The sequence below is a fragment of the Acinetobacter sp. Q85-2 genome (assembly GCF_013420555.1).
GTDB classification, from domain to species: Bacteria; Pseudomonadota; Gammaproteobacteria; order Pseudomonadales; family Moraxellaceae; genus Acinetobacter; species Acinetobacter indicus.
Window position 1 is genome coordinate 1 of the sequence record NZ_VOXW01000007.1, and the last position, 57,671, is coordinate 57,671.

General features: G+C 46.3%; 46 protein-coding genes and 6 tRNA genes (1 of these 52 running past the window's edge). 21 read left to right on the forward strand and 31 right to left on the reverse strand.

Going from position 1 to position 57,671, the window contains the following annotated elements; genetic code table 11:
- Positions 1-155: 155 nt before the first annotated feature.
- A complete protein-coding gene (locus tag FTT68_RS05170; RefSeq protein ID WP_180175234.1) occupies positions 156-1,439 on the reverse strand; it encodes a DcaP family trimeric outer membrane transporter in 1,284 nt (427 codons plus the stop codon).
- Positions 1,440-1,823: 384 nt separating this feature from the next.
- Between FTT68_RS05170 and FTT68_RS05175 the strand changes: the two genes are divergently transcribed.
- Positions 1,824-2,528 (forward strand): nitroreductase, encoded by a 705-nt coding sequence (locus tag FTT68_RS05175; RefSeq protein ID WP_104988312.1) that lies wholly within the window; start codon positions 1,824-1,826, stop codon positions 2,526-2,528.
- A 93-nt stretch (positions 2,529-2,621) separates the two neighbouring features.
- On the opposite strand, the gene FTT68_RS05180 is transcribed toward FTT68_RS05175, so the two are convergent.
- Complete coding sequence (locus FTT68_RS05180) at positions 2,622-3,845, reverse strand: multidrug effflux MFS transporter (protein WP_180175235.1); 1,224 nt, start codon at positions 3,843-3,845, stop codon at positions 2,622-2,624.
- Positions 3,846-3,980: 135 nt separating this feature from the next.
- Here FTT68_RS05180 and yccS point away from each other — a divergent pair, with 135 nt between their 5' ends.
- From yccS to FTT68_RS05200, 4 genes are all read left to right on the forward strand, one after another.
- Positions 3,981-6,155 carry a YccS family putative transporter gene (gene yccS / locus FTT68_RS05185; RefSeq protein WP_104490431.1) on the forward strand — a complete coding sequence of 725 codons (2,175 nt, stop codon included), beginning with the start codon at positions 3,981-3,983 and terminating at the stop codon, positions 6,153-6,155.
- A gap of 84 nt (positions 6,156-6,239) precedes the next feature.
- On the forward strand, positions 6,240-6,800 hold the full coding sequence (locus FTT68_RS05190) for a YcxB family protein (protein ID WP_005179510.1): 561 nt from the start codon (positions 6,240-6,242) through the stop codon (positions 6,798-6,800).
- Positions 6,801-6,966: 166 nt separating this feature from the next.
- On the forward strand, positions 6,967-9,567 hold the full coding sequence (locus FTT68_RS05195) for a sulfite reductase flavoprotein subunit alpha (protein ID WP_180108441.1): 2,601 nt from the start codon (positions 6,967-6,969) through the stop codon (positions 9,565-9,567).
- Between the two features lie 114 nt (positions 9,568-9,681).
- Positions 9,682-10,476 carry a YdcF family protein gene (locus FTT68_RS05200; protein WP_168406253.1) on the forward strand — a complete coding sequence of 265 codons (795 nt, stop codon included), beginning with the start codon at positions 9,682-9,684 and terminating at the stop codon, positions 10,474-10,476.
- Between the two features lie 13 nt (positions 10,477-10,489).
- On the opposite strand, the gene FTT68_RS05205 is transcribed toward FTT68_RS05200, so the two are convergent.
- The 9 genes from FTT68_RS05205 to FTT68_RS05245 all read right to left on the reverse strand — a co-directional run bounded on the left by FTT68_RS05205 (position 10,490) and on the right by FTT68_RS05245 (position 12,856).
- Positions 10,490-10,951, reverse strand: coding sequence for a DUF2750 domain-containing protein (locus tag FTT68_RS05205; RefSeq protein ID WP_005179520.1), 462 nt, complete (start codon positions 10,949-10,951; stop codon positions 10,490-10,492).
- A 75-nt stretch (positions 10,952-11,026) separates the two neighbouring features.
- Positions 11,027-11,102 (reverse strand) — tRNA-Val (locus FTT68_RS05210).
- A gap of 65 nt (positions 11,103-11,167) precedes the next feature.
- Positions 11,168-11,244: transfer RNA gene (locus tag FTT68_RS05215), tRNA-Asp, on the reverse strand.
- Between the two features lie 15 nt (positions 11,245-11,259).
- Positions 11,260-11,335, reverse strand: a tRNA-Val gene (locus FTT68_RS05220).
- Positions 11,336-11,355: 20 nt separating this feature from the next.
- Positions 11,356-11,432, reverse strand: a tRNA-Asp gene (locus FTT68_RS05225).
- A gap of 51 nt (positions 11,433-11,483) precedes the next feature.
- Positions 11,484-11,560 (reverse strand) — tRNA-Asp (locus FTT68_RS05230).
- 26 nt (positions 11,561-11,586) lie between these two features.
- Positions 11,587-11,662 (reverse strand) — tRNA-Val (locus tag FTT68_RS05235).
- Positions 11,663-11,939: 277 nt separating this feature from the next.
- Positions 11,940-12,470, reverse strand: a complete 531-nt coding sequence (gene elsL, locus FTT68_RS05240; RefSeq protein WP_104488696.1) for a cell wall-recycling L,D-carboxypeptidase ElsL — start codon at positions 12,468-12,470, stop codon at positions 11,940-11,942.
- Complete coding sequence (locus FTT68_RS05245; protein WP_180006974.1) at positions 12,467-12,856, reverse strand: YbaN family protein; 390 nt, start codon at positions 12,854-12,856, stop codon at positions 12,467-12,469. The genes elsL and FTT68_RS05245 overlap by 4 nt, the downstream gene beginning before the upstream one ends.
- Positions 12,857-12,946: 90 nt before the next feature.
- On the opposite strand from FTT68_RS05245, the gene FTT68_RS05250 reads away from it, so the two are divergent.
- From FTT68_RS05250 to dapE, 3 genes are all read left to right on the forward strand, one after another.
- Positions 12,947-13,849, forward strand: a complete 903-nt coding sequence (locus tag FTT68_RS05250; protein ID WP_168396748.1) for a DUF1853 family protein — start codon at positions 12,947-12,949, stop codon at positions 13,847-13,849.
- A gap of 100 nt (positions 13,850-13,949) precedes the next feature.
- Positions 13,950-14,096, forward strand: a complete 147-nt coding sequence (locus FTT68_RS05255; protein WP_005179532.1) for an entericidin A/B family lipoprotein — start codon at positions 13,950-13,952, stop codon at positions 14,094-14,096.
- Between the two features lie 126 nt (positions 14,097-14,222).
- Positions 14,223-15,356, forward strand: coding sequence for a succinyl-diaminopimelate desuccinylase (gene dapE, locus FTT68_RS05260; RefSeq protein WP_180006973.1), 1,134 nt, complete (start codon positions 14,223-14,225; stop codon positions 15,354-15,356).
- Positions 15,357-15,425: 69 nt separating this feature from the next.
- Here the strand turns inward: dapE and FTT68_RS05265 are convergent, their stop codons facing one another.
- The 6 genes from FTT68_RS05265 to pilG form a co-directional block, all read right to left on the reverse strand.
- Positions 15,426-15,887 carry a hypothetical protein gene (locus FTT68_RS05265; protein ID WP_075167114.1) on the reverse strand — a complete coding sequence of 154 codons (462 nt, stop codon included), beginning with the start codon at positions 15,885-15,887 and terminating at the stop codon, positions 15,426-15,428.
- Positions 15,884-20,374, reverse strand: coding sequence for an Hpt domain-containing protein (locus FTT68_RS05270; protein ID WP_180056425.1), 4,491 nt, complete (start codon positions 20,372-20,374; stop codon positions 15,884-15,886). The genes FTT68_RS05265 and FTT68_RS05270 overlap by 4 nt, the downstream gene beginning before the upstream one ends.
- Positions 20,375-20,530: 156 nt before the next feature.
- Positions 20,531-22,603, reverse strand: a complete 2,073-nt coding sequence (locus tag FTT68_RS05275) for a methyl-accepting chemotaxis protein (RefSeq protein ID WP_180056424.1) — start codon at positions 22,601-22,603, stop codon at positions 20,531-20,533.
- 45 nt (positions 22,604-22,648) lie between these two features.
- A complete protein-coding gene (locus FTT68_RS05280; protein WP_005179538.1) occupies positions 22,649-23,185 on the reverse strand; it encodes a chemotaxis protein CheW in 537 nt (178 codons plus the stop codon).
- A 3-nt stretch (positions 23,186-23,188) separates the two neighbouring features.
- Positions 23,189-23,557, reverse strand: coding sequence for a PleD family two-component system response regulator (locus FTT68_RS05285; RefSeq protein ID WP_005179539.1), 369 nt, complete (start codon positions 23,555-23,557; stop codon positions 23,189-23,191).
- A gap of 16 nt (positions 23,558-23,573) precedes the next feature.
- A complete protein-coding gene (gene pilG / locus FTT68_RS05290; protein WP_005179541.1) occupies positions 23,574-23,957 on the reverse strand; it encodes a twitching motility response regulator PilG in 384 nt (127 codons plus the stop codon).
- A 371-nt stretch (positions 23,958-24,328) separates the two neighbouring features.
- Between pilG and FTT68_RS05295 the strand changes: the two genes are divergently transcribed.
- From FTT68_RS05295 to FTT68_RS05310, 4 genes are all read left to right on the forward strand, one after another.
- The gene (locus FTT68_RS05295) at positions 24,329-24,880 is read left to right on the forward strand and encodes a hypothetical protein (protein WP_225876431.1); all 552 of its coding nucleotides are present in this window, start codon (positions 24,329-24,331) and stop codon (positions 24,878-24,880) included.
- A gap of 54 nt (positions 24,881-24,934) precedes the next feature.
- The gene (locus tag FTT68_RS05300) at positions 24,935-26,080 is read left to right on the forward strand and encodes an efflux RND transporter periplasmic adaptor subunit (RefSeq protein ID WP_180056423.1); all 1,146 of its coding nucleotides are present in this window, start codon (positions 24,935-24,937) and stop codon (positions 26,078-26,080) included.
- 6 nt (positions 26,081-26,086) lie between these two features.
- Positions 26,087-29,191, forward strand: a complete 3,105-nt coding sequence (locus FTT68_RS05305) for an efflux RND transporter permease subunit (RefSeq protein WP_180056422.1) — start codon at positions 26,087-26,089, stop codon at positions 29,189-29,191.
- Between the two features lie 97 nt (positions 29,192-29,288).
- Positions 29,289-31,004, forward strand: a complete 1,716-nt coding sequence (locus FTT68_RS05310; RefSeq protein ID WP_104469971.1) for a proline--tRNA ligase — start codon at positions 29,289-29,291, stop codon at positions 31,002-31,004.
- Positions 31,005-31,058: 54 nt separating this feature from the next.
- Here the strand turns inward: FTT68_RS05310 and FTT68_RS05315 are convergent, their stop codons facing one another.
- From FTT68_RS05315 to FTT68_RS05340, 6 genes are all read right to left on the reverse strand, one after another.
- Positions 31,059-32,477 carry a hypothetical protein gene (locus tag FTT68_RS05315; RefSeq protein ID WP_180056421.1) on the reverse strand — a complete coding sequence of 473 codons (1,419 nt, stop codon included), beginning with the start codon at positions 32,475-32,477 and terminating at the stop codon, positions 31,059-31,061.
- Between the two features lie 29 nt (positions 32,478-32,506).
- Complete coding sequence (locus FTT68_RS05320; RefSeq protein WP_180056579.1) at positions 32,507-34,762, reverse strand: DUF6160 family protein; 2,256 nt, start codon at positions 34,760-34,762, stop codon at positions 32,507-32,509.
- Between the two features lie 27 nt (positions 34,763-34,789).
- Positions 34,790-35,443 (reverse strand): hypothetical protein, encoded by a 654-nt coding sequence (locus tag FTT68_RS05325; protein WP_180056419.1) that lies wholly within the window; start codon positions 35,441-35,443, stop codon positions 34,790-34,792.
- Between the two features lie 13 nt (positions 35,444-35,456).
- Positions 35,457-36,917 (reverse strand): hypothetical protein, encoded by a 1,461-nt coding sequence (locus FTT68_RS05330; protein ID WP_180056417.1) that lies wholly within the window; start codon positions 36,915-36,917, stop codon positions 35,457-35,459.
- A gap of 244 nt (positions 36,918-37,161) precedes the next feature.
- Entirely contained in the window at positions 37,162-37,731 is a 570-nt protein-coding gene (dcd, locus tag FTT68_RS05335; protein ID WP_005179553.1) for a dCTP deaminase, read from the reverse strand.
- A 112-nt stretch (positions 37,732-37,843) separates the two neighbouring features.
- On the reverse strand, positions 37,844-38,437 hold the full coding sequence (locus FTT68_RS05340; protein WP_180056415.1) for a LysE family translocator: 594 nt from the start codon (positions 38,435-38,437) through the stop codon (positions 37,844-37,846).
- 407 nt (positions 38,438-38,844) lie between these two features.
- On the opposite strand from FTT68_RS05340, the gene FTT68_RS05345 reads away from it, so the two are divergent.
- The 3 genes from FTT68_RS05345 to FTT68_RS05355 are packed head-to-tail and all read left to right on the forward strand — an operon-like array spanning position 38,845 to position 42,358.
- Positions 38,845-39,846 (forward strand): TAXI family TRAP transporter solute-binding subunit, encoded by a 1,002-nt coding sequence (locus tag FTT68_RS05345; RefSeq protein ID WP_180056413.1) that lies wholly within the window; start codon positions 38,845-38,847, stop codon positions 39,844-39,846.
- Positions 39,846-40,343, forward strand: coding sequence for a DUF1850 domain-containing protein (locus tag FTT68_RS05350; RefSeq protein WP_005179559.1), 498 nt, complete (start codon positions 39,846-39,848; stop codon positions 40,341-40,343). Before FTT68_RS05345 ends, FTT68_RS05350 begins: the two co-directional genes overlap by 1 nt.
- On the forward strand, positions 40,340-42,358 hold the full coding sequence (locus FTT68_RS05355) for a TRAP transporter permease (protein ID WP_160242910.1): 2,019 nt from the start codon (positions 40,340-40,342) through the stop codon (positions 42,356-42,358). The genes FTT68_RS05350 and FTT68_RS05355 overlap by 4 nt, the downstream gene beginning before the upstream one ends.
- 53 nt (positions 42,359-42,411) lie before the next feature.
- Here the strand turns inward: FTT68_RS05355 and apbC are convergent, their stop codons facing one another.
- Positions 42,412-43,689 (reverse strand): iron-sulfur cluster carrier protein ApbC, encoded by a 1,278-nt coding sequence (apbC, locus tag FTT68_RS05360; RefSeq protein WP_168397523.1) that lies wholly within the window; start codon positions 43,687-43,689, stop codon positions 42,412-42,414.
- A gap of 250 nt (positions 43,690-43,939) precedes the next feature.
- Between apbC and metG the strand changes: the two genes are divergently transcribed.
- The 4 genes from metG (at position 43,940) to FTT68_RS05380 (ending at position 49,604) form a co-directional block, all read left to right on the forward strand.
- Complete coding sequence (metG, locus tag FTT68_RS05365; RefSeq protein ID WP_180056411.1) at positions 43,940-46,000, forward strand: methionine--tRNA ligase; 2,061 nt, start codon at positions 43,940-43,942, stop codon at positions 45,998-46,000.
- 218 nt (positions 46,001-46,218) lie between these two features.
- Positions 46,219-46,575 carry a hypothetical protein gene (locus FTT68_RS05370; protein ID WP_045796302.1) on the forward strand — a complete coding sequence of 119 codons (357 nt, stop codon included), beginning with the start codon at positions 46,219-46,221 and terminating at the stop codon, positions 46,573-46,575.
- A gap of 420 nt (positions 46,576-46,995) precedes the next feature.
- Positions 46,996-47,967 (forward strand): MBL fold metallo-hydrolase, encoded by a 972-nt coding sequence (locus FTT68_RS05375; RefSeq protein WP_180056409.1) that lies wholly within the window; start codon positions 46,996-46,998, stop codon positions 47,965-47,967.
- Between the two features lie 449 nt (positions 47,968-48,416).
- Positions 48,417-49,604, forward strand: coding sequence for an ammonium transporter (locus tag FTT68_RS05380; protein WP_016659354.1), 1,188 nt, complete (start codon positions 48,417-48,419; stop codon positions 49,602-49,604).
- Between the two features lie 73 nt (positions 49,605-49,677).
- On the opposite strand, the gene FTT68_RS05385 is transcribed toward FTT68_RS05380, so the two are convergent.
- Complete coding sequence (locus tag FTT68_RS05385) at positions 49,678-50,301, reverse strand: LysE family translocator (RefSeq protein WP_180056407.1); 624 nt, start codon at positions 50,299-50,301, stop codon at positions 49,678-49,680.
- Positions 50,302-50,536: 235 nt separating this feature from the next.
- On the reverse strand, positions 50,537-50,743 hold the full coding sequence (locus tag FTT68_RS05390; RefSeq protein ID WP_075167144.1) for an NF038215 family lipoprotein: 207 nt from the start codon (positions 50,741-50,743) through the stop codon (positions 50,537-50,539).
- A gap of 160 nt (positions 50,744-50,903) precedes the next feature.
- Between FTT68_RS05390 and FTT68_RS05395 the strand changes: the two genes are divergently transcribed.
- Positions 50,904-51,764 carry a 1-aminocyclopropane-1-carboxylate deaminase/D-cysteine desulfhydrase gene (locus FTT68_RS05395; protein ID WP_180056405.1) on the forward strand — a complete coding sequence of 287 codons (861 nt, stop codon included), beginning with the start codon at positions 50,904-50,906 and terminating at the stop codon, positions 51,762-51,764.
- Between the two features lie 25 nt (positions 51,765-51,789).
- On the opposite strand, the gene FTT68_RS05400 is transcribed toward FTT68_RS05395, so the two are convergent.
- Positions 51,790-52,119 (reverse strand): hypothetical protein, encoded by a 330-nt coding sequence (locus FTT68_RS05400; RefSeq protein ID WP_104487491.1) that lies wholly within the window; start codon positions 52,117-52,119, stop codon positions 51,790-51,792.
- 262 nt (positions 52,120-52,381) lie between these two features.
- On the reverse strand, positions 52,382-54,607 hold the full coding sequence (locus FTT68_RS05405; protein WP_180056403.1) for a YncE family protein: 2,226 nt from the start codon (positions 54,605-54,607) through the stop codon (positions 52,382-52,384).
- A gap of 330 nt (positions 54,608-54,937) precedes the next feature.
- Between FTT68_RS05405 and FTT68_RS05410 the strand changes: the two genes are divergently transcribed.
- Positions 54,938-56,140: an NAD(P)/FAD-dependent oxidoreductase gene (locus FTT68_RS05410; RefSeq protein WP_016659360.1), complete on the forward strand. Its 1,203-nt coding sequence runs from the start codon at positions 54,938-54,940 to the stop codon at positions 56,138-56,140.
- Positions 56,141-56,164: 24 nt separating this feature from the next.
- Here FTT68_RS05410 and FTT68_RS05415 read toward each other — a convergent pair whose 3' ends face one another.
- From FTT68_RS05415 to FTT68_RS05425, 3 genes are all read right to left on the reverse strand, one after another.
- Positions 56,165-56,311, reverse strand: a complete 147-nt coding sequence (locus FTT68_RS05415) for a hypothetical protein (protein WP_168397513.1) — start codon at positions 56,309-56,311, stop codon at positions 56,165-56,167.
- Between the two features lie 133 nt (positions 56,312-56,444).
- Complete coding sequence (locus FTT68_RS05420; RefSeq protein WP_180056402.1) at positions 56,445-56,645, reverse strand: hypothetical protein; 201 nt, start codon at positions 56,643-56,645, stop codon at positions 56,445-56,447.
- Positions 56,646-56,721: 76 nt separating this feature from the next.
- Positions 56,722-57,671: the 3' portion of a mechanosensitive ion channel gene (locus FTT68_RS05425; protein WP_127798642.1), read on the reverse strand. It continues 841 nt past the right edge of the window; the window shows 950 of its 1,791 coding nt (coding positions 842-1,791); its start codon lies off the right edge, out of view; its stop codon occupies positions 56,722-56,724.

The window sequence follows — 57,671 nt, forward strand, 5'->3', positions numbered from 1 at the left end:
TCATGAAATACGGTATTCTGATGTGACAAAACCTGAATCCTGGTCGTTAAAGTGTTTGTTTGCACTCATATTTTAACTGTTAGGACTCAGGTTTTTTTATTTAAAGCAAACTATGGGACAGCAGTGGGCAAGCCACCTCTTTTTTGGTTCAGCACTTAGAAGTTATAACGTGCCATTAAACCAAAACGGTTGTCTTTAAACGTTTCACCTGCAAAGGTTTCACGCTCACCGTTGATATATTCAATACCCAAATCAACCGGTTTTACTGGCGAATAAATGAAGTTTAACCATGCTTGATACACTTCTTTATTTGCATCTTTTTTATTTAAGGCTGCGTAGTCTGTGCCATCATCTGCAAAAATAGCACCATAACCGAGTGTTGAACGCAGGTTTGGCGCAAACTTATAGGTTGCACCGACCTGGAAAGCAGTAAATTCGTTTTGTTCAATGTCACCATTCTCTGGATTAACATAGAATGCAGAGTTACTACCGTATAAATAATTGCTGTTGCCTTGAACATAAGAAACATCAGCCGATACTTTTAGCGGTTCTGCAACCTGATAATTCACACCTGCTGCTACACCCCAACCCGTTTTGTCATCACCTGATTCAGCCTTATAGTGTTCAACTAATGCACGTGCTGATGCGGCACCCTTACCATTCGCAAAACCTTGAGTGACTTTAGCAGTTAACACTGGTAAACGATACGTTAAACCTTCACCTGAACTATCCCCTTCTTCAGCAGAAACCAGCAATTGAGTGGCTGGTGCCAGTTTGTGGCTATAACGCACTTGTGGAATACGGGTAGTACCACCGCCGACGTTGGTACCAAAGTCAATCATTTCTGGTGCATGGTTTGACAGGAAGTTGGAGGTGGTTTGACCCAATAACCAGTTGTCCAGCGTTAAGTATGCATGACGGATACGTAATGCATCGTTGCTCCCTGCGAAGTCAACTTCAATTTTACCGCCCACTTTACGGTCACCTACTGGTGAAGAAAAATCGAGACCTAAACGTGTAGTTTTTGCAGTTGCACGTAATTTATCTTTGGCTAATTTGACATCATTACTTGTTCCAACTGTTGCTGTCTTATGTACCGAGTTGAAGTCATTGTCTGCACCTTCAACAATATAGTTGGCATCACCACGCACAAAACCGTACAGATTGACTTCAGCACCGCCCTTCGACTTTAAGGAAAATGGTGAAGCCGATTTTGCTGCAGGTGCCGGTTGCGCCTGAACTTGCTGGATCTGGACTTGTTGCTGTTGCTGAACCTGTTGCTGCTGTTGAATTAAAGCTTTGAGTGCTTGTACTTCCTGGCGTAATTCTTGAATTTGTTGTTGTTCAGTGCTTGCTGCCTGTACCGTAGAGGCCATTGCTGCTGTAATTGCGACCGCTAATGTTTTTGTGATAAGTGAAGTTTGGATTTTACGATCCATGGGTTTCTCCAGAGTAAAAAATAATGCGCATCCGTGCTCTTTTAAGACATTTTAAATACTGACTCAGATGGCAAGCATCCCTGATTTAAATGTCATTTAATCATCACACTTTTGCTATTTATCAAATAATTAAAAGTCTTATCGATAAAGAATTACACAAAACTGTAATCGTTTTATGCTTTCAATCTAACAATTAATTTATTTTATTAAAATCACTTTTAACGTATAAGGATAAAGGACTGATCAATTTTTCTAATTCTTATTTGCAAAAATATCGAATTATCATGGTTTTATCGAAAAGTAAAAGCTGCTTACCCGGTTAAATATTAGACTATTGTATATAGCGACAGTTGATTAGAACATAAACATTTTAAGGGATTTTTCATGGATAAAGGACAAGTACAACTGGTCGATCAGGCCATTAGCTCGCGTCATTCGGTGCGCGCCTTTTTAGATCGTCCGGTCGATCCGCAAATGATTAAAGATATTCTAAGCGTGGCCAGCCGCGCACCATCCGGCACCAATATTCAGCCGTGGAAGGTGTATGTGGTGACCGGTGAAAAGCGTCAGGAACTCATTGATCGGGTCTGTCAGGCACAAACTGAACTGTATTTGCATCCTGAACGTGCGGCCGATTATCAGGCCACCTTTTCCTATTATCCGGAACAATGGTTCTCGCCGTTTATTGAGCGGCGCCGTGAAAATGGCTGGGGGCTGTATGGCCTGCTCAATATTGAAAAAGGCGAAAAACAGAAGATGGCTGCACAGCATCTGCGTAATTTTCAGCTGTTTGATGCACCGGTAGGCCTGTTTTTTACCCTGCACCGTGACCTGGAAATTGGTTCAAAAATGGATCTTTCCATGATGATGCAAAACGTGATGATTGCCGCCAAGGCACGCGGGCTGGACACCTGTCCACAAGCGGCCTGGAATAGTTTTCATCGCATTGTACTGGAGGTCTTAAATGCCCCGGCCGATGAAGAACTGGTCTGTGGTATGGCCTTGGGTTATGCCGATCCAGAGCATATTGTAAATAGCTTTATTACCCCGCGCGTACCGGTCGAAGAATTTGCCGTATTTGTAGAATAATTTTTTAGCTCTGGCCCTCACGCTGCAACAGCTTAAAGAGCAAAGAAGAAACCGCCCGGGTTTCTTCTTTTTATTTATAAGAATGAATCGGGGTTAGGCTGTTTTTAATTTCCGCTCCCGATGCATAATGTACATCGCACTCACCCCAATCAGAATAAACAGCAGCATCACACTGCCCATATTTAATAAAGCATCCCAGATCAGTACATTCAACATTAAGCCGCCAATTAAACCGCAGCTAAATTGCATACTGCCCATAATCGCGCTAGCTGTACCGGCACGGGCACCCTGCTCCGACATCGCCAACGCCATGGCATTGGGGCCAGTAAAACCAATTCCGGCCACAGCTAAAAACAGCCCGGCAAAAACCACAACAATCGGCACATGGCTCATCAGCCCGGCGATGACCAGAATTAGCGCGCCAGTGCCCTGCACCGTACCGCCTATTTTTAAACGGGTCATTAAAGAGCTGCTGGTTGCCAAATGCTTGTTTAAGGTCGAGGCCAGCATAATACCGACCGCATTGGCACCAAAAGCAATCGAAAACTGCTGCTGGTTCAGGCCATAACCATCCATCAGAACAGCGGCAGAACTGCTGATATAACAGAACATCGCCCCACCGGTAAAACAGCCGGCAATCATCGGTAAATAAAAACTGTGGTCTTTAAAAATGGCCAGATATAAGGTCAGCACCTGATAGAAATTCAATTTCAGACGGCGCTCTGGCGGCAAGGTTTCCTGAAAGAAAAAATGAACACACAGCCAGCAGACTAAACTCATCATGGCCAGACAGACAAAAATCGCCTGCCAGTCAAAAAAGCTCAGGACGATGGCCCCCAGACCCGGCGCAATAATGGGCGCAATTGCGGTCACAATCATCATGCTGGAAAAAGCCTGCGCGGAAGCCTGCATATCCAGCCGGTCACGAATTGCAGCACGGGCAATTACCACCCCGACACAGCCCCCTAAGGCCTGCAATACCCGCGCCGCAATCAGGCTCCATTCATCCTGGGCATAAACACAGAGCAGACTGGCCAAAAAATACAGTCCCAAACCAAAATACAGTGGGGTTTTACGGCCAATCCGGTCACTTAAAGGACCATAAATTAACTGTCCAATCGCCAGGCCCAAAAAATAAGCCGGTAGACTATTGGCCACCATTTGTGTGCTGACCCCAAAATCATCTGCCATTTGGGGCAAGGCCGGCAGATACATATCAATCGACAGCGGACCAAGCGAGGTCAGCAATGCCAGCAGTAAAATCCAGGAAGATGGATACTGCTGCTGCGGGCTTGCACTGGCATGGGAATCGGACATATTCATATTTCTTTTTTAAATGACTGATTTAAAGACAAGGTACACAGTCCATAGTATTATTTCAGGGTACTGAAAGTGAAGTTTCACATAATTGCTGCCCGCTGCATAGCATCTGGCTTCGTTTAAGGAACAGTCTTGAAATCCTGGCTCACACGTCTCAAACACATTGCCTACAACACGGCCTTTATCTATAACATCCGGATGATGATCGCCTTTGCCGGCACCGCCTTTGTTCCTTATCTGCTCGGCTATCAGCTGGCCACCATTCCGCTAACCTTGGGCGTGGTCGCAGCCGGTTTAAGTGATATTGATGACCGCTTCTCTTTAAGAATCCTGAACCAGACTTATACCTATATTGGCTTTTTTATTACCGCCGCCTCCATTCAGCTGCTGTTTCCACATCCGGTGCTATTTGCCATTGGCCTGATTATCTCCTGTATTGGCCTGATTCTGCTCGGTTCTCTGGGCCGGCGTTATGCCACCATTGCCTATGGCTGTCTGGTGATTTCGGTTTATGCCATGCTCGGTGTAGACCTGTTTGAAGACTGGTACACCCAGCCAGCCTTGCTGGTGGCTGGTGCAGTCTGGTACGGCCTGATTTCCACCATCAGTTTTTTACTGTTTCCGGTACGGCAGCTACAAGACAAACTTTCGCAAAGCTATGCCTCGTTAGGCGATTTTCTGTTTGCCAAATCCAACCTGTTTGATGTCGATATGACCCCCGGTAGTTATCAGCAAAGCCTGATTGACCTGTCAATGGAAAATGGCAAGCTGATTGGCCTGTTTAATGAACTGAAAACCGCGCTACTGACCCGTTTAAAAGGTGACCGCGGCCAGAAAGACACCCGCCGCAGCCTGCAGTATTATTTTATTGCCCAGGATATTCATGAACGCGCCGACTCCGCGCATATTGACTATCAGAAACTGGCCAAAATTTTTGAGCACAGCGACATCCTGTTCCGTTTCCAGCGCATTCTGGCGATTCAGGGCAAAGCCTGTAAAGATTTAAGCGAAAGCATCCTGAAGCGTGAACCCTATATTCACAGCAAACGCTTTAAACATGCCTTTGAGAACCTGAAACATTCGCTACAAAAGCTGCGCAGCGAACAGCAGTATGATCAGGTCTGGGTCAATGCCCTGTTTGCCCTGTATCAGAACCTTAAATCTATTGATGCGCAGTTACGCAACCTGGAAACCGAGCGTTATATCAAGCTGGATAAAACCAAACATATTGAAAACCAGCTTAAAGATGATGACCTGAAAGGCTGGGATGATATGGTCATCCGCATCAAGCAGCATTTAACTCCGGAATCGGTGCTGTTCCGGCATGCCATTCGATTATCGGCAGTGCTGCTGATTGGCTATATTTTTGTCCAGGTTACCAATATTGAATACGGCTACTGGATTTTACTGACCGCGCTGTTTGTGACCCAACCCAACTTTAACGCCACCAAACGCCGCTTACGCCTGCGGATTGTCGGTACGCTGGTCGGGATTCTGGTCGGTTATAGCATCTTATATTTTATTCCATCGGTCGAAGGTCAGCTGTTGCTGCTGGTAGTCAGCGGAATTCTGTTCTTTGAATTACGCAGTAAGCAGTATGCCCAAGCCACCGCCTTTATTACCATTCTGGCACTGATTAACTTTAACCTCGATGGCATGGGCTTTGCCGCCGCCCTGCCGCGTATGATTGATACTTTAATTGGCTGTGCACTGGCCTGGTTTGGCGTCAGCTTTATTTTCCCGGACTGGAAATTCCGCCGCTTGCCGCGCACCATCCGTCGTGCCTTAAATGCGCAGTGTGATTATCTGACCGAAGTGGTTGAACAATACAAAACCGGGCGCAATAACGGCCTGACCTATCGCGTGGTACGCCGTGCAGCGCATAATACCGATGCCGAACTGGCCTCGCTCATTTCTACCCTGGCCACTGAACCGGATTTTGATGCCTCGCAAAAAGCCCAGGCTTTTGAATTGCTGTGCCTGAATCATACCTTTATCAGCTATATTGCCGCGCTGGGGGCACACCGGGAAAAAATTGAAGATCCGGAGATTTTAACCCTGCTGGATAAAGCGCTGGAAGATATTCGCGGTGCCTTGCTGAACGATGAAGTACCGGATCTGTCTTCACAAAATATGCTGCATACCATCCGGCAGCGTTTAAGCCAAAATCATCAGGAAGATCAACAGGGACTGATTATTTTGCAGCAGTTATCGCTGATGCTGACCATCCTGCATCAACTGAGTCAGCTGAAGCAGAGTTTAAGCCATGACCGTGATCAGGATGCCACCGAACTGGCCTCGTTATAATTCGGATGATTTTGCAACAATAGACTCCTGAAATGCTGTAATTAATGCTAAACTTTTCTGAGTTTGAAATTTGTTAGTTCCACTATGACCGCGAAAAATTTATACGCTTATACTTTACAGCCTGTGAACTACGACATTAGCGAAGCCGAGCAGCGTCATGCCCAGCTTTTAATTTGGCGTAGCACCAACAAAATTGGCACCAAAGCCTGGGCGATCATGGGCATTATTACGGCCCTGTCTATTCTGGGGATTATCCTGATCAAGAACTATTCCACCATTTTCTGCTGGGTGGCTCTGGTCTGTGTAGTGCTGTACTTCCTGATCCGTAAATTCGGTCTGGAATGGTATGCCAAACGCAAAATGAATGAATTTCCGGTACAGGAAATTAAAGGCATCCGTCTAGGCGTACAACCGCACGGCATCATCATGCGTCAGCAAATGGGCCTGCAAGAAGGCATGGGCGCGATTAGCTGGAAAGACATTTATGAATGGTATTCTACCCCGGATTTCATTCTGGTGAACTTTACCGTCAAAGGTCAGCAAGGCGCTTATATCTTGCCAAAACGTCTGGATTCTAAAAACTTTTCTTTTAAAACCATTCGTAAGCACCTGCTTGAATCTGTAGGTGAGCCAAAACAGCTTTAAGCCTGTAAGCTCAAAAAAACCTCCACCCTGCTGGAGGTTTTTTTATCCGGTTTGTACCAATCTAAATGATAATGAGAATAAATATTATATTCAAACTCTATTCCATCTCGCTATTCTTCAGTTATAATTTCGCCCATTGTTCTCTTCACACTGCTGCTGTATTGCTATGCTTAAAAAAATATTTTTCCAGCTGCACTGGTTCCTTGGAATTAGTGCGGGCCTGATTCTCGCACTGATGGGTGTTACCGGTGCGATTTATTCCTATGAACAACAAATTCTAAAATGGATGAATCCGGACAGTTATACCGTGCAGGTCGAAAACCGGGCCAAGCTCACCCCGGCGGAAATCTATCAGCATTTTCAGCTGACTCAACCTGAAACCAAAATTAATAGCATTACTATCGCCTCCGATCCGGCAGCATCTTCGAGTGTCAATATTGCCAAAGAAGGCGCACGTCGCGGCCAGAATGTGCTGATTAACCCCTACAGCGCAGAAGTGTTACCCGAGATTAAAGGCCGTGAATTTTTCCAGTTTATCCAGCAGTTACACCGTAACCTGACCGTTGGCCCGGTCGGCAAGCAGATTACCGGCGCCTGTGCCTTGATGCTGATTTTCTTTGTCTTGAGTGGTCTGTATTTACGCTGGCCGAAAAAGCATTCGGTAAAACAGTGGTTCTTTGTGAAGCCGAAACTTAAAGGCCGGAACTTCATCTGGGATTTACACGCCGTTGTCGGCACCTGGGTGGTGATTTTCTACCTGATTCTGGCCTGTACCGGTCTGTACTGGTCCTATGACTGGTGGCGTAATGGCATGTTCAAGGTGCTGGGCGTAGAGCGTCCACAACCGCAAATGCAGGCCAATGCCGCGCCGCAAGGTCAGCGTGGTGCGCCGCAAGGCCGTGAACGTGGCGAAGGTGCTGCGCGTGAAGGTCGTGGTGAGCGTGCAGAAGGACTGGATTCGCTGCAAATGCAGGCGGTATTGAACCAGACCTGGATTGGCGTACAGGCACAACTGGGACGTGACTACTCAACCATGACCCTGAACCTGCCCAAACAGGCCAATGGTGAAGTCAGCCTGAACTTTGTCGATGCAGTACCGCAGCATGAACGTGCCCGCAATAGTGCAACCTATAACTATCAGACGGCCAGCCTCACCGACATCAGCCTGTATGAAGATAAAAAGCTCAATGAAAAAATCATGAGCAGCATGTTACCGGTTCACCGTGGCAGCTTCTTTGGTCCGGTGTACCAGTTCTTTGCCATGGTCGCTTCCCTGCTGATGCCGCTGTTCTTTGTCACCGGCTGGATGCTGTATCTGAAACGTCGCAAGCAGAAGAAACTGACCCAGGCAGCACGGAATAGCGCAAGCGCCGTCACGGTTGATCCAAATGCCAAACCGTGGCTGATTGCCTACGCCACCCAAACCGGCGTGGCTGAACAGCTGGCCTGGCGTACTGCGACCAGTTTGCAGGAAGCGCGTCAACCAGTGACCGTGAAACCGGTACAGCAATTGAGTCTGGAAGATCTGCAATCGGTAGAACAGGTGCTGTTTGTAGCCAGTACCTATGGTACCGGTGAAGCACCTGATTTAGCCTCCAGCTTTGACAAGAAAATCCTGAGCAGCTCGGCCAATTTACAGCATCTTCGTTATGCGGTACTGGCGCTGGGCTCCAAGGAATATCCGGACAGCTACTGCAGCTTTGGTCATAAAATTGATCAGTGGTTACAACGCAATCAGGCGCAGCCTCTGTTTGCCACCATTGAAGTGGACAATGCCAGCAATGAAGATATCCAACGCTGGAATACAGCACTGGCTCAAGCCACCCAGCTTGAATTGCAAGGCATGGACATTCACAAGACCTTTGACAGCTGGATTCTGAAACAGCGTGATCTGCTCAATCCGAACAGTCTGGGTGCACCAGCCTATAATATCGAGCTGGCGCCGCAACACGAAGCACACTGGGAAGCCGGTGATATTGCCGAAATCCAGCCAGGGAACAGTCCTGAGCGTCTGGCAGCCTTTATACAACAGCATCAGATTCAGCGGGGTACCCTGCTAGATTCGACCGGTGAACCGATTGAACAGGCGCTCTGGGACAAAGATCTGACGGTTGAAATCGAGCCGTTTGCCAATCTGGAACATTTACTGGAACAGTTACCGACCCTGCCTGCACGTGAATATTCGATTGCCAGCATTCCATCGCAGCAGATTTTGCGTCTGGTGGTCCGCCAGCAATCCGATGCCCAAGGTCAACTGGGTCTTGGTTCGGGCTGGCTCACCCAACATGCGCCGCTACAGAGCAGTATTGCCCTGCGCATTCGCACCAATGAATCGTTCCACCTGATTGATGACAACCGTCCAATCATCTGTATTGGTAACGGGACTGGTATTGCCGGGCTAATGAGTCTATTACAGGCACGTATCCGTCATGACTATACCCAGAACTGGCTGATTTTCGGTGAACGTCAGCGCGCACATGACTTTTTCTATGAAAATATTGTGTCTGCATGGCAAAGCACCGGCATGTTGCAGCGTCTGGATGTGGCCTTCTCGCGTGATCAGGAACAGAAAGTCTATGTACACCATAAATTGCGTGAACAGGCCAAAGAACTGCAACGCTGGATTGAGCAAGGTGCCGTGATTTATGTCTGCGGCAGTATTGATGGCATGGCCAGCGATGTTGACCAGACCCTGATTGAACTGCTTGGTGAAGCTACGGTGGATCAGTTACGCAGTGAAGGCCGTTACCGCCGTGATGTCTACTAAGTTTTGCTAACTTGCTGAAAACTAAAATTGAAAAAACCGGACTTGATGTCCGGTTTTTTCATCTTGATCTTTTATAATCTGTAGATACATCACGCTATTTATGATTATTCCGCCATGCAGAGTCACAGCCACGCCCCACTGAAACGTCTTCTGAGCCTGATGGCTGCAATTCTACTACTGGCCAATGGTCTGTGGTTGCTCAGTCTGAACAGCTTTCATTTTGGTACCCTGCTGCCGATGCTGCTCGGTGCAGCACTGTTCATTTATGCCTTGTGTTATGTTCCGCTACAGCGCTGGATTCGACAGCGCCCGATCTATCAACAAGGCTGGCGTTTAGTATGGGGTGCTTTCTGGGTCTGGCTACTCAGTGTGGTACTGTTCTTTGGCTACTTACACTGGCAAAGCCTGCATAGCCAACCCAATCCAAATACGCAGGCGATTCTGATTTTAGGCGGGGGAATCCAGCACAACCAGCCAACACCGACCTTGGCCAAACGCCTAAATGCAGGTGCCACGTTGGCCAAGCAGCTGCCACAGATTCCCATTATCGTCAGTGGTGGCGCCGCTTTTGGGAATCAGTGGACCGAAGCCGAAGTGATGGCGCACTATTTAACAGAGCAGCATCATCTTCCGAAAACACGAATTCTATTGGAAGCACGCAGTACCAGTACCGCTCTGAATTTCCACAATTCCAAGGCCTTGCTGGTACAACACGATATTCAGCTCAGTGATCCGATTGCCGTGGTGACCAGTGATTTTCATTTACCGCGTGCGCTGGCCATTGCCCGCAAACAGGGCTATCAGCAGCCCTTGCCCTATAGCGCTCCTACACCACTCTATATTCGCTATAACTCCTGGTTACGCGAATATTTTGCTTATGTAAGTGGTTGGCTACTCAATGAATATTAATACCCAATAAATATTAATTAAGGCGAATGGAACGTGGCGAAGGCAGTTGCAGGTTTTTATAGACCTCAGGTTTTTGCAAATAAATCTGGTAAAGATAGTTTTTAATATCCAGCAGCAGCTTTTCCGGTGCTACCAGCACATTCTGCCCTTCGGGACTAAGATTCATCGACACCAGTGTGCTTTCCTGCCTTAAAAATGGCAGGACTTTTTCAATAAAATCTTTAAAGCTGACTTCCTGAATATCGTAATTTTCCCAGTTGTCTTTGACCAGCAGTTTGGCCAGACTTTTATTTTGCCAGACCGCAAAAGCGCGCTGTCCGGTGGGTGTGGCACATAAGGCCCAGCCGTCATGATACAGCGCAAACACTTGTCCCTGGCTGACCATGATTTCAATAAACTGTTTGTAAATATCTTGAACATTATAGCTTGAAGTTTGAGATTTAGACGCGGCCTTGCGTTGATATGGATTGCGCATAGATCATCCAGTCCATTTTATTGTTTTATAATGCTGGGATTCTATGGAATATTTAAGATTTAGGCAAGAAAGATATGGTGGGCGCTGACGGGATCGAACCGCCGACATTCTGCTTGTAAGGCAGACGCTCTACCAACTGAGCTAAGCGCCCTGATTAAGATTGTCAATCTTGATTCCACTATAAGCTCAGGAAACTTATAGGGCTATTCTTTGAGATGGCGCAGCGGACGGGGCTCGAACCCGCGACCCCCGGCGTGACAGGCCGGTATTCTAACCAACTGAACTACCGCTGCATCGCAAAAGAATCATGGTGGGCGCTGACGGGATCGAACCGCCGACATTCTGCTTGTAAGGCAGACGCTCTACCAACTGAGCTAAGCGCCCTCAAAAGCGTTTTATGTAAATGGCGCAGCGGACGGGGCTCGAACCCGCGACCCCCGGCGTGACAGGCCGGTATTCTAACCAACTGAACTACCGCTGCACTTACACAAAGTCACTATTGTGGTTCAAACGAATATTAAAGAAGCTTAAGTGGCGCAGCGGACGGGGCTCGAACCCGCGACCCCCGGCGTGACAGGCCGGTATTCTAACCAACTGAACTACCGCTGCACGTAAGAATCTTTAACGTAAAGGCTTGGTGGGCGCTGACGGGATCGAACCGCCGACATTCTGCTTGTAAGGCAGACGCTCTACCAACTGAGCTAAGCGCCCTTAACGTCTTCATCGTTTGTGAGGTGCATTATAGAGAATCTTTACCGCCTGTCAAACGCTTTTCTGCCAGTTTTCACTTTTTTATGACTGAGTGATTAAAAAATAAGTGATTCGCTAGAAAAACAAACAAATTCTGTATGTTATTTGACTTTATTCAAAAAATTTTATTTTTAGCTCACTTGAGAATAGAAGAAATTTCTTGCAATTACCCCCCTGCTCGCCTGCACATTTTTATTTTTTCCCTGTGAAAAATGGCAGCAAAATTCAGGCTTAAGTCTTATGGCTGGGGTTCAATGGCCAAGGGGCTAAAATCCAGCCGCTTTTCAGACAAATACACCAATGCCTGTTCTGGAATCAGCTCGAACAGCTCGATAATGTCGCGATTGCGCATCCGGATACAGCCATGTGACTTGGGAATGCCCATCGGTTCGGTATCTGGCGTGCCATGCAAATAAATATAACGTTTAAAGGTGTCACAGCCAGCGCCCTGGTTAAAACCATCCTCCAGCCCTGATAGCCATAAAATACGGGACAAAATCCAGTCACGTTCAGGAAACTGTTCGGCCAGCTCATCATCATAAATTTCACCCGTTGGCTGACGGGCAATAAACACGGTATTTTCCGGCGCATCTGCACCAAACTTGAGGGCCACCTGATGCCAGCCACGTGGGGTTTTGCCACTATTTTCTGCTTCACCAATGCCCTTTTCACCGGTAGACACCACATACAGTTTATTGTGTTTTGGTAGATATAAGGTCTGCTCAGATAAATCAACCAGAATATCCGCAGCATGTAGAGGGTAGATCATTCTTTCTTTACCTTTGGTGGAGTGACAACAACAGGTTCAGGGCGTAGCCATAACCAGATTGCCACCACAAACATGGTCAGGTTGGTAAAAATTTTGACTGCCAGCGGAGCCGTGGTAAATAACATGATGCAGGCACTGATCAGCATCATGATGGTGGCAAACCATTTGGCTTTACGCGGTACGGTGCCATTGGCACGCCAGTCTCTTAAGGTCTGGCCATATTTGGGATGGTTCAACAACCAGGCATCCATTTGCGGCCAGCCTTTGGATGCAGCCCAGGCCGCTAAAATCAGAAAGACTGTTGTTGGCATACCGGGCAACACTGCACCAATGAAGCCGAGGATGACAAAAATCACCACCAAACTTCGCCAAAACAATACTCTCATACCGCAACCCTACCCGTCGAATTGCGCTAGTATAAAGCGTTTTTAAACTTTTCTTCGTTGTAATTCTGCTGTTTAACCATGGATTTACTGATGTCGCCTAACACCTTTACTGATATTTCTGCTGAACCCTGGTTAAATTTCCGCAATCCGCTGGTGCGGCAACTGGCCTTTAGCGTGGCCAGTCCCAACATTTTACAGCAGCTGCCACCAGCACTGGAGCAGCGTTATGGCTTTGATTTTCATCCTACAGATTGCTGGTTGCAGCACTTTGATCATTATCAAAGCCGGCTGAAGCATTTAGACCAGCATCCGGCTGCACTGGAAGATTTTTTAAGCCAGCTCAAAAGTACCCGGCTAGGGCTGCGGTTTGAAATGCTGCTCTGGTTCTGGCTGACCGAGCGTGACTATCATCCTTATGAATTGCTCGGACATAGCATTCAGATAATTGATGGACCACGCACCACGGGCGAACTCGATTTTCTGCTGCTAAACCATGACCACCAGCAAGTTGAACATTGGGAAGTGGCGCTCAAATATTATCTGGCTGAACGTGATTTGAGTCTGCCCTACTGGTATGGGCTGAACCGCAGCGACACCTTATTACGCAAGTTAACCCACTTTACCCAAAAGCAGTTTCAGTTTCAGCAGGCCCAAGGTCATACCATTCAACAGCGCTTTGCCGTGTTAAAAGGCCAGCTGTATCTGCCTGAACATGCTACTGCACAGGCTCTTCCTGACTGGGTCAATCCCGAGCGCAGAATTGGCACCTGGGGCCAGCATTTGCCGAAAAATCATCAGGATTTTTACCGACTGCAACGGCATGAATGGATTTGCCCACATGCCAGTCCAAGCAGTTCAGCCAACGCATTCTGGAGCAATGGCTTATATCTGAATCAGGAGCAGTCTGCATTTTATATGTATCGCAACCCGGTGCTGATGGATGCGTGTTATCAGCACTATTGGACTAAAAGCCTATCTTTGAACAACATTTAATTACTCAACCACAATCAAAGCACTATATTTTTTTGGCTGTATATTTCTTACTCTAATTTTCACATCAGAATAATTTATGCTTAATGATACGGAGATGATGATGAAAAAAATTCTAGCGACTTCATTACTAATGATGTTTGTTCTGACTGGTTGTAATACAGTAAAAGGTCTAGGTGAAGATGTCTCTTCAGCAGGTAATGCGGTAAGTAATACGGCTGAAAAAACTCAGGATGAAATCCGTCAATAATCAAATTTCAATGCAAATTCCCGGCAAAAACCTTATCTCCTGATAAGGTTTTTTTATATTAAAAACTCCCCTTCTCGGCATGATTCCCCTATTATAGGGGCAAATTTTTTGCATGATTCCAAAGCCATGAACCACTCAGATACGCTCGAGCTCAGCTTACAGTTATTACGTCAACCTTCCGTAACACCTGTTGATCATAACTGCCAAGACATCATGGCGGAACGCTTAAAAAAGATTGGCTTTAATATTGAATCAATGCGTTTTGAAGATGTCGATAATCTTTGGGCGCGTAAAGGCACAGAAGGCCCGGTATTCTGTTTTGCCGGTCATACCGATGTGGTCCCTACCGGTAGTTTAGATGCCTGGCATTCTGACCCGTTTGCTCCAGAAATTCGTGATGGCAAGCTCTATGGCCGCGGTAGTGCCGATATGAAAACGGCATTGGCAGCCATGGTGGTGGCTTCAGAACGCTTTGTGGCCAAACATCCAGATCATAAAGGCTCAATTGCGTTCTTAATTACCTCAGATGAAGAAGGTCCATCCATTAACGGTACCGTAAAGGTGGTTGAAACCCTGGAAGCACGTAATGAAAAAATGGACTGGTGTCTGGTCGGTGAACCATCAAGCACCCATCGTCTGGGTGATATTGTCAAAAATGGCCGTCGCGGTTCATTAAATGCGGTATTAACCGTGAAAGGCAAACAGGGCCATGTGGCTTATCCACATCTGGCAATTAACCCGATTCATACTGCCTCTAAAGCGCTGGCTGAACTGTGCGAAACTGTTTGGGACAATGGCAACGAATACTTCCCGGCCACCTCTTTCCAGGTATCGAATATTCAGGCCGGTACCGGTGCAACCAACGTGGTACCGGGCACCATGACCGTGACCTTTAACTTCCGTTACTCGACTGAAGTGACTGCTGAGCAGCTCAAAGCCCGGGTACTGGAAATTCTGGACCGTCATCAACTGAACTATAACATTCAATGGACACTGTCCGGTTTACCATTCCTGACCCCAGTCGGTGAACTGGTCAATGCCGCCAAAAATGCGATTCGCAATGTGACTGGTGTTGAGACTGAACTGTCTACTTCGGGCGGAACATCAGATGGCCGCTTTATCGCGCCAACCGGTGCACAAGTGCTGGAACTCGGTGTGCTGAACGCGACCATTCACCAGATCAATGAACACGTGAATATTGATGATTTAGAACCACTGGCTGAAATTTATGAGCAGATTCTTGAAGGCCTGCTGACTTAATTTTTTGCTGTTGCATAAAAAAGGAACTCCGCGGAGTTCCTTTTTTTGTGTCTGTTGCCAACTGTTAAATTAGCTATTCAAACCCAGACTGGCCTGAATATGTGCCAGATTCGGGACATGGAATACCTGCTCACCCATACGCACATACTGGAATACCGCCGGATGTTGGCCTTCACGCTCATCATCAACCACTTCCGAAATACGCAGACGGATGGTTTTTGGCATGGCATTACACATCAGGGCAAAACGCTGGTCAATTTCATCGCCTTCAATCACCAAGGCAACGCCCTGATTTTGCTCTGGATGGGTAACACGATATACCGGCAGTTTTAGATCATGCCACTCGACATGATCGACTGCGGTAGAACTGTCCAGCGCCGACAGGACAATATTCTGCGGAATCAGCATATCTTCCTGATCATGACATTCCACAATATAGGCATCAATAAAACCAGTCGAAACGGTAATCAGATGTTGCAGTTCCTGCTGGCTAATCTGGTCGATTTTGCTGGTGCTGTTGCTTTGACTCATGCTTTAGCCTCACTGCTATGCAAAATGTTTTCAATATTGGCAAGCAGTTCTGCTTCCTGGAACGGTTTACCCATATAGTGCGTTACCCCCAAGCTAAAGGCACGTTCGCGGTGTTTTTCACCGGTACGCGAGGTAATCATGATAATTGGCAAGTCACGATGGATGTCATGGTGGCGTACCAGGTTGGTCACCTCAAAGCCATCCATACGCGGCATTTCAATATCCAGCAGCATCAGATCCGGTTTAACATTTTCCAGCTGCTCAATCGCATCGACACCGTCTTTGGCCGTGACCACATCAAAGCCCTGACGTTCGAGCAGACGTGACGTGACCTTACGTACGGTCACCGAGTCATCCACAATCATCACCAGACGACGGGTATCACGACGCTGTACTTCACGCGGCTCCATCACATGCTTGATGCGCTGGGTTGCCTGAATCTGACGGGCAATATTCTGACCATCCAGAATCAGACAGACCTGACCATCACCGAGAATGGTCGCGCCGGCAATCGAACCCACGCTGGAGAACTGCTGGCCAATCGGTTTCATCACAATCTGGCCACGTGAACCAATCAGCTGATCGACCAGTAAGGCAATGGTCTGACCAGTATTGCCTTTAATCAGCAGCACCGGCAATGAATGTGCGATATTGCTTAAACGCGGCAATGGCTGATTGGCAACAAACTCGGACAGATAGCGCAACTTATAGTTTTGCTGATCAATCTTGAAGTAGTCATCTTTGCTGCTGAAGTAACTTTCCAGCGCAGAAGGTGAAATTCGTACAATACGGTCAATTTGCGCCAATGGAATTGCGAACTGCTGATCGCCAACTTTTACCATCAAGGCATCGGATACCGCCACTGTGGTCGGTACGCGAATACTGAAAGTAGTGCCTTTACCGAGTTCAGAATCGACCTCGACATGGCCGCCCAGCGCTTTAATTTCGCTTTGCACCACGTCCAGACCGACGCCACGACCCGAAATCTGGGTCACGGCCTGTGCGGTACTAAAGCCCGGATGGAAAATCAGCTGCAGAATTTCTTTCTTGTCCAGCTGTTGCTCTGGCTGAATCAGGCCAAGGCTCAGGGCTTTGGCGTGAATTTTGGTTTCATCAATCCCCTTACCATCATCGGTAAAGCTAATCAGTACATCAGTGCCCTGACGGCCAATGTTCAGCTCAATCTGGCCCACTTCCGGCTTCGCTGCCTGTTTACGTACAGCGGCATCTTCCAGGCCATGGTCCACCGCATTACGCAGCATGTGTTCAAATGGTGAAATCAGGCGTTCCAGAATAGTCCGGTCCAGCTCGCCTTCGGTATTGTGTACCACCAGCTCGGCAGGACGGTTTAAGGTCGATGAAGTCTGACGCACAATCCGCTGTAAACGTGGCAACATGCGCGAGAACGGTACCAGACGGGTGCGCATCAGGCTTTCCTGAATTTCTGCCTGAATCCGCGACTGTTGCAGTAACAGACCTTCAGCATCACGAATCTTGTCCGCCAGCGTGGTCTTAAAGTCCACCAAGTCCGACGCCGATTCCGCCAACGATTTCGACAGCTGGTTCAAGGATGAATACTGGTCCATCTCCAGCGGGTCGAAGTCGGTATAGCGTGAATGTTCATCACCATGTTTGGCAATAATCTGGCTTTCCAGCTCGCCTTCCATTCGGCGTAACTGATCGGCCAGACGTTTAATCGCCAGTTCCATTTCATTCAGGGTACCGCCCAGCTGACCCAGCTCCATCTCGATTCGCGAGCGGTTAATCGCGTTTTCACCCGACAGGTCAATCATCTTCTCAACCAGATCAGCCGAAATACGGATCATCTCATTGCTGTTATCCAGCTGTGCGGTTTCGCTCCATTCGCCCTGCATGGATGGCGGCTCGGCACCATCACCCTGCACAAATTCGAAGGTTTTGCTTGGCGCCAGCAGATCGGCGGTATTGAAGCGTTCTGGCAGCTGTGCCGTCGCATTGACGTATTCAATCGACTCCAGGCTGGCTTTCAGGCTATCAAAATTGCTGTAATCGCGCTGGAAGATGGCTTCTTTTAACCAGGCCACAGTGGTGTTGAGCAAGGCATCATAGGCATTGGAATTAAACTGATGCACCGCGAACTGTTCAAAGGTATTTTCCAGCTGATAAGCAATCACGGCCACCGGCTCGATTTCGGCCATACGCGCGCCACCTTTCAGGCTGTGCGCAGCACGTTGTAACTGCAGCAAAATGCTTCGGTCACTACGATGGTCAAACCACTGCTTTAACAGGCTTTCTGTGGTGTCGAGCAGTTCCTCGGCTTCTTCCAGGAAGGTTTCTTCCACAATCGAATGCAGATTGTCTTCACCGTCATTTTCAGTAGTAGATACCGCATCTGTAGGGATGGTTTGCTCAGCCAGGGTCGGTGCATCTTCCAGTACCGGTTCGCTGCTGGTGTCTGGCTGCTCATCTTCAGGCGCAGCATAGGCTGTTTCTGCAGGTGCTGGTTCCAACTCAAATTCAAGTGCAGATGCATCAGACTGTTGTACATCTGCGCTAGAGGTTGCTTCAGCCGCCACTGCCAGCGATTCAGCTTCAACCAGTTGACCTTGGGCCAGTTCGCTAATATTTTCCAGAATCGCCAGTGATTCTTGCGCCGGATAATCGACCTGCTGTTCACGGATGGTCTGGATACGGTCCGCAATATTGTCCTGAACCAGACGGATAATCTGAATCAATGCGGTCGATGCGCTCATTTGACGGTTAATGATGCGCTCATAAATAGTTTCTAAATGGTGCGCAATCAGACCGATATGGCTGGCTGCAATCATGTTGGCACCACCTTTTAAGGTGTGCAAATGGCGCATCAGATTGTTCAGTGCAGCAGTATTGCTCGAGTCTTGGCTCCAGCTGTTAACATCCTGGTCAATACCCGTAAGTAACTCTTCGGCTTCTTCCAGGAAAATGTCCAGCAGATCTGGATCAAAGTCCTTATTGGCCTCAGCGCTGTCCATGTATTGACGGTCAGCTTCCAGACGCTGTGACAATACGGCCAGATTCAGCCCTGCACCGGTTTCAGCCGTTTCGGTTACAGCTTCTGTGGTATCAGTTTCTGGGCTTAGTGCTTCAATATCCTGCTGTACAAAGGCACTCAGGTTATTGATGATCTTCTGAGCATCTTCGCTTAAGCTGACGCGTTGCCCGGCAGCCAGGGTATCAAACAGATGGATAAATTCCTGATGCGCCTGTCCAAATAATTCAAAGGCATAATCGCTATGCAGCAGGCTTGGCTTGTCCAGCAAGGCTGCATAGGCCAGTTGTAATTCCTGGGTAAAATCATGAATACCCTGAGAGGCACGGTTATCGGTACGCTCTACCAGTAGCTTCGCCTGATGGCTCAGGGTCTGGATATATTCCGGATATTCAGCCTGCGCACGCTGGTCAAATTCGAACTCGGCATCGAGTAACTGATCAATATTCAGTTCAATCAGCTTGGATACCAAACCTTGCGGATTCACTGATTCATCAACATCTTCCAGGCTAAAGCCATAGTTCTGCCATGCAGTATTGAAGGTCTGATAAATCCGGTCCATGCCGGCACTGTCATTCTGCGGCAACAGATGCAGATAATCCCGCACAAATTCAGCATATTGCAATAACAGTGCGGTTTCTTTGGAGGTCGATTTAATTTCATCCTGCAACAGGGTCTTGAACAGGTTTTCGACCTTGGAGCTGGCATCAAAAATCTGTTCGATGTGTGCCATGGATGAACTGCCGCGCAAGGTATGCAGGGCACGAATCAGGCCATTGTAATCCTGGGTTTTCAGCTCATCATGTGCCAGGAAGCGATCCACCGTTAACAGGTGTTCTTCTGCTTCTTCAATAAAGATGGCCAGTGTTTCAGCCGCTAACGGATCTTCTTCAACACTATCAGCCACAGCCAGCTCGGCATCTACAGCAACCTGCTCATCAGTGCTTGCTGTATCAAACTCTAGACCAGTAATACTGTCGCTGGATGTTAAGCTGCTCGCCAGTTGTAGAAGTTCTTCTAAGGCCGGTTCAGGACTTAAATTTTGTTGTAATTGTTGTCCTAACAGCACCAATGGACGCAGGTCCAGTGCCATCGGCTGAGCATGTTTAAAGCTTGGATAAAGTTTGTATTCAAAGACATTCGCCACCGCGGTTGCAAACTGCTGCACCTGCGCTGACAGGGTCAGACTACCGGAAATGACCCGGTTTAAGGTATCTTCAACCGTCCAGGCCAGCTCCCCTGCCGACTTGGCCCCAACCATGCGTCCCGAACCTTTTAAGGTATGAAAATGACGGCGAATGGTGGTTAGCGTTTCCTGATCGTTAGGCTGCTTGGCCCATTGAGCCAATAGGTCTTTTAGCTCAACGAAGATTTCTTCAATTTCTTCAACAAAAATTTCTAGAATTTCTGCATCTTGATCAAGATAACTATCTTCAGGAAGCGCAGTCGTTTCAACTAAATTTTTTAATATTTCTTTCATAGCTAAGGCTTCTTATGTTTTCAGCGCCCAGCGGCACTCAAACTTAATTGTAACCATCACGTGTAACCTAACCCTGAAGTTAAGCTGATCTTGTCGATGCTTGGCTTGATCTGTTTAAAACAGAGAGCTTCCCGAAAGAAGCTCTCTGTGGCTTCCTTAGTCCGGAAGTTTAAAGTCGGTTACAGATTCACGTAATGATTCCGCCATGCTGGCCAGTTCAGAAACCGAACGTGCCGTATCGAAGGTTGCTGTCGTGGTTTGCGACGTAATTTCCTGTACGACGTTCATCGTGGTCGCAATATGACCCGCCGAAGCCGACTGCAGTTTCGCAGCGTCAGAAATGTTGGCAATCAGTTTCGCCAGGTTATTCGATACAGTCTGAATTTCATCCAGTGCCACACCGGCATCCTTGGTCAAGTTCGCACCACGAACAACCTCAGAGGTGGTTTGTTCCATCGAAATTACCGCTTCGTTGGTATCGGTCTGAATGGTTTTAACCAGGGTTTCAATCTGCTTGGTTGCAGATGCTGAACGTTCCGCAAGACGCTGTACTTCGTCGGCTACGACCGCGAAACCACGACCTGCTTCACCGGCCATCGACGCCTGAATTGCTGCGTTTAAAGCCAGAATGTTAGTCTGGTCGGCAATATCGTTAATCAGGGCAACGATGTTACCAATTTCCTGCGAAGATTCACCCAGACGTTTAATACGTTTCGAGGTTTCCTGAATCTGCTCACGAATGATATCCATACCCTGAATTGAACGGTTTACAACTTCCGCACCATTCGATGCAATTTGTACTGAACGTTCCGCAACCGCTGCAGATTCTTCGGCGTTGGTAGATACCTGGTCAATCGACATCGCCATTTCGTTAATCGCGGCAGATGCACCGGCAATTTCCTGCGCCTGGTGTTCAGATGCTTCGGCCAGCTGGTTGGTAATTTCCTGAGTATTGGCGGTATAACGCGCTACTTCGTGAGAAGTTTCATGAATACGCGATACCAGGTCACGTAACTGGTCAATTGCGAAGTTAATCGAGTCGGCAATCGCACCGGTAAAGTCTTCCGATACGGTCGCGTATGAACGCAAGTCACCATCCGCCAGGTCGGCAATTTCATCCAGTAAACGTAAAATCGCGTTCTGGTTACGGTCATATTCGTCTTGCAGACGGGTTACACGTTGTTTATCGGATTGACCACGTAACGTCAGTAATTTGAATACCAGTACCAGGAAGACCAATAAGCTGGCAATTAACAGTACGGCCGGAATAATGACTGCCGGGCCTGCACCGCTGGATAATTTGTTTAACTGGTTTAACAGCTCATCTGACTGACTGAAAATGTCCGATGCAGCCTGACGTACACGTACAATCTGCGCCGAGTTATTTAATACCGTTGCCGATGCAGATTTTAAAACGTCATCATATTCAAACTGGATGCCTTCTAAAGCTTCACGTAGGCCTGGGTCAGCAATACGCTGTACACCGAGCTCTGCACTACCGTTCAGCTGGGCATTCAAGTAAGCACCGAATGTCTCGGTATCGGCACTGAAGTCATCGGCAGATTCACGCGAGTTTTCTGAACCGGTTAATACCGAGCTGATTGAACGCAGGATACGTTCTGCAATGAACACCTGGTTCTTGGCAATAACCACCTGGCTACTTGGCATGTCCTGACGTGCCATCTGGTCAACCATCAGGTTATATTCGGCCTGAATCCCCGGAATGGTTTCACTGATCGCGATGTTGGTGTCATACAGTTTGCTAATAATAGCCTGTTGCGAGCTGATCGCATCAATATTCTGAGAAACTTTGGCCCAGTCGGCTTCAACTTTTTCCAGCTCGGCCGAGTTACTGCCAATATCTTTTACCGTTTCCAGATTTTCTTTAAAGCTTTGTTGTGACTGGGTCAGCTTCTGGATCGATTCTTTGGTGCCTGAAGCAGTGGCTTCAGTGGCCTGACGTGAAATGGTCTGCGATAACAAACGTAATTCACCCAGACTCTGGGTTAACTGGTTGGTACGCGGTACGCTATAGAATAAAGACAAAAGACTGATAATCGAGACCAACAGCGCAACTGCGGCAATGAAAATAAGTGGCTTTGATTTATTGGTATCACCGAATACACCCGCAAACTGGTCAATTTGCGTCTGTAATTTTGCGACTGATGCCGAACCGCTTTTGCGGTTGGTTCCATCGCCTGAGTTTTTCTTTTTAAGTTTAAAGCCCATGCAGCTTCTCCCCGATTTTCGCCTTTATATATGCGTACGCGATAGTTAATTTATAAATTTTATAGATGCGTTCATAAATTTTGGGTTTTGCAATAAACGACTAAATAAGAAAATATGCCATTGCTGGTTATGCTGGTGGAAATACCCCTGACAATATTCTTGTAAATTACTATCTAAATCATTGTGTTTAGAAAAGAAACTTTTCTTATTAAAGTGTTGGATCCCCAAAACTTGATCTACAACCAAACCGACATAATGGTCTTGATGACTAATACACATTACTTTTTGAGTCGGTGAATAAGCACTGCTATGTCCAGAAACATAATGTGCCAAGTCTGAAACTGAGAGTAATCGGCCCCGGATATTGGCCAGCCCCATGACCCAGTTCTGGGTGTTGGGTACCGGCGTATATTTTGGTGGATAGATAACCTCAGTGACTTCCCCCAACGGGGCAACGAAATATTGCCCCATCATCTCAAACGCAATGCCAGACCATCGGTTTACTTCATTTTCAGTTGTAACGTAGTTTTTATTTCCCCGTTTAGACAACCGAAGTAATTCGATAAATCCATTTGCGGCCATAAGTTATCCTGCATTCAGGTGTTGATTAATAACATCTATTAATTGTTGTTCATCTACAGGTTTAGTCAGATAATCGCTGGCACCCTGACGTTTCCCCCAAACGCGGTCAGTGGCTTGGTCTTTGGTACTCACGATCACAATTGGAATATGCTTGGTGGTATCCCCACGGGCAATTTGACGGGTCGCCTGGAAACCGTTTACACCCGGCATCACCACATCCATCAGCACCAAGTCAGGAAGCTCGGCCTGTGCCATGGTCACCCCGTCTGCACCATTGGCTGCTTCAAGCACTTCAAAACCATGCTTGGTCAGAATTTCTTTGAAGCGGAATGTTTCTGTTGGAGAATCATCTACAATTAAAATACGTGCCATCTTTATATTCCCCGAGTTATGCGCTTACGTGATTACGAATCGCGTTTAAAAGCTCATCTTTACTAAAAGGTTTGGTTAAATATTCATCTGAACCCACCACGCGGCCTTTGGCCTGATCGAACAGACCATCTTTACTGGACAGCATGATGACTGGAATATTCTGGTAGTTTTGCGAGTTTTTAATTAATGCGCAGGTTTGATAGCCATCTAGACGTGGCATCATGATGTCAACAAAAACGATATCCGGATTTGCATCGGCAATTTTAGACAATGCTTCAAAACCGTCGACGGCAGTGACCACTTCATAGCCTTCACGCTGTAATAAAGTTTCAGCTGTACGACGAATGGTTTTTGAATCATCAATCACCATGACTTTTAGATTTTGGAGTTTATCGTCCATTTAATGACCCTTCCCATTTTGTTTGTACAAGCAATTCGGTGTAGTAGAATTTTATTTACATAATTATGGTTATTTTTAACATATCTTTACTTTAGGTTTCAATGAACAGTTTTTGCCCAAACCTACACTTTATAGAAACTTTGTATAACTGCTTCACACTTTTCCATGACCATTGATTTTTTTTTGTCTATTGTATTTTTTAAATTTCTGATTCTGGTCTAATATAACAGTTTAAAGACTTAAAAATAAGTAAATTAGTCAACTTTATCTCGGGGAAGCTTGTGCGTACTTTTTTTCAAAAAGCTCTCACAAAAAGGGCGCATACATCATTGTTCAGTAAATCATTACTGGGCTTGCTGCTGGCTTTACAGATGGGACAGCTGTCTGCCAATACCGATAACAAGCCGGCCTGGTATCGCTACTACGATAAAAACGGCGTGGCCAATATCAGCAGTAACGTTACGCCAAACCATATCCGCTATGGCTATGAGGCGCTGGACCGCAATATGCAGGTGATTCAGCGCGCGCGTCCCTATAATAGCGAAACCGATGCCCGTCAGGCGCCACAACGTGCCGCGCAGGCCCGTCAGCGCGAGCAGGATTTAAAACTAAAACAGGCCTATACCAACAGTCATATTGCTACCCAGCAACGTGACAATGCGCTGGCACATATTAAAAAGCAGATTGCCTTTCAGCAGGAACAGTTAAAACAATTACAGAATGACCGGATTGTGTTTAAACGTCAGGAAATGGAATATCTGCGCAAAGTCAAACCGGTCCCGGAACAGCTGAAAAACAATTTAAACAACAACCTGACCAACTTAAATCAGAAAAGACAGCAGATTCAATCGTTACAAACGAGCTATCGAAAAACACAGGCAGAATACGACAGAATTATTACTCGCTTAAAAGCACTTGAATAAAGTGAAGTTTTTAATTGAATTGTCATGTGACAAGAAAAATAAGGATAAATATGCATGCGACCAGCACCGCGTATATCACATACTTCTACCCGTTTTCGCACGCCCCTGCTCGGCTTCAGTACACTTTGCCTGTGTCTACTACTGACCGCCTGCCAGAACTCAGAACCGGAACAGGCCCGTAGCGAACCAGAAACCATTGAACTGATTCAGGATGATGTGGTGGCCGTACAAACCGGTGACTCGGTGTCCAAAACTGCCTTTACCGGCACCATCCGTGCCGTACAACACAGCAGCATTCAGGCACAGGTCACTGCCACCGCCAGTACAGTCAATGCGCAAGTGGGCCAGCGGGTTAGCAAAGGTCAGGTGCTGGTCCGTTTAAACAATCAGGATAATGCCGCACGTCTGGCACAAGCACGCGCCAACCTTGCCTCCACGCAGGCACAAGCCAATCAGGCCCGGGTGATGATGGAGCGTAAACGTCGCCTGCTGAATCAGGGCTTTATTTCCAAAGTCGAATATGAACAAAGTCAGGTCGATTATCGTGCCCAGCTGGAAAATGTCCGTGCCCAGCAGGCCAACGTCGATATTGCCGAAAAAGCCGATCGCGATGGCACCATTCTCAGCCCGATTAGCGGGGTGATTACCCAGCGTCAGGTCGAACCTGGCCAGACGGTTTCTGCCGGCCAGACCCTGTTTGAAATTGTTAATCCGGACCAGCTGGAAATTCAGGCCAAACTGCCAAGTGACCAGCAGTCTGCACTCAAGGTCGGCCAAAAGATTGAATATAAAATTCAGGGCAATCCGGCCCAACTGACCGCCACCTTAAGCCGGGTATCTCCGATTGCCGATCTGGCCAGCCGTCAGATCGAGTTTTTTGCCACACCCAATGAATCCATCAACTCGCTCAGCATCGGCGCCTTTGTTGAAGGCAATATTATTTCGTCCAACTCGATTTCCGGTCAGCTGATTCCTTTAGACACCATTCAGGATATACAAAACAAACCTTATGTCTGGGTCATTCGCCAGAACAAGATTGTCCGGGTCGATATTCACGTGCTCGAGCAGCGCTATAGTGACAATACCGCTATTGTAAGCGGATTGCAGGCCAGCGATTTAGTGAGTCGGGTCAAATTTAGTCCGCAGAATGAACAGCAACCGGTCAGCATCAGCCAGACCGCCGAAAACGCCTCAGGATAGAAAACTATGTGGTTTACCCGAATTAGTGTCAAATATCCCGTTTTTACGGTCATGATGATGCTGTGTCTGATGGTGCTGGGCCTGGCTTCCTGGCAGCGTATGGGCGTTGAAGAATTTCCGGATGTCGACTTTCCGTTTGTGGTGGTCTATACCAACTATCCGGGCGCCTCGCCGGAAACGGTTGAATCTGAAATTACCAAGAAAATGGAAGATCAGATCAACACCATTTCCGGTCTCAAACAGGTGATTTCCCAGTCCAGTGAGGGCCTTTCCACCATTATTGCCGAGTTCAATCTGGATGTATCTTCTGCCGTAGCAGCGCAGGATGTACGCGATAAAATTGCCAGTGTCACTGCCGAATTCCGCGATGAAATCCAGGACCCGGTGGTGGAGCGCTACGACCCGACGGCCAACGCGATTATGTCGATTGTGTTTGAATCCGAGCAGATGTCACTGCGTGATTTAAGTGCTTATCTGGACCAGCGCATTGTGCCGCAACTGCGCACCGTACCGGGAGTGGGAACAGTCAATTTACTCGGTGATGCACAGCGCCAGATCCGGATTGAAGTACAACCAGAAAAACTGCAAAGTTTCGGGATTGGCGTAGATCAGGTCATCAACACCCTAAAAGCAGAAAATGTTGAAGTGCCGGGCGGCACCCTGAAACAGGCCAACAGCGAGCTGGTGGTTGAAATTAACTCCAAGGTTATCCATCCGCTGGCCTTTGGGGACCTGATTATTGCCAATAAAAATGGTGCACCGATTTATCTGAAACAGGTCGCTGACATTCAGGATAGCCAGGCCGAGCTAGAGTCCAGTGCCTTTTTAGATGGCAAAACTGCGGTTGCGGTGGATATTCTGCGCAGTTCAGATTCTAATGTCATTGAGGTGGTCGATAACACCTATAAAGTGCTGGATGACCTTCAGCAACAATTGCCTGAGGGCACCACAGCCAAAGTGGTGGTCGACAGTTCCAAAGGCATTCGCGGCAGTATCCGTGATGTGGCCCGGACCATTATTGAAGGTGCAGCGCTGGCAGTACTGATCGTCCTGCTGTTTTTAGGCTCTTTCCGCTCCACCGCCATTACCGGCCTGACCCTGCCAATTGCCCTGCTCGGCACACTGACCTTTATCTGGGCCTTTGGTTTTACCATCAACATGATGACCTTACTGGCCCTGTCTTTAAGTATTGGTCTGCTAATTGATGACGCGATTGTGGTGCGGGAAAATATTGTCCGTCATGCCGACATGGGCAAAGATCATGTTAGCGCAGCGCTGGATGGTACCAAAGAAATTGGTCTGGCAGTTCTGGCCACCACCCTGACCATTGTTGCGGTATTCCTGCCGGTGGCCTTTATGGGCGGGATTATTGGCCGTTTCTTCTATCAGTTTGGGGTCACGGTCAGTACCGCAGTTTTAATTTCCATGTTTGTTAGCTTTACCCTGGACCCGATGCTGTCGGCACACTGGGCCGAGCGTAAAAACCCCAACAAACAGCCAGGCCGGGTGAAACGTTTCCTGAACTGGATTTCCAACAAACTGGACAATCTCAGTCATGTCTATGAAAAGCTGCTGAAACTGGCCTTACGCTTCCGCCTGATTACCCTACTGATTGCGGTGGCCTCGTTATTTGGCGCACTCGGTTTATCCAAACTGATTGGTACCGAATTTGTACCGGTGCCGGACAAAGGTGAAATCCGGATTAAGTTTGAAACTCCGGTGGATGCCTCGCTGGAATATTCACAGGCCAAACTGAAACAGGTCGATCAGATTATTCGCCAGCATCCACAGGTTATTTCTACCTATGGTTCGGTTAACAGTCTGACTGACCGCGGTAAAAACCATGTCAATTTACGCGTGAAGGTTACACCGCGCAATGAGCGTAAACAGACCCTAACCGAGCTGAACAATGAATTCCGTGAACGGCTGCAAACCGTGGCTGGCATTCGCGTCACCTCGGTGGCCTCGGCAGATGAAACCGTATCGGGCGGGCAAAAACCGGTGATGATTTCGATTAAAGGGCCGGATTTAAACCAGCTACAACAGATTTCCGACCGCTTTATGCTGGAAATTGCCAAAGTAGACGGTATTGTCGATCTGGAAAGCTCCTTGAAAGAACCGAAACCAACACTGGAAGTGCAAATCAACCGGGTACTGGCCAGTGATTTAGGCCTCTCTGTGAACCAGATTGCCAACGTGATTCGTCCGCTGATTGCCGGCGATGACGTCACCACCTGGCAAGATGAAAACGGCGAAACCTATGATGTAAATGTCCGTCTGACTGAAGACCGCCGCAGCCTGCCGGGTGATGTCCAGCAAATGTCGCTGACCTCACAAAAAACCGATGCCAATGGTCAAGCCATTCTGGTGCCGTTGGCCAGTGTGGCCAGCTTTGAAGAAAACCTCGGCGCTTCACAGATTAACCGTCGTGATCTGGCCCGTGAGGTTCTGGTCGAAGCCAATACCGCAGGTCGCCCAGCTGGTGATATTGGCCGGGACATTGAAGCCATTCAAAACAACTTTGAATTGCCGCCGGGTTACAGCTTCGATACCCAAGGTTCCAATGCCGATATGGCTGAATCTGCGGGTTATGCACTGACCGCCATCACCCTGTCGATTGTGTTTATTTACATTGTGCTGGGCTCGCAATTTAACAGCTTTATTCACCCAGCTGCGATTATGGCCTCGTTGCCACTGTCGCTGATTGGGGTGTTTTTGGCGCTGTTCCTGCTGAACTCCACCATGAACCTGTTCTCGATTATCGGGATTATCATGCTGATGGGACTGGTCACCAAGAACGCCATCCTGCTGATCGACTTTATTAAAAAGGCCATGGACAGAGGTGAGCCGCGTTATGAGGCGATTATTCAGGCCGGTAAAACCCGTTTACGCCCGATTCTAATGACCACGTCTGCCATGGTAATGGGCATGGTCCCGCTGGCACTCGGTCTGGGTGAAGGCGGCGAACAGAGTGCCCCCATGGCCCATGCGGTAATTGGCGGGGTGATTACCTCGACCCTGCTCACGCTGGTGGTGGTGCCCGTCATCTTCACCTATCTGGATGATTTCAAGAATTTCATGCTGCGCCAAAGCCGCAAATTGATGTCTTGAGTCAGAAGAAAACACAATGAGGTGACATTCCGAATGTTCACCTCATTTTTTTATCGTATAATCTCTGCTTTCACGATTAATTATCAGGACAGTTTCCATGCGCGCGAGTCGCTTTTTGTTTGCTACGTTAAGAGAAACCCCAAATGATGCTGAAGTGATTTCACATCAGCTCATGTTACGTGCGGGGATGATCCGTAAATTGGCTTCAGGTCTGTATACCTGGTTGCCGATGGGGGTACGCGTATTAAATAAAGTCGAAGCGATTGTCCGTGAAGAAATGAACCGCGCCGGCGCTTTAGAAACCTTTATGCCAGTGACCCAGCCTGCATCTTTGTGGGAAGAATCGGGCCGTTATGTGCAATATGGTCCGGAATTACTGCGTTTTACCGACCGTCACAACAACCCGTTTGTGCTGGGCCCAACCCATGAAGAAGTGATTACCGATCTGGCACGCACTGAGCTGAAAAGTTACAAACAGCTGCCAATGAACTTCTATCAGATTCAGACCAAATTCCGTGACGAAATCCGTCCACGTTTCGGGGTGATGCGTTCACGTGAATTCATCATGAAAGATGCCTATTCTTTCCACGTTGATCAGGCTTCTTTGCAAGAAACCTATGATGTCATGTATGACACCTACTGCCGGATCTTTAGCCGTCTTGGTCTGGATTTCCGTCCGGTACAGGCCGATACCGGCTCAATTGGTGGTTCAGGTTCCCATGAATTCCACGTTCTGGCAGACAGCGGTGAAGATGATATCGCCTTCTCGACTGAATCGGATTACGCAGCCAATATTGAAATGGCGGAAGCGATTCTGGTCGGTGAGCGCGCAGCGCCAAGCCAAGCCTTAACTGTTGTAGATACTCCAAATCAAAAGACCATCGCGGATGTATCAAGCTTCCTCGGTACTGATCCTGCGCATTCTGTTAAAGCTTTACTGGTACAAGGCATTGCCGATGAAAATGGCACTGTTCCGGTGATTGCCCTGTTCCTGCGCGGTGACCATGAACTGAATGAAATTAAAGCTGAAAAACATCCTTTAATTGCAGCGCCATTAACCTTCGCTACTGAAGAGCAAATTGCTGCGCTTGGTCTGACCGCTGGTTTTGTAGGTCCACAAGGCTTGGTTGAAAAAGGCATGACCGTGATTGTCGATCGTGCTGCTTCTGTCTTGTCTGACTTTGTTGCAGGTGCCAACGCCGCAGATCAACACGCTACGGGTGTGAACTGGGAGCGTGATGCACAGTTTACTGAAGTCTATGACCTACGTAATGTGGTGGAAGGCGATCCATCTCCAGATGGTAAAGGTGTACTTCAAATTAAACGCGGAATTGAAGTGGGCCATATTTTCCAGCTGGGCCAAAAATATTCTGAAGCACTGAACTGTAAAGTGTTAGGCGAAGATGGCAAACCATTTGTAGTGACCATGGGCTGTTATGGTATTGGTGTGACCCGTGTCGTGGCTTCTGCAATTGAACAGAATTATGATGAGAAAGGGATTATCTGGCCAGCTGCCATTGCTCCATTTGAAGTCGCAATTGTACCAATGAATGCACACAAGTCACCGCGCACATTAGAAGCTGCAGAAGCCTTATATGCAGAATTAAGTGCTGCCGGTTATGATGTACTACTGGATGACCGTAATGAACGCCCAGGAGTGAAATTCTCTGATCTGGAGTTAACCGGTATTCCACACCGTATTGTGATTGGTGAAAAAGGTTTAGATGCGGGTACTTTTGAATATAAAGGTCGCCGTGATGCTGAATCAACCAACTTAAGCAAAGATGAGTTATTGGCGAAGCTCGCAAAATAATAAGTCTTTGTATATAAAAAATCCCGCTTCGGCGGGATTTTTTAGTTTTAAGGCTTAGCAGAACTTCATACTTCCATAGCAATTACGGTATGGTTGCTCAAGCATTGTAATATTCCCTTGAGCAGCCAAACCGGTTTGTACAATATTGGACATTAAGGTAGTTAAAGGCTGATTAATATTAATCGTAAAAGCATCTTCTAAATACATTGACCATCCCTTGGTTGCTTTTGCATCCTCAGCAAAACCAGGGAAACGAATACCATTCCCTAAAGAAGTTAAGGCAATACCAAACAAGTTAGAGTCAACATCAATTTGATGTACATTGCCTAAATTATAAGGCAAGACATAGGCATTTAATAAATTGGTGAGTTTAGTACTATAAGCACCATCCAGCTCCAAAGTACCTTGCTCAGGAACAGGAAGATTTAAACCTTTTAATGTTTCCTGTTTCATATAAATTTTAATTCCTGTACGTAATAAAGGCAATAACGTATTTCCAATCGTGTCTGTACCAATAGCACTACACTTGCCAGGATCATGACCGGTACACATTTGGTTAATTGTCAGATTTTGTACAACATCATCGACCAAGCTTCCTAATTGCAAACCATGGATTTGTACTTGGGTCATACGATTTCCGTTTGCGACAATACCTAAGTTTTCCCGTTGAGCTGCTGCTGTATTAATCGTCTGGTCACGATATTCCACAGTTACAGAACCAAAAAGAAGATTAAGGATTTCAGCATTTTTAACCCCTAAATATGCACTTGCTTCATATTGTTGCTTTTTACCACCAGCAAGACGACCATAATCACCAACGAAATCTTGAGAATACTTTGAAGCATCTGCATCGGAACAGTTTGCTGTTCCCTGCTTACAGGTAACCGCCACATTGGTTTGTGCCTGAATATATAAATTATTGATTCCAGTTAAATAACCACTAAAATTATTCATAGCACCAATGCTCATCGGGCCTTGGGCTTTATCCGCACCCACTCTTACCCCGACCACTTCACGAGTTGCAGCTTGGTCGCCTCCTTTGATCGCAAATTGGAAAAAGGGATTCGTTAAGACAAAATCTCTTAACTCTTTTTGATTACTTAAACTGTTATCAAAATCTTGGCCTTTGGGCTGTCCTGCAATATTGGTAGGTAAGGTAATACAATTTCCACTCGCGCCCACCACACAGCCCAATGACAGTGCAGAGATATCAATATCACAAGCACCCGCACCATTTTCACCGCCACAGCCAAGTTGCAAGGATTTAATATTGGCATTTAGTGATAACTCAGCATCAATTCCCAGTTTAAAAAAATCTAAACCTTGACTAGCATCTGTTTCTTTCACGACAGAAAATAGAGCCTGTCCTGTCACATCCGATAATTCAGCATCTTCAAGCACAGATAAGGCATGACTTGTGTTCGTCATGGATAAAGCTGAACCTATAAGAGCCCACATTATTGTTTTTTTCATACTCAAATCCTTAAGCCAATTTCATCTACTTAGCGTGGTGTGATCCCTAAAGTGCTACGCATATTGCCACCAGGAATGGCAAAATCAGCAATTTTTTGCATCGTTCCAGATGGAGACATCGCCATTTCTGCTTTAAAAGCTTGTCCCAATCCAGGCTGCATTGTCGCTTTATAATTAAAGTTCACCTGATTATCCAAGACCACCGTATCTTGTTTCACTAGAACACGGGCATCTAAACCGACATGACCTTGCATTTTGTTTAAATTTACACTGGAGGTTTTAGTCCCGACGCCATTCTGGTCTTCATTAATCAGGCTGATATAACTGCCCAAAACACTTGGATCATCTTTATCTGTCTCTGCAATCGGATTAAATTCAAAATTTGCTTTTAAAGATAAAAAATTAGTATCGGGTGTGGCATTCGTGGACTCAAGACCAGGAATAATCATAAGTTCACCTTTACCATCAAGCTTGAAGGCTAAAGAAGCCAAGATGTCATCTTTTCTGGCAAAGTTATCGATAGGAACTACCCGGTTCTGGCACTCCACTTCAGCACAGTTATATAAAGAGCCAGGCAACTGACCAATTGCAATTTCAGCTTTTGCAGCCAGCAGCAAGTTATCTGCCTTGACATAAATGCCATCTTCTTCAAAACCAATCACCCCATCCGATTTCAGGTACGCATCTATATTTCTTAGGCCCGCATAATAGTTGACTTCTTCACCACTGTATTTACCGGTCGCACCATCAATAATCAGAATAGAGGTTGTACTTGGTGCACCTGTTTTCTGGTCAATACCATAGCCTTCCGTCGAAAGTGCCAGGTTATAGCCTAAACCAGAACGGTCAACGCCATTACGACTATAATTTTTTGCATACAAAGCCAGGTTGGTATTTAAGTTAAAGATTGGAATACCAATTCCCCATTCATCAGAAGTTGCGGTAATGGCATCAATTGAGTTATCTGAAATGAATCTGGCCTTACGCGCGATGGCCTGAAAATCCATACCTCGCACCGCAATAAGCGCTAAATTTTGTGCATTCTGATCAGGGCTAATGTTATAAATCAATTCTAGAGTATTACTGCCCAGCACCTTTTGCATATTCTCATTGATAATAAAGTTTAAAGATTTGGCCTGAACGGTATTAATAAAAATATCACCAAAATCAATATAGGCGTTGCGTTTAGTCAAATCATCAACATTATTACTATCACGTACTGCAAGTGGCGATAAGTTAGAAAATTCAATTGCATAGCTGCCTGTACCTGTATGCCCAATCTCGAGTGTAGTCGGAGCCCTGCCATTGAGTAGCGGGTTGCCTTCTCGGGTAAATTCGGCAGACATACCCAGATGTAAACCACCCAGACCGGCTATATCATAACCACCGGCTTGCCGTGTTGTTTCAGTCAAATCGCCTGAATTACGACTAACCGTATTAAACTTCCCAATTCCAGCCTGGTTGGCATTAATAAAGAGCTTACCATTGGTCACTGCTCCAGAAGCTCCCATACGAATCAGGTTATTCTGGCTTCCCTCTGGACCATAACGTAAATCGATATTCACCCCTGGATTGGTTGCTCCTGACCGGTTATCGGATACATTGGTCAGATCTTCTACCCGTCCTAAATTTACAATATGGTCTTGGCCAGTAGGACTGTTTTTAGTTGCCAGCACAATCCCTTCATCCTGATCCAAATACATATACCCATCTGCAGACAGGTTAAAGTTAAAATCTTTTAAGGTCAGGTTCTGGCCATTTAGACCATAAGAAATACTGGCATTTTTAAGCTCAAAATCTAAATGAGCCAGATCATTCCGGTTAAATAATCCATTACTGGTAATTAAGTTAAAACGTAGTGGTGAAATAGTATGAAAGCTTAAAGACCCCAGGTTCTGATCCGTTTGGTTATCACCACAGTTCGGCTCACAAATGAGCATGATGTTCTGAACCGTAGATTTAAATGGTGAAATACTCGCCTGGATATGCATGCCGACACCATTTGCTGTGGTACCAACGTCAACATCAAGGGTACTTTTAATATTCTGCCCCCCCGAGCTGAGCACTTCAATATCATGCATCCCCAGTTTCATACTGCCGGTATTGTGATAGTCCACCCAGTTCAATTGATCAATTGTCACCTTCGAAACTTCATGGGTAATAGAAATACCATCCTGCCCTGTCACCTGACTGAGACTACGATCAGAAATAGGCTGTAGTGCGTATGCCTGCTGAGCTAAACAGATAGATAAGGCAAGTACATTTAATTTTATTGTTTTATTCATTTCAATGTCCTTTTGAAATCCCAACGCTTAACAGCGGCTGGTTGCAGCTCCTGAGCAGTTATAACTGAAAATTTTGATATCTCCTGACAGATGCAAGTTGCCATGAACATTCAGTCCCATAAATCCCTGTTCCTGTCCCTGATCAAATGAAGGAACCTGAGAACCATTGTTATAGGTGGTATATCGGGTATTGTTTAAATAACCTTCATTACCTGACTCAACCGCCAGACTCGCAAAACCTAGATTCCTGATTTTCAGAGGATGCTTATCATAAAATTTAAGCAGCATCGCTGTTTGTGGATTTTTATCCTTATTAATAATGGTGGTGCCTTCCAAGGAGAATTTATCAATCTGAATCGTGCCTTGAATCTGTTTAAACACCAGCCACTTCTGACCATTTTCATCACGATGATTATTGGGAGAAAAAGCAAAACGGCATAACACATCATTGCTACATTCATACTGATAATTTGCCGTAGTGACCTCACCATTACTGAGTTCGGAAATATTCTTGAGACTCATGTCATTGGCATATTTATGGTTTAAAGAAAGCGTCCAGCTTAAATCGGCACCGCCCTGCCCGACCGTATTTAACAGTTCATCTTGATTTAAACTGACCAGTTGAGCAGAACTGAATGTGCTGACACAAAGAGCCAGTGGAAAACAGATTTTTTTCAGCATCTCAAATTCCCTCTTATAGTCCCGTGGTCTTAAACTTCAAGTGCTGGATCAGCACACCATCAATTGCCACCGAGCCCAAGTTCACAGGTGCTGTAGTTGCATGCGGGCTTCTAAATACCACACCGGTAGAATCGCTCGCAGTGTTGGCTTTTAACAGATTCGTGGTCGGATCACGTGTCACACTACCAATTGAAATACTGCTATGTGTTGCATTGGTTCCCTGATAGTTGGTGGTTCCTGCCCCTGAAAGTACTTGGGAAATATTAGAGCCACAATAAGCAACATTACAGGTTGAGCCTTTATAGTCAGCAGGGTTGATCTCGGTGTTATCGCCATCAATATCGGCATAATAGGTATAAATCTGTTTATAAATTTCAGGGACATTCGGAATGCGGGTCACTTCTAAAATAATATTCTGACCTTCCGAGCCCAAAATAAACGGTTGGTGCATATTGCCGAGCACTAAATTGATGTTAGGGCTATACAAATACAAACCCTCTTCAGCATGGAAAATTGGGGCTAAAGAACGGTCGAGTGCAGGCGTAACCGCGGTACCATCATTGAGGGTTGCTGTACTTATACGCAAACCTCTGGCATTGAGCAGTTCTTTATTGGCCTGGGTATTTTCATAAATTAGAGCTTCAGGATTATCATTGGTATTCAGACGGATAAGACTGGCCATACCTAAAGTCTGACTTTCTACCGCATTGGTAGAAGGCATGGTTTGAAACAGTCGAACCTGTGAACCACTTAGGCTTAGACCATTGGCCACCAATTGCAAACGAATTCGCTGATTTTTTAATAAGTCAGGATCATTGACCGCATCGGTCGTGACAGGTGCCCCCGTAATTGGGTCCACCTTGTTACTTGAGTTCCAGCTGCGTGAAAAAGCATCTAACCAAAGCCCAAGTTTAATATTATTGTCCTGATCATCAGCATCCACTTTGGCCAAAGGAGCTTCTAAAGAAATATAACTGATATCGGCCGCTGCATTCGTACTGTCAAATTGACGGATATTTTCGGCTGTACCAGCGCGAAATAACCAGGGATTCGCAGCACTGCCCCAATCAAACCCCTGATTACTATAGCGCTGGTTCATATTGTTATTGGTTTCAGAGAGCGCCAGACCATAAATAAAAATATCCGCTTTGGTTCTTTGATTGGCAGCATCAGTCTGACTGAGGGTTAAATTATCGTAATTTTCACCTACCGGAATGATGCGAATAAAACCGGTGTCATATTGTTCCGGATTATCGAGATTACGGGTATAACTTGATGCCGCAGACACATCATCCGGGCGCTGAAATACCATTTTGAAATTTTCAGGAAGCAAGGCAATCCCTTCACCTGTGGTATTTGCCAGATGTTCATCGGATAGATTCTGTAAAGCATATGCAGGAGAACTTAGCAACATCCCGACCAAGGCAGCTAAGCAACTTTTTCTAAAATTTAGGCCAATTCCATATTCAGTCATCTCGACCATCCTATTCCCAGATGCTCCGCATCATTCTTTTATTTATCCAGAACTTGGCTATTTATTTATGTGTTTTTATCCTTAAAAACATGCGATTACCAAGTCATAATTGTTGTTCATTATGCGTAATAATTTATCAATTGCAAAAAAATACAGGCCAAAAAGCCCGTTTTTCCGATGAATGAATTGGAGAAAAAACAAGCGAGCACAACGGCTCGCTTGTTTTTATTTTAAGTTTCCACTATCAGGCTTTCGGTAAGGTTACCCCGGTTTGGCCCTGATATTTACCACCACGATCTTTATAGGAGGTTTCACACACTTCGTCTGATTCAAAGAACAGCATCTGTGCAACGCCTTCACCCGCGTAAATACGTGCAGGCAGGTTGGTGGTATTAGAGAATTCCAAGGTCACATGCCCTTCCCACTCTGGTTCGAGCGGCGTGACATTGACAATAATACCGCAGCGCGCATAGGTCGATTTGCCCAGACACACGGTTAAAACATTACGTGGAATACGGAAATATTCAACTGTACGCGCCAAGGCAAACGAGTTTGGTGGAATAATGCAGACATCCGATTCGATATCAATAAAGCTTTTTTCATCAAAGTTTTTTGGATCAACAATGGCAGAATGAACATTGGTGAATACTTTAAATTCACGTGCACAACGGACGTCATAACCATAACTTGAAACGCCATAGGAAATCAGTTTGTTGCCATTTTCATCAAATCGAACCTGATTATGTGCATACGGTTCAATCATGCCGTGTTTTTCGCTCATTTCGCGAATCCAACGATCAGACTTAATTGCCATTTATTTCTATCCAAAAGCGAATGTTTTACTGCGCTGTACTTTAACTGAAATCGGCACCAATGGAAATAAGCAGGCATGAAGTCAACTTTTCTGCCCGCTGTAGATGAGGCGTTTAAGGCCTTAAAAGCGCTGAATAACTTAATGGAATTGAAAAACTGAACAGCAGCAAGGATGCTGTTTTTTGCAGATTGGCCGGATTAAGCCAGCGGATTTTATTGCTGGCCAAAAAGGAACCAATCAGGGTCCAGAAAAATGCAATGGGAATAATCAGGATCAGAAACATCAGAATATGTGCCACATAATGTGCGGCGCTGGTCCAGGCGATGGCCGGAAAAATTGCAGAAGCAAACAGCAAGGCCTTCGGATTTAGTAAAGTGGCCACAAACACTTCACGCGCGCGAATGGTCGGCTGCTGAAACTGCTGTTCGACATTGGCAGTACGCCACAACTTGATGGCCAGATAAATGATATAAACCGCACTAAACAGTTTTAGCACAGTGGGCAATAACGGTAACTGGCTCGACACCTGCCCGATTAGCATGCCCCATAGAGTAATGGAAATCAGATAACCAAAGGCTTCGGCGGGAATTAAATGAAAAGATTTACGGATGCCGACCTGAATTCCGGAAGAGGCCAGCAAGGTGTTGGTTGGACCAGGTGTCAACAAGATGGTGATCACCAAACCAATAAAAAACCATGAAATCATAGCCAGCCTCATGCGCGAATGCTGCAAATGTAATGGAGTTGCAAGGCATAGGCAAAAAATAAATTGTAACTGGCCTCATTGTGCAGCAAAACAGAGGAATTCCTCAACTAAAAACACAGTCAATTACAATATATTTATTATTAATTATCATAAACTTAAAAACATATTAAAGAATATATAACAGTCATCAAAACTGGGCCGTTCATCTCCAATAAATCAAGAGTTTTTAGTCCATTTTTACCCACCTCTAATTGTATAAATGCGTAAAAAAACTGTTCAAGTTCAAATTATTCGGTTAATTTTTAACTCAACAAGCTGCCTTAATCAGAATAACCAGAACCAGCTTTAAGTTTGAAATCTTTCAATATTTCAACAATGGATGACGATAATAATCACAGGAGAAGTCAATGAAAAAATGGACGCAACTGACCTTACTGACGCTGGCCTTAGCTGGTGTAAGTGCTTGTTCCAATGATCCGGGCCAGAACAACACCCAGGCCGATCCACAAAGCAGTGCCGCTGCTGCCGACAAACTGCAAACCCGTTTTGTCAGTATTGCCACGGGTGGTGCCTCCGGTCCCTATAACGTGATCGGGACCAGTCTGGCCGAACTGTATAACAAAACCTACGGCGTTAACTCCAAAACCCAGACCACCGGCGCTTCGGTTGAAAACCTGAACCTGCTAAAACAGAATAAAGTCGAAATGGCTTTTGTGATGAGTGATAGTCTGACCGAAGCCATTCAGGGCACAGGCAGCTTTAAAGATAAAATTGGCAATGTGCAGCAAATTGCGGCTTTATATCCTAACTATGTGCAGATTGTGGCTTCAAAAAAATCCGGGATTCGCTCTATTGAAGATTTAAAAGGCAAACGTATTGCCGTGGGTGCACAAAACTCCGGGGTGGAAGTTAATGCGCGTACCCTGCTGAATGGTTTTGGGATTAGCTATGACGATGTCAAAGTCGATTACCTAGGTTATGCCGAAGCCGCCGATGCCTTAAAAGGTGGCAAACTGGATGCGGCCTTCCTGACCAGTGGTATTCCAAATTCATCATTGATGGAACTACAACAGAGTTTTGATCTGCAACTGGTGAGTATTAATGCAGATAAAGTCAAACAGATTGCCCAGAACCAGTCTTACTTCCTGCCAATGGCAATTCCAAAAGGCACGTATGGCAATGCAGAAGATGTGCAGACCGCAGCCATTATGAATGCCTTGGTGGTACGTTCCGACCTGTCTGAAGATGATGTGTATAAGCTGACCAAAACCTTCTTTGACAATTTAGGCAATTTGGCCAATGCCCATCAGGCCGCTACCGATATTAGCCTGGAAAAAGCCCAGCAAGGTCTGGTTGCACCGCTGCATCCGGGGGCGAAACGTTATTATGATGAGGTGGCAGCACCTTAATGTTCAGCTACAAAAGTGCAGTTTGGGCTGCACTTTTTCTGTTGATGCTGGTCATCCTGCTCGGCCTGTGGTTTCCGCAAAGTTATACCTTAGTCAAGATTGAAGAGAGTCACAAAGGTCCTAACACCAGCTGTGTGATTCGCCCGCAACAGTTTCAGTTGCAGTGGCAACATTCGGTAGAAAAAACCCGCTGGCAGGAACATTATCAGCGTGAAGATCAGCATTTTATTTTAACGCATACCGACCTGGTGTCCTTTGGTGCCGGTACACCGGATCATTATCCTGTGCTGCGCCAAGCCAATGGCCAGGTACGTATGCAGGTCAATCATCATTTAAAAGAATTACATTGGACCATTTCACGCCGTATGCAAGGACAGCTCCAGATCAATCAGAAACGCTGGCCCATTGCCGAAGATTTTCCTGATTACACGGTGGTGCATTTTTCGGTACAGCAACGACCGTTCTGGAAATGGTGGGGTCAAGGAGACTGCGTATGACACAACAAGAAAAAGTAACCATTGAACAGCTGGATGAAAAAGAACAGCAGGCCCTGCTGGAAAAATTTGACCGGGAATCGGTCACGCGCCAACCTCTTAGCAAATCGGTCAGCTGGTTTATTGCTGCGATTGCCATCAGCTATTCGCTGTTTCATCTGTTTATTACCTTTAACCCGCTTCCAGAACTGCTACAACGCTCGGCGCACGTGGCCATTGGTCTGGTACTGGTGTTTTTACTTTATCCGGCACGACAGTCCAGTTCCCGCCAGCATGTGGCCTGGTTCGACTGGATTCTGGCCCTCGCCTCTCTCGCTTCATTTTTATATTTATGGAAAGAATATCAGGCCATTATGACCACTCGCGGCGGGATTCCCAATGTGCTGGATATTGTGTTTTCAATTATGACCGTGGTGCTGGTGGTCGAAGCAGCACGACGGGTCATGGGCTGGATGCTGCCAATTCTCGGGCTGATTTTCCTAGCTTATCCTTTTATCAGTCATTTTAACTGGATGCCAGAACGGTTGCTGACCCGGCCTTATACCGTGAGTGATATTTTCGGGCAGATGTATCTGAAAACCGAAGGCCTGTATTCATCGGCGATTGGCGCATCGGTGACTTTCATTTTCCTGTTTATTTTATTTGGCGCCTTTCTGGCCAAATCGGGGATGGGCAAATTATTTAATGATCTGGCCATGGCCCTGGCCGGGCATAAACAGGGTGGCCCGGCCAAGGTGGCGGTTATTTCCAGTGGCTTTATGGGCAGTATTAATGGTACGGCAGTGGCCAATGTGGTCGGTACCGGTTCCTTTACCATCCCGCTGATGAAAAAGATTGGTTATCACAAAAATTTTGCCGGCGCGGTGGAAGCCAGTGCTTCAGTCGGCGGACAGATTTTACCGCCAGTGATGGGCGCCAGTGCCTTTATTATGGCGGAAACCACCGGCGTCAGTTATGGCACCATCGCCCTAGCCGCGACCCTGCCGGCGCTGTTGTATTATTTAGGCGTGATGGCCCAAGTCCATTTTCGTGCCGGGAAAGACAACCTAAAAGGGGTACCCAAAGCAGATTTACCTCGGGTTAAAGAAGTGCTAAAAGAGCGCGGACATTTGTTGATTCCGATTGTGGCGCTGGTGTTTTTCCTGTTCCAGTCAATTCCGGTCAGTTATGCCGCGGTGTATACCATTGTGCTTACGGTTATTGTGGCAGCCTTTAGAAAATCTACCCGCATGGGAATTCGGGAGATTCTGGATGCCCTGGCCGATGGTGCCCGGCAGTCCTTATCGGTGATGGCGGCCTGTGCGGTGGTCGGGATTATCATTGGGGTGGTCAGCCTGACCAGTTTCGGTACCGTCATGACCTCATCTATTATGAGTATTGGTGCGGGCAGCCTGTTCCTGACCCTGTTCTTTACCATGCTGGCTTCCATGATTCTGGGCATGGGCCTGCCTTCAATTCCGGCCTATATCATTACCGCGACCATGGCTGCACCAGCCTTGGCCCATTTTGATATTCCGACCTTGGTAGCGCACATGTTTGTGTTCTATTTTGGTCTGTTTGCCAATATCACCCCGCCAGTGGCGCTGGCCGCCTTTGCCGGTGCCGGGATTGCTGGCGGCGACCCGATGCGGACCGGTTTTCAGGCACTGAAACTGTCACTGGCCGGTTTTATTGTGCCGTTCCTGTTTGTATATAACCCGGCCATGCTGATGATTGATACCACCAATGTGGCCGTTAATGCGCGTGAATTTGCCTTCCCGGCCTGGACCACCATTGTCAGCATTACCGTGACTTCGGTTATTGGGATTCTAGCCTTGGGCGCGGCGGTCGAGGGCTATTTCAAAACCGGTTTAAACTGGTTCTGGCGAATTTTCATGGGGGTGGGTGCCTTAATGATGATTATTCCGGAAACCTATACCGATATTGCCGGTACCATCATGGTGGTGATTGCAGTGGCTGTTAATGTGCTGCAAGCCAGAAAGCAAAAATCGACGCCATCCGGTTTATCATCTGCCTAAAATAAAAGCCCAATCTGAAGATTGAGCTTTTTTCTATTCACTACATTACAGAATTAAAAAATCCGGTTCTGGTCTTTGTCTGCTTTTGGCAGTTTATCCATGATTTTCTGGGCAATTTCCCGATAGCTGTCGGCTGCATCATCTTCGGCAATCACAGACGGTTTACCGGCATCGGCATTTTCACGAATCTGTACATTCAGCGGCAAACGGCCCAGTAATGGAATATCGTATTGCTCGGCCAGTTGATCGCCACCACCGGTCCCAAAAATTTGCTCTTCAAAACCACAGTTAGAACAGATGTGCGTCGACATATTTTCAATCACACCTATCACCGGAATCTGTACACGGTTAAACAGCTCAATGCCTTTGGTCGCATCCATTAAGGCTACGTTTTGCGGTGTAGTGACAATTACGGCACCAGTGACCGGAATACGCTGCGCCAGGGTTAACTGGATATCACCGGTTCCCGGCGGCATATCAATCACCAGTACATCTAAATCTGGCCACAAGGTCTGATTGAATAACTGCATCAGGGCACCCGTAGCTTTTGGTCCACGCCAAGCCACCGGGGTATTATGATCACCAGTTAAATGACCAATCGACAGCACCGCCATCCCATAAGCATCTAAAGGCACAAAATGCTCGGCTTCAATCATCGGGGTTTGGCCGGCATTGCCGAGCATGGTTGGAATACTCGGGCCATAAATATCGGCATCCAATACACCCACTTTCAGACCCAACTGTTGCATCGCCAAGGCCAGATTAACGGTAGTGGTTGATTTTCCAACCCCACCTTTACCGGATGACACCAGAATTACGTTTTGAATACGTGGATGTTTTGACACATCACGCTGCTGCGGTGCAGCTTTTTGAATTGGCGCTTCTTCTTGCTGGGGTTGATAGTTGGCATTGGCTTGCTTGAGCGCATCTGAACTTGCCGAAGCATCGACCACAGGTGGCAGACTGGATTTTGCTGCAACTTGTGGCTTGCTGGAACAGCTTTCACCTTCGGCATGGTTATGACCACAGCCGCCCTCTTTTTTCGCCCCGGTTTTTTGCTGCACCACATGCAGATTCAGTTCCTTGATGCCGCATTGCTCGAGTGCATCGGCTAGTTCATCATGAATCTGCTGCAAATACTGTTTTTCTTCCGGATAAGTATTGATGGTTAATTGCAGGATTTGTCCCTGTACATTGACCTGAGAAATACGCTCTTTGAGTGCGTTTTGGGAAGCAGGAAGTACATAGTTTTGCAGTACCTTCTGGATTTCTTCCTCTTTCACCTCCTGTGCAGGAGCAAAGACCGATTTTAGTGAAGAAAGCCACGACATAAAGTTACTCCAAATCTGGATATACAACCGAATGCCCTAGTTTAACGGGTATTTAAACGAAGGTTAAGCCAGCGCAGCCACAGGAATTATAAATCTTAGTCAAAGACTTGGTTTTTTCTGTTTTTTCGGCACAGAAATGCAGATTTTATCCGGTCCTGAAAAGAATTCACCGATTCCCTTGTGCAAGCCTGCATCATCTAAGGTAAAATCGCGGACATTGCATAATGAATACGAATGAGAGAGTTAATCCGTGCGTAAAATTTTAGTCACCAACGCCCTTCCATACGCCAATGGTCCAATCCATATGGGCCACTTACTCGGTTATATCCAGGCAGATATCTGGGTTCGTGCCATGCGTGCAATGGGCCATGAAGTGACTTATGTCTGTGCGGATGATGCTCACGGTACCGCCATCATGCTACGTGCTGAAGCCAACGGTATTTCACCAGAACAGCAGATTGCCAATGTTCAGGCCGAACATATGCGTGATTTTGCCGGCTTTAAGGTCGATTTTGATCATTATGATTCCACCCATAGCGACACCAACAAGGCGCGCGCGCAAGAAATTTATCTCAAGAACCGTGATGCCGGCAATATTGCCGTTCGTCCTGTGACACAACTGTTCGACCCGGAAAAAGGCATGTTCCTGTCGGACCGTTTCATTAAAGGCACCTGCCCGAAATGTAAAGCCGAAGATCAGTACGGCGACTCATGTGAAGTCTGCGGAACCACGTATAACGCCACTGAACTGTTAAATCCGAAATCGACGTTAAGCGGTGCCACGCCGATTGAAAAATCATCGGATCACTACTTCTTTAAATTGCCAAACTTTGGTGAATACCTGCAAAAATGGACCCGTGATGAAGGCCGTTTGCCGGTATCAATTGCCAACAAGTTAGATGAATGGTTTGACAATGGCCTGAACGATTGGGACATCTCCCGTGATGCACCTTACTTCGGCTTTGAAATTCCGGATGCGCCAAATAAATATTTCTACGTTTGGGTTGATGCACCTATTGGCTATATGTCGAGCTTTGAAAACTACGTCAAAACCAAACGTCCAGACCTGAATTTTGATGATTACTGGAAAAAAGATTCTGACAATGAGGTCTATCACTTCATTGGTAAAGATATTGTCTATTTCCACGCGCTGTTCTGGCCAGCAATGCTGGAAGGTGCCAACTACCGCACCCCAACCGGTTTATTTGTAAACGGTTTCTTGACTGTAAATGGTCAGAAGATGTCGAAATCTCGCGGCACCTTCATTAAAGCAGAAACCTATTTACAGCACTTGAATCCGGAATACTTACGTTACTACTTTGCCTCTAAACTGTCTGATAAAGTTGAAGATTCTGACCTGAATCTGGATGATTTTGTGCAGAAAGTAAACTCTGACTTGGTGGGTAAAGTAGTGAATATTGCCAGCCGTTGTGCCAAATTCATCAACACCAAATTTGATAACAAGTTAAGTGCAACCTGTGCCGAGCCTGAACTGGTGCAAAGCTTTATTGACGCTGGTGATTCAATCGCGCAAGCATACGAAGCACGTGAATTCTCAACAGCGATTCGTGAAATCATGGCGCTTGCTGATAAAGCCAATCAATACATTGATGAGAAAAAGCCTTGGGCGCTTGCGAAAATTGAAGGCGAAGAACAGCAAGTGCATGATGTGTGTTCTGTCGGGATCAACCTATTCCGTCAATTGGCGGTTTATCTTGCACCTGTACTTCCAACATTGGCAGAACAAGTTCAAGCGTTCTTACAGTTAGACAGCTTTAACTTTGCATCGCGTCAGCAGATTCTGCTTGCACATGAAATTGCATTGTTCCAACCGCTCATGCAACGTGTTGACCCGAAAGCAGTCGCAGCGATGGTGGATGCATCTAAAGATTCTTTGGCTGCGCCTGCTGAAGCGCCAAAAGCGGAAAAGAAAAAAGAGAAGAAAGCAGCTGAGAAAAAGCCAGAACCTAAAGTCGGTGAAGCTGAAATTATTGGTATCGAAGACTTTATGAAAGTTGACCTGCGTGTGGCTGAAGTTTTAGAAGCAGCTCACGTTGAAGGTTCTGACAAGCTTCTTCAATTGACGTTAAATGTAGGTGAAGCTGAACCACGTAACGTATTTAGCGGTATTCGTGAGTTCTATAAGCCTGAAGACTTAAAAGGCAAATTGGTGGTGATGGTGGCGAACCTTGCACCACGTAAGATGCGTTTTGGTATTTCAAACGGTATGGTACTCGCTGCGGGCAATGGCAACGGTGTTTGGGTGATTTCACCTGAATCTGGCGCGAAGCCGGGTGATAAAGTGTCTTAATTGTTAGATTAAGATGAGAAAAAGCCTCTACGTTGTAGGGGCTTTTTTTATAAATGAAAAGCTTTAAAGATTCATATAATACAGTTCTATTAAAAACTCAGTTTAGCACCTCTAACCTCACCTCCAATTAGATCAAAATTTAAAATTAAATTGTTGATTTTTATTTCTTTAAATATAAAATCTACTCGCTTTTATCTTTATAATTATTCGGGGTATATATGAAAAAATTACTAGTTTCAGTTCTGGCAATGTCAACAATTGTATTTACTGGCTGTTCAGTTCGTATGGCAGATATGACTGTAGCATCTACCAAAAACTATAATTTAAACTCAAACCAATTTGTAAAAGGTGAACGTGTGAAAGGGGAAGATAAAGTTCCTGTTGTACTATTCCCTTTAGGTATTCCTAATTTCAAAACTGCTATTGATCGTGCAATTGAAAAAGACTCTTGTGCTGTGGCACTTTCAGATGTTGTCATTACTCAACTGAACCAAGCATTCCTCGTGGGTCAAATTGGTTACCGTGTAGAAGGTACTCAAATTATTGACCGTTCACAGCCTGCATGTAATAAGTAAGTCTTTGTGATTTATAGAGCCTTTACTCATGTAGGGGCTTTTTTTATTGTTAACTTCCCCTTGCGAAGTAGTGTTTCTCATCTCCCTGACAAAAGTAAGGCTAATTTCTCTAATTATCTATCCCCTCACCCTTACGAAGCAGTGCTTCTCATCTCCCATAGGGAGAGGGAGAATCCTTTATTAAATCAATATTGATATATTCCCTCTCCTTTTAGGAGAGGGTTAGGGAGAGGTCTGAAAATTATTCCCTTACTTTTGAAAGATCAAAAGTAAAGCACATAACAAAATAGTGTTAATAACCCTCACCCCAACCTTCTCCCTGAGTCATCTATGGCGCAAGAGAAGAAGCTTTCAACTAGTGGTAAATTTCACCAATAAATATGATAAAAAGATGTATCACTTCAAAACTTATAAGAACCCATGAAAACTTTAAAACCAATCCTTCTCGCTCTAACCCTAAGCACTACAACTTTCACCACAGTCCAAGCGGCTGAGCCAACCATCCCCCAACAAAAACAGGTCGTGGGCTATTATCAGCATCAGTTTGGGCCTTACCAGATTACCGCCCTGCTCGATGGCACCAACTATCTCAACCGCTCACAATTTAAAGGTGCGGCAGATCAGGAAGTCAGCGAGATTCTGAAAAAATACTATGCCGATCAAGCCAAAGGCATCCAGACCTCCGTCAATGCCTTTTTGGTCAATACCGGCAGTCAGCTTTATCTGGTTGATAGCGGTGCAGCCAGCTGTTTTGGCGATCACTTAGGTTCAATCTATAACAATTTAAAAGCCTCAGGCCATCAGCCTGAACAAGTGAATGGCGTTTTCCTGACACATTTACACCCTGACCATGTCTGTGGCATCTCAAATAATGGTGTAGCCAATTATCCAAATGCGACCTTGCATATTGCCAAAACTGAATATGATTTCTGGCTCAACCCCAATACTGTAAAAAAACTGCCTAAAGATAAACAGGCTGGCTTTTTGGGTACGGTGGAAAAAATCAAAGCGGCTTTAGCACCTTATGAAAAAGCGAAAAATATTAAAGTCTTTTCAGACAAATCTTTAGCATTTGGTGGTGTCGAGTTTAAACCGTCATTCGGGCATACACCGGGACATTACAGTTTTAAATTAAAGCATGAGCAGCAGGAACTGGTATTTATTGGTGATATTGTACATTCGCATACCATTCAGTTTGATAAGCCTGAAACCGCCATTGAGTTCGATATTGACCCGAAAGCGGCGGTCGCCACTCGTCTCAAGCATTTTGCTGAATATGCCAAAGACGGTCAGACCATTGCGGCCGCGCATTTACCATTCCCGGGCATCGGCCATATTTATTCAAAAGATGGCAAAAGCTATCAATGGATTCCAGTACATTTTACCGAATAACTCAGTTCTCTTGAGCTAAGTCAGTTTTATAAACAGAACCCCGCTAATGGGGTTCTGCTGTTTTACATCCAGTATTCCTTGCTATTCTTTCGCACTTTTTCTGTTCCTACACGCAACCACATTAGCCCTCGCAGCAATTTTCGCCTTAATTTTTAAAATTTTCTAAACAGTCCAGCCTGTTTCAAAATGCACCGTAAACATACAAACTGCTGCACATCTTTGTATCAATCAATTTAAATCCTTCAAAAATAGCCAATAATATTGAGTTTTACAGCGTTTAAAAAAGACTTGATTTGGTGCAAAAAACCGCACTGTGCTTTATATCGAGTCTTATTCATTTCACGAAATTCTTCATCAAAATTTCCGCAGTCTGCCCCTCTTTTACAATCTATTCGCCTCGATATACTGAGCTTCTTTTCCTGATCCCGTGCACTCAATTGGAACGCACAATGCCAAATATCGACTTATTATTTCTCCTTCTTGGTGCAGTGCTGGTACTGGCCATGCATGCCGGATTTGCATTTTTAGAGCTCGGCACCGTTCGGCATAAAAATCAGGTCAATGCCCTAAGCAAGATTCTCACGGACTTTGCCATTTCTGCGGTGGCCTATTTTCTGGTGGGCTATTACATTGCCTATGGCCAGCATTTTTTCCATAGCTCGACCACTCTGGCGGCCGATCATGGCTACAACCTGATGCGCTGTTTTTTCCTGCTGACCTTTGCAGCGGCGATTCCGGCCATTATTTCTGGTGGGATTGCCGAACGTGCCAAAATGCGTTCGCAGGCCTTGGCGACCTTATTTCTGGTGGCGCTGATTTATCCATTTTTTGAAGGGATGATCTGGAATGGCAACTTTGGTCTGCAACTCTGGCTAGCACACAGCTTTGGTGCCAGTTTCCATGATTTTGCCGGTTCGGTGGTGGTACATGCCATGGGGGGCTGGATTGCACTGGCCGCGGTGATTCTGCTGGGCGCGCGTTATGGGCGCTATAAAAAAGATGGTCGTATCAGTGCGCATCCGCCCTCGTCTATTCCTTTTCTGGCTTTGGGTTCCTGGATTTTAATTGTCGGCTGGTTTGGCTTTAATGTGATGAGTGCCCAGCGTCTGGATGCCATTTCCGGACTGGTAGCGATCAATTCTTTAATGGCGATGGTCGGGGGCACAATAGCCGCTAAAATTGCAGGCAAAGATGACCCGGGCTTTTTACATAATGGTCCACTTGCCGGTCTGGTGGCCATCTGCGCCGGCTCCGATGTGGTACATCCACTCGGTGCCTTTGTGATTGGCGGCATCGCCGGGATTATGTTTGTCAAACTCTTCACCTATACCCAGAATAAACTCAAGATTGATGATGTGCTTGGTGTCTGGCCATTGCATGGCGTATGTGGTGCTTTTGGTGGGCTGGCAGTTGGCATCTTTGGGCAGCAATGGCTCGGTGGTATGGGGGGCGTATCCCTGATCTCCCAGCTGTTCGGCACAGCGCTGGCAATTCTGATTGCGCTGGCCGGGGGGTTCCTGGTTTACGGCGTACTGAAACTGCTGATGGGCATCCGTTTAAGTCAGGAAGAAGAATTTAATGGCGCAGATTTATCCATCCACCGGATTTCTGCCAATTCTGAAGAAAATATGTTCTAAGATAAAAAAGCCTCCGACAAAACGGAGGCTTTTTTGAGATATGTTGATCAACGATCAACACAATTTAAGCCATCTATTTCATACCAAAAATCAGTTTTAGCCCCAATAGCGTCATCACCACACCGGCCGCACGATCAAACATTTTTTTAAACTTTAAATAGACTGCGCGCGGTTTTTCCGCCGATAGTGCCACCGCCAGCAAGGAACACCAGCCGGCATCAATAAAGAAACACAGAATAGGCAGGACAAAATAAAAATACAGCGGAATCTCTTTGGGTAATAGCGCGGTAAAAATACTGGCCAGCACAATGGCAATTTTAGGATTCGACAATTGGGTAATCAGACCGGTCATAAAAGCACGGCGTAAGGACATTTGCGTGCCGGCAGCATGATCGGCCTGAATCGGGTCTTTGGCATGTTTAATAATTTTAAATGCCAGCCACAGCAGGTATAAACCGCCACAAATTTTTAAGGCCAGATAAGCCGATGGCACAGCCAGTAAAAAGGCCTGTAAGCCCAGCACCGCAAGCAAACCAAAGATGGCTGCGCCCAAACCGGTGCCCAGCGCGGTAAACAGACCATGCTGACGTGAAATCGCAATCGAGTTTTTCGCCACATAAATTGATGTTGGCCCCGGACTCATGGCCCCCAACATCAATGCCAGCGCAATTGATCCCAAAATAAAAACGGATTCCACAGTCCTATCCAATACAATGATCTGCCGGCATTTTACAAGCAAGTGCTTTGAATATCTTCCTATTTTTTACCAGTTGTTTTGATTTTCACGATATTTTTCACTACAAATATTTGCATTGACCTTATAAAATTCACTCCGTATTTTAATCAATCCGCTGAAATTTGCTTGCCATAAAAAAGCGCCCAGATACCAGCATGGCCTGAGCGCTTTTCAAGATCATCAATTAAATACAATATTAATAAATCTGTGATGGATCGGTCTGCTCTGGCCTCACACTCGCTTCTTGCTTGGGCAGCAGATAATCCTGATCATGCACCGGCACACCGCCAATAATCATGCTGCGTGTTTCTTCCGTTTTGGGCTGGTTTAAATCTCTGGTCGGGTCACAAGCCGCCAGTAAAGCGCCCTGGATTAAAATAAGCAGGAAGATGATTCTTTTCATCATTATTCTCCCTTTCTGCAAAGTCTATCCGTTTATTTTTTGCACAGTTACTATTTTTATGCAAGCCCGATCCGGCTTTTATCGTGAGAGATTATTTAAATGTCTTTACTGACCGCGCCCCGTTTTCAGTTAGAATTGTCAAAAACGTTCCGTTCTGTCTATGTTTGATTCTATTGCCCAGCAGGTGCCTTATCAGCACATTGAATATCGCCACCAGCGCATCAGCATCAAGCGGCTGGATCTGATTCATCCGCAGATTTCGGGCAACAAGTTTTTTAAACTGAAATACAACCTGCTGGCCGCCCGGCAACAGGGGTTTGAAAAAGTACTGACCTTTGGCGGAGCCTATTCCAATCATATTGCTGCAACCGCTTTTGCCGCACACCAGTTTGGTTTTCAGAGTCTAGGCATGATTCGCGGTGAAGAACTGGCGCAGCGTCCTCTAAACCCAACCTTGGCTACGGCGCAGCAATTTGGCATGCAGCTGGAGTTTATCTCCCGCAATGCCTATCGCCAGAAAGATCAGCCCGATTTTTTGCAGCACCTGCAACAGCAATATCCCGATTTTTATCTGATTCCGGAAGGTGGCACCAATGCGCTGGCGGTTCAAGGCTGTCGGGAAATTCTGACAGCGGAAGATGCGCAATTCGATCTAATCTGCTGTGCCGTCGGTACGGGTGGCACGTTTGCCGGGTTGATTGAGGCCAGCCAGCAACATCAGCAATTGCTGGGATTTTCGGCCTTAAAAGGTGATTTTTTAACTCATGAGGTCGCGCAGCTCACGACCAAACGCAACTGGCATATTCTGGATAATTACTGCTGTGGCGGTTATGCCAAAACCACACCCGAATTAATCCAGTTTATTCAGACGTTTGAGCAGCGTTATAATATTCCGCTGGAGCAGGTTTATACCGGCAAAATGCTGCGCGGCATCTTTGATCTGATTGATCAAGATAAAATTGGGCCAGACCAGAAAATTTTACTGATCCATACTGGCGGGCTACAGGGACGCGCGTTTTAAAGCATTAGCTTCAAGTGCAGTCTATTTATGATACCGGCTGGTTATTGTTTAGCGCCATCAGGCCTTTCACCAAACGGTAGATATGCCAGATAAAGGCCAGCAACAGCACAATAAAACCAATCAGAATGGTGGTCAGAACCGCACCGACCAGATAGGCAATCAGCGTCACCCAAAAGGTTTTGATTTGCCAGTTCACATGACTTTCCAGCCAGGTACCACGCATTTCCGCGCGTTTTAAATAATTCATGATAATGGCAATAATTGGCGTAACACCGACAAAAAAGCCGGCGATATACAGAATATAGGTGATCAGGTTGTATTGTTTGAGCTGATCCAGCCCCGCGGTTTGATTCATTGATTTTTTCCTTTTTTATAAAGTCCGATACCAGATGTAGATGCCTAGCCGACATTTCTGTTTATTGTTAAGCCAATCAAAGTGCAACTGCGTCAAGTTGAAGCTCGACATCTTCATATAAACAGATCATAAAAAAGTCTGATGAAAGTTTTGTTGATGATCTGTATGTGCTGTGAAATTCAAAGTTCATCTGTTGTGACGTCCTCAATCGGGCTTCCATCCAGCGGATACAGTTTCAACTGGATGGAAGGAAAATCAAAACTTAAGGCTGATTGGTCTCTGGCAATGGATTGGCGGCAAAATAGCGCTCCAGATGATTCACATGTGAATCCGGACGTGGCCGGCGCATATTTTCTGCGACCCCGTTATAGAGCTCAGCCCGTGGCGTTAAGTGGAATTTATTCAGCTCTGGGTCCATATACGGCAAGCGCTGTTTACGCTGTAAATATTGATGCAATTGCTGATTAATTTCCTGTAAACCATAGCCACCTTTGGCCCAGGCGCTGTCGTGGCTGCCCCAGTGATGGCCGAACTCATGGCCCACAATGCCAATACTGGTATTAAAATAATGCGCATAGAACAGCCAGGTATCGACTCCCAGCACATTTCGTCCACCTAAACCGCCGCCCACGGTGGTCACCCCGAGCGTCACTTTGCCACGGTTCATAATCTCATCATAATATTTTTGATACTCCGCTGCGGTAAAGTAACCGCCATCTCCGACCACTTGGCCCTTGTTGCCAAAGAAGTCATGCCCCATGACCGCTTTATGGTTAAACCAGATGTGTTTAAACTCAGGGCTATTCACCAGATAGGCAAAATTGGTAATCATAATCACCCATTCACGCGCATAGGCTGGAGTAATTTTGCCCCAATTGCCATGTGTTTCAGGGGCAAAGTTGCCAAAATGAATTTTCCATTTCGGCTTTAAACTCATGAGCTTTTGTACATGCGGATTGGTTGCGGAGCTGATTTTTAACTCGAGTAAATCTGCCGGTAACTGCTGGAAGTTGCCTAAATTTCTTAGCTGAACCGAACCTGTGCCCTGCAGCAATGGGAAATGCATATTTTCATTGATATTCAGTTTGAGTTTGACCTGGCTAAAAGCATCCAGATGGTCCAAGCGGGCCAACACAAACCATTGCTCGGTATCTTTCAGTCTGGCGTGAATTTCCAGATCACGGACCGGTGCCGCACTATAGCTTTGCAAGGCCAGAAGCTGATGCTGTAAATTTTCCGATAAAATATTATCCATATAAAAATGGCGCAGGTTTTCATTGGTCAGGGTTTCCCAGCTTTCCCCATCTTGCAGCACATAACTGCGGCTTTGGGCCTGCTGCTGCTTGAGTGCCGTGACTGTGGCAGCAGTATTGGACTGGAACTGCTGCAATCGCTTAAGCGGCATCATGACAATTTTGCCGTTAAACAGGCTGAATAAATGTTCCTGACTAACCTGAATATCTAAGGCACCGGCCAGTTGCTGATCGGTACTCGCCCCTGCCGTACGATATTTATAAAAACTTTCTTCTGCGGCTGGAAAAATATTCTGTAGATTTTGCGTATTTGGTAAAGCTGAACTGTCGATCCGGCCTGAAGTATGGGCTGCATAAAAACGCTGGTCATCCGCGGCATGAAATACCCGTGTTCCCACATTTTCCTGTCGTGTCGCCGCCACGTTTGTTGCGCCTTCTTCAAGATGAGTCAGGTCATATACATAGCTCATGCCATTATTAAAACTGGCATACAGCAAATTACCGACAGCTTCCAAACGCGCACTACAGTTATAACCACAGTTCGGCAAGGACAAACGTGCATATTTTTTGGCTTTTAAATGATTGGTGCTACTGATCTCACTTTGCTTCCAGACATTAATCCGGCTATGCGTATCTGTGGCAAATACATATTGATCATTCGCTGCCACCGACATGGGATGCACCACCACGGTATTGTGCTGATCACCCGACCAACTGCCGGTTCCCAACGACATCAGAAATTGTGGTTCGCCTGAGCCTAAATCAAAGACATCGACCCGGTTAGACGAATAAGAAGCCGCATATAAGCGGTCGTTATGTACACTTAAATCAAACAACCGATTCCACGGCCGACCAATGCCGGAAATATTCTGGGCATGGATCGAACTCAAGACTCGCTTGGCTTTCAGGTCATAACGCAAAATGCTTGCCTCGGCGCTGTCATTGGCCACATACAAAATATCCTGATGCACCACCATCGCTTTCGGATTCCAGCTGTCCAGACCAAAAGTCTGGGCACTAAATTCGGTGGCCAGATCTGCAAAGCGAACGTCATTGATCAAACTGGCAGTGACAGGCGTGGTATCAGGTGTTGAACCAGGTGAAGTTGGCGTCACAGGAGCCGGTGCAGAGGGATTTGAAGATGCTGCCGTATTGCTGTCACTGCCACCGCCGCCACCGCAGCCAGTGAGAGCCATACTCAAAATTACCGCCAGGCTTAATAATGTTTTATTCATTGTGTTCCCCAAGAGACAAAGTCATGACATAAAAAATATGTCTAAAAATTGCTATTTATTCTGAACAACAATGCCCCTTTAATAAATACTAAACTATTGATTTAAAACAACTTTAAAATAAAACCAGATCAAATAAACACGACTTTGCCGCGTAAAAAATCACCTTAAAACAGTAAAATGTGGCCTTGCTAACGATGATTTGGTTTATTGATAGACCATTCCTGCTTTATAGGAAAAGTAAATATTCTGCGCACATTTCAATCTGGAAAATGCGGCATCATCAAACGATAAAGTCTATAATAGTCCGCTTTCATTTTCTCTCGGTGCAACATGGCAACAGCAAATCAATACGATGTTCTAGTTTTGGGTGCCGGTGCGTCTGGTTTAATGACCGCCTATATGGCTGCCCAGCGCGGACGCAAAGTATTGGTGCTGGAAAAAGCCAATAAAGTTGGCAAGAAAATCCTGATGTCGGGCGGTGGTAAATGCAATTTCACCAACCTCTATGTCGAGCCAAGCAACTATATTTCACATAATCCGCATTTTGTGATTTCCGCGCTCAGCCGCTATACCAATTGGGATTTTATCGGGCTGGTCTGCGAATATGGCATTGACTATGAAGAACGTAAACATGGGCAGCTGTTTACCTTAAATGGCGCCAAAGACATTCTGAATATGCTGCTGGCCGAGTGTGACAAAACCGGTCTGGTCGAGATTAAAACCAGCTGTGAAGTCAAAGCCATGACCGCCATAGATGATTTGGGTTTTCAGGTCGCAACCACTTTAGGTTATTTTCAGGCAGAATCTGTGGTGATCGCCAGTGGCGGCCTGTCCATTCCGACGCTGGGAGGGTCCGGAATCGGTTATGAAATTGCCAAGCAGTTTGGCCATCATGTCTATCCGACCCGTGCCGGCTTGGTGCCGTTTACCTTTTCCGACAGTTTTAAAGAAGTCACCACCCGCCTCAGTGGTAATGCTGTAGAAGCGACACTTTCCAATGCGCTAAACAGCTTTACCGAAGCCTTGCTGTTTACTCACCGCGGTTTAAGCGGACCAAGTTCGCTGCAGCTATCCAATTACTGGGATGTCGGCCAAAGTTTTCATATCGACTTCCTGCCAGCCGTGGATTTAGCCGAGTTTTTTAAAGCCAAAAAATCCAGCCAGCCGAAAGTGCTGTTACGTACCTTACTGGCCGAACATTTACCGAAAAGTGTGGTGGCAGAGCTGCAACAGCTGATCTGGCCGGAACAGGCGGAAAGCGCGATCGGGCAGCTGAGTGATGAAAAACTGGAGCAGATTGCAGCGCGCCTGCATAGCTTTGAAGTCAAACCGTCAGGGACCGAAGGCTACCGTACCGCAGAGGTGACTTTAGGTGGCGTCGATACCACTGAAGTTTCTTCCAAAACCATGGAAAGTAAAAAGCAGAAAGGCTTGTATTTTGTCGGTGAGGTGCTGGATGTGACGGGCCATTTAGGCGGTTATAACTTCCAGTGGGCCTGGGCGTCAGCGCATGCCGCCGCCCAATATGTCTGATGGTTTATAAAACTGGTGGATGAATTATTCCAGATAATCTGTGCGCAATAAGCACAGATGATTCTGGCGTTGTACACGTAAAATAGTCTGCTGCATTTTCATCACGGCGCACTGAATATGCTTTGGTAATACTACCGGCTGTTCTGATTGTTTTAAGCTAATTTTTAACATAAGGTCTTCCCCAAATAGACTTTCGTCGATTTTATTCCCTGAATATTTCATACAGATTAAATATAAGCATCTAAAATATATGAAATATTTATTCCTTTTTTATGAAGCTTTACTATAACAAAAAATTGTTCATTTATACAACATCATCGACTTTGGTCGCAGCTTGCCCGGTATCGCCCGAATCATCAGCGCTCTGGCCGGGTTGGTTTTGATTTTGGTTTTGGTTTTGAGTTTTGGCAAAAATAAATTTATATGCGCTGGCCAAAAAGCCAAGGGTAATCCCTGCAATCACTACGGGTGCAAAAAGATTAGAAGGCGCTTTCTTTTTCGTCATTCTGCTTCTCCAGTTTTCAACAAAAAACGAGGTCGATCAACACTCAGTTTGATCGACCTTGTAGATAGATGACAGGTTATTTCGGGTCATCTTTTCGTGGTTGATGTGCATCGACATCCGGTTCTTTTTCACCAGTTGAACCAAACGGATTATTATTGGCCGGATGCGCCGGATCCACCTTCAGCGTATCAGGTGTAACCTGATCTGCACCGGATGCTTCATCTTCCTGCGGTGCAGTGGTCAGCGTTGCCGGTGTGGTATTCGACAAATCCGTGGTCATTGGGGCATTTGTCCCTTGTGACGGGTCCTGTTTGTTCATTGGATTTACTCCTGGGGTCATAAAGCCGCTATTGGCCGCACTGTCCTGCTCCTGTTTCAACGGATTCGGCTGCTTGGCTTCGCGTTTGGCTTTATCAATCAGATCGGTTAAAACACGTTCTGCCGGTTGACGGCCACCCAGACCAAAGGCCAGAGCAAAGGCCACCGCAACTGCACCCAAGGTTAAACCGAAGGCCAGGTTCACAATAGAATCGGCAATGCCCATGGCACGTAAGCCCATTGCTACGACCAGACCCATAATCAGTACGCGTACCAGCGTCGCTAACCAGCGTGAACTGTTGTATTCACCACGCTCGACCACTTTGGCCACCACATTCGCCAGCCAGAAACCGACCACAAGAATGACCGCGCCCAGCAGAATATTGGCACCGAAGTAAATGAACATGGAAATCAGACCACTTACCTGCTCGAAACCAAGACGATTGGCCGCTTCAGACACGGCAAACAGCATGGTAAAGAACACGATCAGACAACCAACCATGGTCGATACTTTGGTGGTACCGAGGAAACGTTGTACGCCCAGTTTGGCCGGAATTTCATCGACACCCGTACCTGAAATAATTTCAACCACCAGATTGGCCACGAAACGTGACACCACATAGGCAATGATCAGGATTAAACCGGCGGCAATAATATGCGGAATTGCATACATGATTTCATGCAGCATGGCGGTTGCCGGCTGAGAAA

Excerpts from the sequence above, each read along its gene's own strand:
- FTT68_RS05400 (WP_104487491.1), bottom strand. The coding sequence starts at position 52,119 with ATGAATCAAACCGCGGGGCTGGATCAGCTCAAACAATACAACCTGATC.
- FTT68_RS05190 (WP_005179510.1), top strand. The coding sequence starts at position 6,240 with ATGACCGCGAAAAATTTATACGCTTATACTTTACAGCCTGTGAACTAC.
- FTT68_RS05350 (WP_005179559.1), top strand. The coding sequence starts at position 39,846 with ATGTTCAGCTACAAAAGTGCAGTTTGGGCTGCACTTTTTCTGTTGATG.
- FTT68_RS05200 (WP_168406253.1), top strand. The coding sequence starts at position 9,682 with ATGCAGAGTCACAGCCACGCCCCACTGAAACGTCTTCTGAGCCTGATG.
- FTT68_RS05410 (WP_016659360.1), top strand. The coding sequence starts at position 54,938 with ATGGCAACAGCAAATCAATACGATGTTCTAGTTTTGGGTGCCGGTGCG.
- FTT68_RS05405 (WP_180056403.1), bottom strand. The coding sequence starts at position 54,607 with ATGAATAAAACATTATTAAGCCTGGCGGTAATTTTGAGTATGGCTCTC.
- pilG (WP_005179541.1), bottom strand. The coding sequence starts at position 23,957 with ATGGACGATAAACTCCAAAATCTAAAAGTCATGGTGATTGATGATTCA.
- FTT68_RS05245 (WP_180006974.1), bottom strand. The coding sequence starts at position 12,856 with ATGAGAGTATTGTTTTGGCGAAGTTTGGTGGTGATTTTTGTCATCCTC.
- FTT68_RS05320 (WP_180056579.1), bottom strand. The coding sequence starts at position 34,762 with ATGAATAAAACAATAAAATTAAATGTACTTGCCTTATCTATCTGTTTA.
- FTT68_RS05375 (WP_180056409.1), top strand. The coding sequence starts at position 46,996 with ATGAAAACTTTAAAACCAATCCTTCTCGCTCTAACCCTAAGCACTACA.
- FTT68_RS05180 (WP_180175235.1), bottom strand. The coding sequence starts at position 3,845 with ATGTCCGATTCCCATGCCAGTGCAAGCCCGCAGCAGCAGTATCCATCT.
- FTT68_RS05205 (WP_005179520.1), bottom strand. The coding sequence starts at position 10,951 with ATGCGCAATCCATATCAACGCAAGGCCGCGTCTAAATCTCAAACTTCA.
- FTT68_RS05330 (WP_180056417.1), bottom strand. The coding sequence starts at position 36,917 with ATGACTGAATATGGAATTGGCCTAAATTTTAGAAAAAGTTGCTTAGCT.
- FTT68_RS05340 (WP_180056415.1), bottom strand. The coding sequence starts at position 38,437 with ATGATTTCATGGTTTTTTATTGGTTTGGTGATCACCATCTTGTTGACA.
- FTT68_RS05265 (WP_075167114.1), bottom strand. The coding sequence starts at position 15,887 with ATGAGTCAAAGCAACAGCACCAGCAAAATCGACCAGATTAGCCAGCAG.
- FTT68_RS05370 (WP_045796302.1), top strand. The coding sequence starts at position 46,219 with ATGAAAAAATTACTAGTTTCAGTTCTGGCAATGTCAACAATTGTATTT.
- FTT68_RS05355 (WP_160242910.1), top strand. The coding sequence starts at position 40,340 with ATGACACAACAAGAAAAAGTAACCATTGAACAGCTGGATGAAAAAGAA.
- FTT68_RS05380 (WP_016659354.1), top strand. The coding sequence starts at position 48,417 with ATGCCAAATATCGACTTATTATTTCTCCTTCTTGGTGCAGTGCTGGTA.
- FTT68_RS05255 (WP_005179532.1), top strand. The coding sequence starts at position 13,950 with ATGAAAAAAATTCTAGCGACTTCATTACTAATGATGTTTGTTCTGACT.
- elsL (WP_104488696.1), bottom strand. The coding sequence starts at position 12,470 with ATGATCTACCCTCTACATGCTGCGGATATTCTGGTTGATTTATCTGAG.
- dcd (WP_005179553.1), bottom strand. The coding sequence starts at position 37,731 with ATGGCAATTAAGTCTGATCGTTGGATTCGCGAAATGAGCGAAAAACAC.
- dapE (WP_180006973.1), top strand. The coding sequence starts at position 14,223 with ATGAACCACTCAGATACGCTCGAGCTCAGCTTACAGTTATTACGTCAA.
- FTT68_RS05295 (WP_225876431.1), top strand. The coding sequence starts at position 24,329 with ATGGGACAGCTGTCTGCCAATACCGATAACAAGCCGGCCTGGTATCGC.
- FTT68_RS05315 (WP_180056421.1), bottom strand. The coding sequence starts at position 32,477 with ATGAAAAAAACAATAATGTGGGCTCTTATAGGTTCAGCTTTATCCATG.
- FTT68_RS05170 (WP_180175234.1), bottom strand. The coding sequence starts at position 1,439 with ATGGATCGTAAAATCCAAACTTCACTTATCACAAAAACATTAGCGGTC.
- FTT68_RS05280 (WP_005179538.1), bottom strand. The coding sequence starts at position 23,185 with ATGGCCGCAAATGGATTTATCGAATTACTTCGGTTGTCTAAACGGGGA.
- FTT68_RS05420 (WP_180056402.1), bottom strand. The coding sequence starts at position 56,645 with ATGACGAAAAAGAAAGCGCCTTCTAATCTTTTTGCACCCGTAGTGATT.
- FTT68_RS05250 (WP_168396748.1), top strand. The coding sequence starts at position 12,947 with ATGTCGCCTAACACCTTTACTGATATTTCTGCTGAACCCTGGTTAAAT.
- FTT68_RS05175 (WP_104988312.1), top strand. The coding sequence starts at position 1,824 with ATGGATAAAGGACAAGTACAACTGGTCGATCAGGCCATTAGCTCGCGT.
- FTT68_RS05275 (WP_180056424.1), bottom strand. The coding sequence starts at position 22,603 with ATGGGCTTTAAACTTAAAAAGAAAAACTCAGGCGATGGAACCAACCGC.
- FTT68_RS05390 (WP_075167144.1), bottom strand. The coding sequence starts at position 50,743 with ATGAAAAGAATCATCTTCCTGCTTATTTTAATCCAGGGCGCTTTACTG.
- apbC (WP_168397523.1), bottom strand. The coding sequence starts at position 43,689 with ATGTCGTGGCTTTCTTCACTAAAATCGGTCTTTGCTCCTGCACAGGAG.
- FTT68_RS05270 (WP_180056425.1), bottom strand. The coding sequence starts at position 20,374 with ATGAAAGAAATATTAAAAAATTTAGTTGAAACGACTGCGCTTCCTGAA.
- FTT68_RS05310 (WP_104469971.1), top strand. The coding sequence starts at position 29,289 with ATGCGCGCGAGTCGCTTTTTGTTTGCTACGTTAAGAGAAACCCCAAAT.
- FTT68_RS05325 (WP_180056419.1), bottom strand. The coding sequence starts at position 35,443 with ATGCTGAAAAAAATCTGTTTTCCACTGGCTCTTTGTGTCAGCACATTC.
- FTT68_RS05300 (WP_180056423.1), top strand. The coding sequence starts at position 24,935 with ATGCGACCAGCACCGCGTATATCACATACTTCTACCCGTTTTCGCACG.
- FTT68_RS05195 (WP_180108441.1), top strand. The coding sequence starts at position 6,967 with ATGCTTAAAAAAATATTTTTCCAGCTGCACTGGTTCCTTGGAATTAGT.
- FTT68_RS05345 (WP_180056413.1), top strand. The coding sequence starts at position 38,845 with ATGAAAAAATGGACGCAACTGACCTTACTGACGCTGGCCTTAGCTGGT.
- FTT68_RS05305 (WP_180056422.1), top strand. The coding sequence starts at position 26,087 with ATGTGGTTTACCCGAATTAGTGTCAAATATCCCGTTTTTACGGTCATG.
- FTT68_RS05415 (WP_168397513.1), bottom strand. The coding sequence starts at position 56,311 with ATGTTAAAAATTAGCTTAAAACAATCAGAACAGCCGGTAGTATTACCA.
- FTT68_RS05395 (WP_180056405.1), top strand. The coding sequence starts at position 50,904 with ATGTTTGATTCTATTGCCCAGCAGGTGCCTTATCAGCACATTGAATAT.
- FTT68_RS05285 (WP_005179539.1), bottom strand. The coding sequence starts at position 23,557 with ATGGCACGTATTTTAATTGTAGATGATTCTCCAACAGAAACATTCCGC.